The 54088-nt window shown below is 62.8% G+C and carries 62 protein-coding genes and 1 tRNA gene (2 of these 63 running past the window's edge); 44 read left to right on the top strand and 19 right to left on the bottom strand.

Annotated features, from left to right (window positions below; genetic code table 11):
- On the bottom strand, positions 1–101 hold the 5' end (the start) of the coding sequence (locus OE747_RS01690; RefSeq protein WP_263826873.1) for a DsbA family oxidoreductase. It extends 559 nt beyond the left edge of the window; the window shows 101 of its 660 coding nt (coding positions 1–101); it begins with the start codon at positions 99–101; its stop codon lies beyond the left edge, outside the window.
- A 143-nt stretch (positions 102–244) separates the two neighbouring features.
- On the opposite strand from OE747_RS01690, the gene OE747_RS01685 reads away from it, so the two are divergent.
- From OE747_RS01685 to tig, 6 genes are all read left to right on the top strand, one after another.
- A tRNA-Leu gene (locus tag OE747_RS01685) sits at positions 245–331 on the top strand.
- Between the two features lie 240 nt (positions 332–571).
- Positions 572–814 carry a hypothetical protein gene (locus tag OE747_RS01680; protein ID WP_263826872.1) on the top strand — a complete coding sequence of 81 codons (243 nt, stop codon included), beginning with the start codon at positions 572–574 and terminating at the stop codon, positions 812–814.
- 3 nt (positions 815–817) lie between these two features.
- Entirely contained in the window at positions 818–1495 is a 678-nt protein-coding gene (locus OE747_RS01675) for an SOS response-associated peptidase (protein ID WP_263826871.1), read from the top strand.
- 438 nt (positions 1496–1933) lie between these two features.
- Positions 1934–3043, top strand: a complete 1110-nt coding sequence (locus OE747_RS01670) for a porin (RefSeq protein ID WP_263826870.1) — start codon at positions 1934–1936, stop codon at positions 3041–3043.
- Between the two features lie 320 nt (positions 3044–3363).
- Positions 3364–4485 (top strand): porin, encoded by a 1122-nt coding sequence (locus tag OE747_RS01665; RefSeq protein WP_263826869.1) that lies wholly within the window; start codon positions 3364–3366, stop codon positions 4483–4485.
- Between the two features lie 188 nt (positions 4486–4673).
- A complete protein-coding gene (gene tig, locus OE747_RS01660) occupies positions 4674–6005 on the top strand; it encodes a trigger factor (RefSeq protein ID WP_263827086.1) in 1332 nt (443 codons plus the stop codon).
- Positions 6006–6088: 83 nt separating this feature from the next.
- Here tig and OE747_RS01655 read toward each other — a convergent pair whose 3' ends face one another.
- The 7 genes from OE747_RS01655 to rpsF form a co-directional block, all read right to left on the bottom strand.
- Positions 6089–6955 (bottom strand): acyl-homoserine-lactone synthase, encoded by an 867-nt coding sequence (locus tag OE747_RS01655; protein WP_263826868.1) that lies wholly within the window; start codon positions 6953–6955, stop codon positions 6089–6091.
- Between the two features lie 106 nt (positions 6956–7061).
- Positions 7062–7763 carry a LuxR family transcriptional regulator gene (locus OE747_RS01650; RefSeq protein WP_164132635.1) on the bottom strand — a complete coding sequence of 234 codons (702 nt, stop codon included), beginning with the start codon at positions 7761–7763 and terminating at the stop codon, positions 7062–7064.
- Positions 7764–7803: 40 nt separating this feature from the next.
- Positions 7804–8208 (bottom strand): helix-turn-helix domain-containing protein, encoded by a 405-nt coding sequence (locus OE747_RS01645; protein WP_263826867.1) that lies wholly within the window; start codon positions 8206–8208, stop codon positions 7804–7806.
- A 387-nt stretch (positions 8209–8595) separates the two neighbouring features.
- Positions 8596–9069: a lytic transglycosylase domain-containing protein gene (locus OE747_RS01640; protein ID WP_263826866.1), complete on the bottom strand. Its 474-nt coding sequence runs from the start codon at positions 9067–9069 to the stop codon at positions 8596–8598.
- Between the two features lie 188 nt (positions 9070–9257).
- Positions 9258–9854: a 50S ribosomal protein L9 gene (gene rplI, locus OE747_RS01635; protein ID WP_263826865.1), complete on the bottom strand. Its 597-nt coding sequence runs from the start codon at positions 9852–9854 to the stop codon at positions 9258–9260.
- A gap of 12 nt (positions 9855–9866) precedes the next feature.
- A complete protein-coding gene (gene rpsR / locus OE747_RS01630) occupies positions 9867–10094 on the bottom strand; it encodes a 30S ribosomal protein S18 (protein ID WP_008328567.1) in 228 nt (75 codons plus the stop codon).
- 23 nt (positions 10095–10117) lie between these two features.
- Positions 10118–10474: a 30S ribosomal protein S6 gene (rpsF, locus tag OE747_RS01625; protein ID WP_093029285.1), complete on the bottom strand. Its 357-nt coding sequence runs from the start codon at positions 10472–10474 to the stop codon at positions 10118–10120.
- A gap of 296 nt (positions 10475–10770) precedes the next feature.
- On the opposite strand from rpsF, the gene OE747_RS01620 reads away from it, so the two are divergent.
- On the top strand, positions 10771–11280 hold the full coding sequence (locus tag OE747_RS01620) for a hypothetical protein (RefSeq protein WP_263826864.1): 510 nt from the start codon (positions 10771–10773) through the stop codon (positions 11278–11280).
- 135 nt (positions 11281–11415) lie between these two features.
- The gene (locus tag OE747_RS01615; RefSeq protein ID WP_263826863.1) at positions 11416–12003 is read left to right on the top strand and encodes a YceI family protein; all 588 of its coding nucleotides are present in this window, start codon (positions 11416–11418) and stop codon (positions 12001–12003) included.
- A gap of 67 nt (positions 12004–12070) precedes the next feature.
- On the opposite strand, the gene OE747_RS01610 is transcribed toward OE747_RS01615, so the two are convergent.
- Positions 12071–13294, bottom strand: coding sequence for a cytochrome b/b6 domain-containing protein (locus tag OE747_RS01610; protein WP_263826862.1), 1224 nt, complete (start codon positions 13292–13294; stop codon positions 12071–12073).
- 159 nt (positions 13295–13453) lie between these two features.
- Between OE747_RS01610 and fabD the strand changes: the two genes are divergently transcribed.
- The 8 genes from fabD to mltG all read left to right on the top strand — a co-directional run bounded on the left by fabD (position 13454) and on the right by mltG (position 20676).
- Positions 13454–14392 carry an ACP S-malonyltransferase gene (gene fabD / locus OE747_RS01605; RefSeq protein ID WP_263826861.1) on the top strand — a complete coding sequence of 313 codons (939 nt, stop codon included), beginning with the start codon at positions 13454–13456 and terminating at the stop codon, positions 14390–14392.
- A gap of 57 nt (positions 14393–14449) precedes the next feature.
- Positions 14450–15187, top strand: a complete 738-nt coding sequence (gene fabG / locus OE747_RS01600; protein WP_263826860.1) for a 3-oxoacyl-[acyl-carrier-protein] reductase — start codon at positions 14450–14452, stop codon at positions 15185–15187.
- Between the two features lie 211 nt (positions 15188–15398).
- A complete protein-coding gene (locus tag OE747_RS01595) occupies positions 15399–15632 on the top strand; it encodes an acyl carrier protein (RefSeq protein ID WP_028091986.1) in 234 nt (77 codons plus the stop codon).
- A gap of 141 nt (positions 15633–15773) precedes the next feature.
- A complete protein-coding gene (locus tag OE747_RS01590) occupies positions 15774–16313 on the top strand; it encodes a GNAT family N-acetyltransferase (protein ID WP_263826859.1) in 540 nt (179 codons plus the stop codon).
- 107 nt (positions 16314–16420) lie between these two features.
- On the top strand, positions 16421–17164 hold the full coding sequence (locus OE747_RS01585) for a 1-(5-phosphoribosyl)-5-[(5-phosphoribosylamino)methylideneamino]imidazole-4-carboxamide isomerase (RefSeq protein WP_263826858.1): 744 nt from the start codon (positions 16421–16423) through the stop codon (positions 17162–17164).
- A gap of 59 nt (positions 17165–17223) precedes the next feature.
- A complete protein-coding gene (locus tag OE747_RS01580; RefSeq protein WP_263826857.1) occupies positions 17224–18171 on the top strand; it encodes an arginase family protein in 948 nt (315 codons plus the stop codon).
- An 85-nt stretch (positions 18172–18256) separates the two neighbouring features.
- Positions 18257–19522, top strand: a complete 1266-nt coding sequence (gene fabF, locus OE747_RS01575; RefSeq protein WP_263826856.1) for a beta-ketoacyl-ACP synthase II — start codon at positions 18257–18259, stop codon at positions 19520–19522.
- The gene (mltG, locus tag OE747_RS01570; protein ID WP_263826855.1) at positions 19522–20676 is read left to right on the top strand and encodes an endolytic transglycosylase MltG; all 1155 of its coding nucleotides are present in this window, start codon (positions 19522–19524) and stop codon (positions 20674–20676) included. Before fabF ends, mltG begins: the two co-directional genes overlap by 1 nt.
- A gap of 105 nt (positions 20677–20781) precedes the next feature.
- Here mltG and OE747_RS01565 read toward each other — a convergent pair whose 3' ends face one another.
- Complete coding sequence (locus tag OE747_RS01565; RefSeq protein ID WP_263826854.1) at positions 20782–21168, bottom strand: metallopeptidase family protein; 387 nt, start codon at positions 21166–21168, stop codon at positions 20782–20784.
- 264 nt (positions 21169–21432) lie between these two features.
- On the opposite strand from OE747_RS01565, the gene OE747_RS01560 reads away from it, so the two are divergent.
- Together OE747_RS01560 and OE747_RS01555 are read left to right on the top strand one after the other, a co-directional pair.
- A complete protein-coding gene (locus OE747_RS01560; RefSeq protein ID WP_263826853.1) occupies positions 21433–21777 on the top strand; it encodes a hypothetical protein in 345 nt (114 codons plus the stop codon).
- Complete coding sequence (locus OE747_RS01555) at positions 21770–23056, top strand: DNA-packaging protein (RefSeq protein ID WP_450103997.1); 1287 nt, start codon at positions 21770–21772, stop codon at positions 23054–23056. Before OE747_RS01560 ends, OE747_RS01555 begins: the two co-directional genes overlap by 8 nt.
- A 6-nt stretch (positions 23057–23062) precedes the next feature.
- On the opposite strand, the gene OE747_RS01550 is transcribed toward OE747_RS01555, so the two are convergent.
- On the bottom strand, positions 23063–23836 hold the full coding sequence (locus OE747_RS01550) for a helix-turn-helix transcriptional regulator (protein ID WP_263826851.1): 774 nt from the start codon (positions 23834–23836) through the stop codon (positions 23063–23065).
- A 148-nt stretch (positions 23837–23984) separates the two neighbouring features.
- Between OE747_RS01550 and OE747_RS01545 the strand changes: the two genes are divergently transcribed.
- The 21 genes from OE747_RS01545 to OE747_RS01445 all read left to right on the top strand — a co-directional run bounded on the left by OE747_RS01545 (position 23985) and on the right by OE747_RS01445 (position 41426).
- A complete protein-coding gene (locus OE747_RS01545; RefSeq protein WP_263826850.1) occupies positions 23985–25085 on the top strand; it encodes an ABC transporter ATP-binding protein in 1101 nt (366 codons plus the stop codon).
- Positions 25086–25117: 32 nt separating this feature from the next.
- Complete coding sequence (locus OE747_RS01540; protein ID WP_263826849.1) at positions 25118–26281, top strand: ABC transporter substrate-binding protein; 1164 nt, start codon at positions 25118–25120, stop codon at positions 26279–26281.
- 36 nt (positions 26282–26317) lie between these two features.
- Entirely contained in the window at positions 26318–27169 is an 852-nt protein-coding gene (locus tag OE747_RS01535; protein ID WP_263826848.1) for an ABC transporter permease, read from the top strand.
- Between the two features lie 7 nt (positions 27170–27176).
- On the top strand, positions 27177–27995 hold the full coding sequence (locus OE747_RS01530; protein ID WP_263826847.1) for an ABC transporter permease: 819 nt from the start codon (positions 27177–27179) through the stop codon (positions 27993–27995).
- A 29-nt stretch (positions 27996–28024) separates the two neighbouring features.
- Entirely contained in the window at positions 28025–28774 is a 750-nt protein-coding gene (locus OE747_RS01525) for an SDR family NAD(P)-dependent oxidoreductase (protein ID WP_263826846.1), read from the top strand.
- Positions 28775–28907: 133 nt separating this feature from the next.
- A complete protein-coding gene (locus tag OE747_RS01520) occupies positions 28908–30080 on the top strand; it encodes a phage portal protein (protein ID WP_263826845.1) in 1173 nt (390 codons plus the stop codon).
- Positions 30073–30297, top strand: coding sequence for a GTA head formation protein, RCAP_rcc01685 family (locus tag OE747_RS01515; RefSeq protein WP_263388162.1), 225 nt, complete (start codon positions 30073–30075; stop codon positions 30295–30297). Before OE747_RS01520 ends, OE747_RS01515 begins: the two co-directional genes overlap by 8 nt.
- 28 nt (positions 30298–30325) lie before the next feature.
- Positions 30326–30883, top strand: a complete 558-nt coding sequence (locus OE747_RS01510) for an HK97 family phage prohead protease (RefSeq protein ID WP_263826844.1) — start codon at positions 30326–30328, stop codon at positions 30881–30883.
- A gap of 33 nt (positions 30884–30916) precedes the next feature.
- Positions 30917–32095: a phage major capsid protein gene (locus tag OE747_RS01505; RefSeq protein ID WP_263826843.1), complete on the top strand. Its 1179-nt coding sequence runs from the start codon at positions 30917–30919 to the stop codon at positions 32093–32095.
- Between the two features lie 166 nt (positions 32096–32261).
- Positions 32262–32861 (top strand): head-tail connector protein, encoded by a 600-nt coding sequence (locus tag OE747_RS01500; RefSeq protein ID WP_263826842.1) that lies wholly within the window; start codon positions 32262–32264, stop codon positions 32859–32861.
- On the top strand, positions 32858–33196 hold the full coding sequence (locus OE747_RS01495; protein ID WP_263826841.1) for a phage head closure protein: 339 nt from the start codon (positions 32858–32860) through the stop codon (positions 33194–33196). The genes OE747_RS01500 and OE747_RS01495 overlap by 4 nt, the downstream gene beginning before the upstream one ends.
- A complete protein-coding gene (locus OE747_RS01490; RefSeq protein WP_263826840.1) occupies positions 33193–33606 on the top strand; it encodes a DUF3168 domain-containing protein in 414 nt (137 codons plus the stop codon). The genes OE747_RS01495 and OE747_RS01490 overlap by 4 nt, the downstream gene beginning before the upstream one ends.
- A 24-nt stretch (positions 33607–33630) precedes the next feature.
- The gene (locus tag OE747_RS01485) at positions 33631–34044 is read left to right on the top strand and encodes a phage major tail protein, TP901-1 family (RefSeq protein WP_263826839.1); all 414 of its coding nucleotides are present in this window, start codon (positions 33631–33633) and stop codon (positions 34042–34044) included.
- A 2-nt stretch (positions 34045–34046) separates the two neighbouring features.
- Positions 34047–34367, top strand: coding sequence for a gene transfer agent family protein (locus OE747_RS01480; protein ID WP_263826838.1), 321 nt, complete (start codon positions 34047–34049; stop codon positions 34365–34367).
- Complete coding sequence (locus OE747_RS01475; protein ID WP_263826837.1) at positions 34364–34573, top strand: rcc01693 family protein; 210 nt, start codon at positions 34364–34366, stop codon at positions 34571–34573. The genes OE747_RS01480 and OE747_RS01475 overlap by 4 nt, the downstream gene beginning before the upstream one ends.
- Complete coding sequence (locus tag OE747_RS01470; protein ID WP_263826836.1) at positions 34560–35222, top strand: phage tail tape measure protein; 663 nt, start codon at positions 34560–34562, stop codon at positions 35220–35222. The genes OE747_RS01475 and OE747_RS01470 overlap by 14 nt, the downstream gene beginning before the upstream one ends.
- 15 nt (positions 35223–35237) lie before the next feature.
- On the top strand, positions 35238–35870 hold the full coding sequence (locus OE747_RS01465) for a DUF2460 domain-containing protein (RefSeq protein ID WP_263826835.1): 633 nt from the start codon (positions 35238–35240) through the stop codon (positions 35868–35870).
- Positions 35870–36757, top strand: coding sequence for a DUF2163 domain-containing protein (locus OE747_RS01460; RefSeq protein WP_263826834.1), 888 nt, complete (start codon positions 35870–35872; stop codon positions 36755–36757). The genes OE747_RS01465 and OE747_RS01460 overlap by 1 nt, the downstream gene beginning before the upstream one ends.
- Positions 36754–37200 carry a C40 family peptidase gene (locus OE747_RS01455; protein WP_263826833.1) on the top strand — a complete coding sequence of 149 codons (447 nt, stop codon included), beginning with the start codon at positions 36754–36756 and terminating at the stop codon, positions 37198–37200. Before OE747_RS01460 ends, OE747_RS01455 begins: the two co-directional genes overlap by 4 nt.
- Positions 37200–41126, top strand: a complete 3927-nt coding sequence (locus OE747_RS01450; protein WP_263826832.1) for a baseplate multidomain protein megatron — start codon at positions 37200–37202, stop codon at positions 41124–41126. Before OE747_RS01455 ends, OE747_RS01450 begins: the two co-directional genes overlap by 1 nt.
- 3 nt (positions 41127–41129) lie before the next feature.
- On the top strand, positions 41130–41426 hold the full coding sequence (locus OE747_RS01445) for a DUF7742 family protein (RefSeq protein ID WP_263826831.1): 297 nt from the start codon (positions 41130–41132) through the stop codon (positions 41424–41426).
- Here the strand turns inward: OE747_RS01445 and OE747_RS01440 are convergent.
- Positions 41407–41745, bottom strand: a complete 339-nt coding sequence (locus OE747_RS01440) for a TraR/DksA family transcriptional regulator (RefSeq protein WP_263826830.1) — start codon at positions 41743–41745, stop codon at positions 41407–41409. The two genes, OE747_RS01445 and OE747_RS01440, sit on opposite strands and share 20 nt — an antisense overlap.
- Positions 41746–41829: 84 nt before the next feature.
- On the opposite strand from OE747_RS01440, the gene cysE reads away from it, so the two are divergent.
- Entirely contained in the window at positions 41830–42642 is an 813-nt protein-coding gene (gene cysE, locus OE747_RS01435) for a serine O-acetyltransferase (protein WP_263826829.1), read from the top strand.
- Between the two features lie 279 nt (positions 42643–42921).
- Positions 42922–43986, top strand: coding sequence for a cysteine synthase A (gene cysK / locus OE747_RS01430; protein ID WP_263826828.1), 1065 nt, complete (start codon positions 42922–42924; stop codon positions 43984–43986).
- A gap of 219 nt (positions 43987–44205) precedes the next feature.
- Here cysK and OE747_RS01425 read toward each other — a convergent pair whose 3' ends face one another.
- Complete coding sequence (locus tag OE747_RS01425; protein WP_263827085.1) at positions 44206–44823, bottom strand: LysR substrate-binding domain-containing protein; 618 nt, start codon at positions 44821–44823, stop codon at positions 44206–44208.
- Between the two features lie 150 nt (positions 44824–44973).
- Positions 44974–45099: a helix-turn-helix domain-containing protein gene (locus OE747_RS01420; protein WP_263826827.1), complete on the bottom strand. Its 126-nt coding sequence runs from the start codon at positions 45097–45099 to the stop codon at positions 44974–44976.
- 92 nt (positions 45100–45191) lie between these two features.
- Between OE747_RS01420 and OE747_RS01415 the strand changes: the two genes are divergently transcribed.
- Complete coding sequence (locus tag OE747_RS01415; RefSeq protein ID WP_263826826.1) at positions 45192–46172, top strand: MFS transporter; 981 nt, start codon at positions 45192–45194, stop codon at positions 46170–46172.
- Positions 46173–46484: 312 nt separating this feature from the next.
- Here OE747_RS01415 and OE747_RS01410 read toward each other — a convergent pair whose 3' ends face one another.
- Together OE747_RS01410 and OE747_RS01405 are read right to left on the bottom strand one after the other, a co-directional pair.
- Positions 46485–47483 (bottom strand): HupE/UreJ family protein, encoded by a 999-nt coding sequence (locus OE747_RS01410; RefSeq protein ID WP_263826825.1) that lies wholly within the window; start codon positions 47481–47483, stop codon positions 46485–46487.
- Positions 47480–48313, bottom strand: coding sequence for a peptidylprolyl isomerase (locus OE747_RS01405; RefSeq protein WP_263826824.1), 834 nt, complete (start codon positions 48311–48313; stop codon positions 47480–47482). Before OE747_RS01405 ends, OE747_RS01410 begins: the two co-directional genes overlap by 4 nt.
- Before the next feature lie 329 nt (positions 48314–48642).
- On the opposite strand from OE747_RS01405, the gene OE747_RS01400 reads away from it, so the two are divergent.
- Entirely contained in the window at positions 48643–50598 is a 1956-nt protein-coding gene (locus OE747_RS01400; RefSeq protein WP_263826823.1) for a DUF3604 domain-containing protein, read from the top strand.
- A gap of 127 nt (positions 50599–50725) precedes the next feature.
- On the top strand, positions 50726–51031 hold the full coding sequence (locus OE747_RS24640) for a DUF302 domain-containing protein (RefSeq protein ID WP_404818280.1): 306 nt from the start codon (positions 50726–50728) through the stop codon (positions 51029–51031).
- 261 nt (positions 51032–51292) lie between these two features.
- Here OE747_RS24640 and OE747_RS01395 read toward each other — a convergent pair whose 3' ends face one another.
- The 3 genes in view from OE747_RS01395 to pdhA are tightly spaced (at most 14 nt apart) and all read right to left on the bottom strand, a layout consistent with a single transcriptional unit that may run on beyond the window.
- A complete protein-coding gene (locus tag OE747_RS01395) occupies positions 51293–52612 on the bottom strand; it encodes a pyruvate dehydrogenase complex dihydrolipoamide acetyltransferase (protein WP_263826822.1) in 1320 nt (439 codons plus the stop codon).
- Positions 52613–52624: 12 nt separating this feature from the next.
- On the bottom strand, positions 52625–53995 hold the full coding sequence (locus OE747_RS01390; protein WP_263826821.1) for a pyruvate dehydrogenase complex E1 component subunit beta: 1371 nt from the start codon (positions 53993–53995) through the stop codon (positions 52625–52627).
- Positions 53996–54009: 14 nt separating this feature from the next.
- Positions 54010–54088 carry the final stretch of a pyruvate dehydrogenase (acetyl-transferring) E1 component subunit alpha gene (pdhA, locus tag OE747_RS01385; RefSeq protein ID WP_263826820.1) on the bottom strand. The gene runs 914 nt beyond the window's last position, so only the last 79 of its 993 coding nucleotides appear in the window; the start codon falls outside the window, past its right edge; the stop codon is at positions 54010–54012.

Genomic DNA, 54088 nt, shown 5'->3' with positions numbered 1-54088 from the left:
AGCGCCTGATCCAGTTGCATAAAGCCAACAATGCACCAGGGGCAAACCACATCCGATACGATGTCGATCTGCAGCACAGGGCGGGCATTGGTCGCGGTCATCGTCGTATCCTCGTTCGGGTGTGTCTCTCTGTTCTAGGCCGAATGGTGAGGGTGGGGAAAGAGATTTCAAGCAGAGGTGATTTTTGCCTCTTCACATCCCTGCGACCCTCGTCTATACGCCGCTCTACCAAGTCATTGGCAGTGCGGTCGTGGCGGAATTGGTAGACGCGCAGCGTTGAGGTCGCTGTGGGGTAACTCCCGTGGAAGTTCGAGTCTTCTCGACCGCACCATTCAATCCCGTTGAGATCAAATAAGACCCTTGCACCAAACGGCTTTGACCGGGTGAAGGTAACAAACTTGGTTGCAAGCGGGGTTTGTTGGTCCAACACCATCGCAACAACGAACCCGTCGATGCAAGTTGGCGGGTTTTCCCACCTTTTTGTTCGCTATATGTTCTCTTTATGCCTGCTGCCCGCCCATACGCGAACAAGTTCAAGAATCAGCGCCTATCCCGCGCCGCGAGCAATGGGATGCTGATTACGGTACGTTGCCCGATGTGCCGCAGAACTGTCAATTTTTGGGCTGCTGACCTGATCAAGGTGCTTGGCCCGGATCACGAGTTGCAAAACCCGCCCTTCCCCTGTTCCCGCTGCAAGAACAACGAAGTCGATGTTCGTTGGACTATTCCGGCGGCAAGTGATCTGGAACGCTTGACCGTGCGCCGCCCCGTTCGCCAGATTGTGAAATGGATATGGCGCGACGAAAAGGCGTGAGCGATGTGCAATCTCTATTCCAGCACCACGACGCAGGAAGCCATGCGCCAGTTGTTCGATGTGCCCGCCGACCGCGATCATCTGGGCAACTTCGCACCCCTATCAGCGATCTACCCTAAATACTCAGGGCCTGTGGTGCGGCTAAACTCGGAAGGACGGCGTGAACTGGTGGCGATGCATTGGGGTTTCCCGATGCCCCAGGTCTCGAAAAAGACCGGCAAGCCGATCCTGCCCAAAGCGATCAACAACGCGCGCGACGACAAGCTGCAATCTTCACCATTCTGGCGTGGGAGTTTTGAGGAGCGCCGCTGCCTCGTCCCCGCAACATCATTTTGCGAGGCCAAGGGGCGCAATCCGGCGAACTATTATTGGTTTGGGCTGGATGATCCAGACCCCGACGCACGCCCGCCATTTGCTTTCGCGGCGATCTGGCGGCACTGGCGCGGCGATATCAAGGGCGCGTTGGTGGAGATGGACGCCTACAGCATCATCACAACATCGCCGAATGAGCTCGTGCGACAAATCCACCCCGACCGCATGCCTGTGATCCTTCACCCCGGCGCCTATGAACAGTGGATCAACGGGGCGCCGGGTGAGGCCGCAGAGCTGTTGCGGCCCTTCCCGGCAAGTCGAATGCGCGTAGTCAGATCGGGAGATGGGGTCAAGGAGGATGTTGTTTGATGATATGTCACTTGGTCTACTTGCATGGCGATTACATTGCTGCAAATTGTCACGTAAATTATTGAAACATAAAAGATGAAGTAATTCTCAAGCGTCTTCGTCCGTGCCATTTCTAGCTGATTCAATGGATACCCGGTCGGCTGCTTCTGATGTCAGCGGCAGTGGCGCCGCGCGACGCAGTAGAGCGCTGCATTGGGTGGGAACGTGCCATGCCAAGGATGCAACGCTGAGCGGCGAATTTTTGCTTTGCGCGCGAAGCCGCCGGTCCGGCGGCAGCTAATAACCCCTTGGAGATACACCGGGTCAACACGATGCATCACGATTCCGTGTTGCGAAAATGTCAGTCTCGGCGGTCGTATCGCTGGGTCCACTGGAAGTGTGGGGGGCTCTTCCCATTTGAAGGAGCATAATGAGAAACCTCTTTGACGGTGAAACGATATGACGCGACACATCAAAACAGCGATATCAGGCGTTGCCCTGGCGGCCGCCATGGCGGCAGCACCGGCGGCGGCGGAACTGAAGTGGGACAATGCCTCGGGCGGCTACGTCAAGATCTATGGCCAGGTTTCGCCCGCCTGGCAGTCGGTTGATGACGGCGTGCAAAGCAAGGATACCCTGGTCGATAACGCGCATTCGAACACGCGTGTCGGCCTGTGGGTCGTGCAGCCCATCTATCAGGGCACATTCAAGTTCAACTTCGAGACTGCGCTGGGTCTGCGCTCGTCGGGGGGTGTCAGTCAGACCAACACGCCCAAGGGCGCCGACTGGGACCGCACCGATCTCCGCAAGGTCGACTTTTCTTACGCCAGCGACAGCTGGGGCACGCTCTATGTCGGACAAGGCTCGATGGCATCGGACGGTATCGCTGATATGTCCTTTGGCGGTAACGGCATGACCACCTACAATGGCATCGGCGATTTTGCCGGGGCGTTCCAGTTCCGGACCGCCGCCGGAGCCCTGTCCGGTGTGACGGTCGGTTCGGTCAACCCCAGCCTGGATGGCGGTCGGCAGGGGCGCGTGCGCTATGACACGCCCAGCTTCAATGGGTTCAGCGTTGCGCTGGCGGCCGGTACCGATGTGCTCACGCCTGGCAACAGCGACAAATACTATGACATTGCGCTGCGCTACTCGGGAGAGTTCGATGGGACCCAGGTCAAGGGCGGCATCGGTTTTTCGCGTCGCGATCGCGGCGGGGTCGATCGGGATGACACCTTTGGTGCCGTCGCCGTGAAGTTCCGTTCGGGGTTGAATTTTGCGGTCGCCGGCGGGAGCCGGGAGAATGACGGCAACTACACCTATGTCCTTGCCGGGTATGAGAGCCAGTTCCTGTCGATCGGCGCCACGTCATTTGCCATTGATTACTATAACGGCAGTGACTTTGGCCTCGCGGGTCGTGAATCCAAGACGCTGGGTGTCGGTGTGAACCAGAACATCGACAGTATCAATACACAGGTCTATCTGGGATACCGCAATCATCAACTGTCCGACCCGGGAACGTCCTACAAGGACGTGGATGCGTTTCTTGTCGGGGCACGCTGGAAGTTCTGATCAGCGCGTGGCGCTCCTCTCCACATGGGGCTTTACCGCCTCGTGTGGAGTAAACTTTGCGTAAGCTTGGTGCGCTGGCGCACAATGAATATGCAAATGACTGGGAGAGGCGGTGCCTCTTTTTGAATCTCGCAACGAAATCGCGTTTCCGTTACCCATTTAAGTATTTGAAAATCATTTGAATTCACGATTCGTATGGTCTGCGCCGTTGCCGGGTTGCAACGTCGGTTCCGGCCACCGTTTTGAGCTCATGGAAGCTGGCCTTCGGGTGCCCACATCAATGCGGCGGAACCCACACCAATCCAAGACGGTACAGAAACATGACCAGAACACTCAGAACGACCTCTGCCATGGCGATTGCTGCCATGGCATTTGCCTCGGCTGCCTCGGCGCAACTGCTCTACGAGAACCAGTCCGGCGGATCTGTCCAGCTTTATGGCCAGTTCAACCCGGCCATCATTTCGGTGGATGACGGACAGGAAACCGAAACCAACATCCGCGACAATGACCTGTCGCGCAGCCGCATCGGCCTGCGTTTGGCACAGCCCTTTGGCGACAACACGTTCCGGTTCCGGTTCGAGGCCGGGCTGGGCCTGCCCAACTCGACCGAGACCAACCAGCTGGGAGATGATTTCAGCGGCTGGACCCGGGACGATCTGCGCCATATCGACTTTTCGCTCGAAGGCGACTGGGGCCGGGTCTCGCTGGGGCAGGGCAGCATGGCCGCCGATGGCATCGCCGAATCCGACCTGTCTTATGTGGGCGTGGCGCTGTACTCGTACACCGCCGATGCCAATGCGGCCTTCCTGTTCCGCGACACGGCCGGGATTCTGTCCGGCCCCGCGGTGGGCGACACGCTCGACACGTTCGACGGCTCGCGCCGGGGACGTATCCGCTATGACAGCCCCGAGATTGCAGGGTTCACCTTCTCGGCCGCCTATGGCGAGAACATCCTGAACACCGCCGACCAGTCGGATTACTACGACGTGGCCGTGCGCTATGCGGGTGAGTTCGGCGGCGGTATCCAGCTGGATGCGGGCCTGGCCTATCAGGTGCGCGACAACAATGGCGTCGATCGCTCGGATGTGGTGGGTTCGGCCTCGGTCCTGCTTCAGAACGGGCTCAGCTTTACCTTTGCAGGCGGTACGCGGGACAATGACGCCGCAGGCGCCAGCGACCCCGACTACCTCTATTTCAAGGTCGCCTACGACGTCGACTGGTTCTCGTTCGGTCAGACCGGTGTAGGCGTGCACTACTATGACGCCTCCGACTTCAATGTCGCTGGTTCGGAAACCAAAGGCTGGGGCGTCGGCGTTGCTCAGCGTGTCGAGGCGTACAATACCGATGTCTACTTCACCTATCAGAACTATGAGTACAGCGATGCGGCAAACAGCTATCAGGATCTGAGCACCCTGGTTCTGGGCGCCCGCTGGCGCTTCTGATGTTGCGGCAATCCTGATCGCAACAACGCGCGCCCCGGCTTTGCCGGGGCGCGTATGTTTTTAAGGCTGCAAATGGGCGCCGATTGGGCATAACCCCTTGCACCGGCCGGGCAGGGCAAATAGAACGCCTCAAATTGTGCATGGCGCACGCCCGATGCGTGCGCTCCGAATCCTATGGGGACTACCATATGCAGGTTACCGAGACTCTGAACGAAGGTCTGAAACGCGGCTACAACATCGTGGTCACAGCGGCTGAGCTGGACGCGAAGGTCAATGAAAAGCTGGTCGAGGCGCAGCCCGAAATCGAGATGAAGGGCTTTCGCAAGGGCAAGGTGCCGATGGCGCTGCTGAAGAAGCAGTTCGGCCAGCGTCTGCTGGGCGAGGCGATGCAGGAAACCATCGACGGCGCGATGAACAAGCATTTCGAGGACAGCGGTGACCGCCCCGCGCTCCAGCCCGAGGTCAAGATGACCAACGAGGACTGGAAAGAGGGCGACGATGTCGAGGTTTCGATGTCCTATGAAGCGCTGCCGGCGATCCCCGAGGTTGATCTGACCGACATCACGCTGGAAAAGCTCGTGGTCAAGGCCGACGACGCCGCTGTCGAAGAAGCGCTGGCCAACCTGGCCGAAACCGCGCAGGACTTCAAATCGCGCAAGAAAGGTTCCAAGGCCAAGGACGGCGATCAGGTTGTGATCGACTTCCTCGGCAAGGTCGACGGTGAAGCTTTTGACGGCGGTTCGGCCGAAGACTATCCGCTGGTTCTGGGCTCCAATAGCTTTATCCCCGGCTTCGAGGATCAGTTGGTCGGCGTGAAGGCCGGTGAGGAAAAGGACGTCAACGTCACCTTTCCCGCCGAGTATGGCGCGGCCCACCTGGCCGGCAAAGAAGCCGTGTTCACCTGCACCGTCAAGGACGTGAAAGAGCCGGTTGCCGCCGAGATCGACGACGAGCTGGCCAAGAAATTCGGTGCCGAGGATCTGGCCGCCCTCAAGGGGCAGATCGCCGAGCGTCTGGAAGCCGAGTATAGCGGAGCCGCCCGGGCCGTGCTCAAGCGGGCGCTGCTCGATGCGCTGGACCTCAAGGTTTCGTTCGACCTGCCGCCGAGCCTGGTCGAGGCCGAAGCCAAGCAGATCGCGCACCAGCTGTGGCACGAAGAGAACCCTGAGGTGCACGATCACAACCACGGTGAGATCGAGACCACGGACGAGCACACCAAACTGGCCGAACGCCGCGTGCGCCTGGGTCTGCTGCTGGCCGAGCTGGGCCAGAAGGCCGAGGTTGAAGTCACCGATGCCGAAATGACCCAGGCGATCCTGGCGCAAGCCCGGCAGTACCCGGGGCAAGAGCGTCAGTTCTTTGAATTCATTCAAAAGAACGCCGCCATGCAGCAGCAGCTGCGCGCGCCGATCTTCGAAGACAAGGTTGTCGACCACGTCGTGGCGCAGGCCAAGGTTACCGAAAAGGAAATCAGCAAGGACGATCTGCAAAAGGCACTGGAAGAGCTCGACGCGGAGTAAGTCCCGGGCAACCGGTACGTCTAATAGACAGAGCCGCCCCAAGGGGCGGCTCTTTTCTTTGGTAAGCCGCGGGACCGTGCTGGTCAGATTTCACGCGCCAAAGAGGCTGGGAAATTCTTCAGCACTGATCTCCGCTCTACGCTGATTTCCTGTGGAAGGGCATCGATCAGATCATAGACAGCCTTCAGTTCCTTGTCGGTGTCGGCCGCACGTATCTGTTCCAGGAAATACGCTTCCAACGCGGTCAATTCCCCCGTTTCGGATCTGGCTGTCCTGCCTTGCTCCGGGAAGGACACGACGCGCTTCTTGTTGAACAGCGCCAGCGCCTCGTCATCGCTCAGAAAGACATCGTGGCAGATGCCCGCGAACTTGCGCACCTTTTCAACCCTCTCTTCGCTGGTGTCCAGCAGCGCGGCCAGCGCCGGGACCTTGCCCATCGGAACCGTCTGACCGACATAGTCATAAGGTGCGTTGTCCGAACGCTTCAGAACCCGGTCCATGACCGGGTCAATGACGGTGACGATATCCTTGATCCCGGACTTGCGGGCGTATTCCAACGAACCGATCATCAGTTCGCATGTCGCATAAGAAACCGAGTTTCGATCCTTGGTACGGTTGAGGCGTTGGGTATCGACGCAAAACCGCGTCGACTCCCACATTGTCGCACTGCGAATTGGCGGTTCACCGCAAAGTATGTCGGAAAACACATCCGCCAGCATATGCGGGCCGGTGGTCTGAAGGGCTCTGACGGCGGCGACTACATGGCCGTCCGGATCCAGCCCGACAACATAAGCGGGATCTAGGTGATCGAACTCGTCGATCTCCTTCCCATCCTGGATGTTTACCTTCCAACCGAGACGATCCCCGAATACCCGGGCACGCAAACGAAACATTTCATCCAGAACCCCACTGAACAGATGCTTATTCAAAGCGTCGATCACGATGATCATCTTTTCCCCCTACGAGTGGATTTTGGTACACTAATGGTTACCCAAGTCGCGCTCTCGGGCTATTGGGGGATTCCCGTAGAACTTGGCAGAAAGATGACCAAAGGGGTCAGCCTGGGTAAATCAAACCCAGTCCAATGGCCCGTCCCACGGCTTGTGCCGTTGTCAGGGCGCACAGTTTTTCCCGCGACGACCGGAGGTGAACCTCAACGGTCCGATGGGAAATGGAAAGAATATCACCTATATCCTGCTGGGATTTTCCGACGGCCACCCATTGCAGGATCTCAACCTCTCTTGTCGAAAGGGCAGGGTGGTACAGTATCCGTCCCAGCAGGTCAGATCCCATCACGGTATCGTGAATGTGGACGGCCATGGATTGCAGGTCGCTGATCACATGGCCGACCAGTTTGCGCCATTGTTCGGGTGAACAGTCCCGCGTCACGCTCAGCAACCCGACGTCACCGTAGGGGCCGCGGACAGGAATGGTAAGTCCCTGTTCGCTCAGACCGAAGTCATGGGCGTCTCGGAAAACACGCTTGAAATCCTTGCCGCGTTCCAACCGGCTCCAATCCACCGGTGCGATGCTGCGTTGGCTCATATGCAGCGTCGGGTCGATCATGTGAAACCCTTGCTGCTGGTAATGCTGCTTCCAGTCGTCGCCGTAGGTTACGTATCCATGAATCGCGCCCGCCGCCGGATTGATGCCGGCATAGGCCGCATGGTCCATCTCGAATTTTTCGCGCAATTGAAGAAGGAAGTCCGAATAAACGGCTTCCGTCTTTGGCACAGTTCCGAGATCGACGATATCCATTCGCGTTACCTGTCGGTGTCGAACGGACGAGGCGCTTTCTCTATCCGGATACACTCTCATCCGGTACGCGCGTGTTCACCGCCATCGTTCTAACAAATGCAAGAACAGCACGCTTTTGTTGAAGAGGCAAGCTGCTATAGATTTCCACCATCTCCACGGCGTCGCGATCCTTGAGGAAAACCAGCTTGTCGACGGGCTGTTGTTCGCCCGCACTCTTGCCGGTTTCCGGGGCCTCTATGCCGTCGAAAAAGTGACTGACGTGAACTTCGAGCACTTCGGCGATGGCCCACAAGCGGGAGGCGCTGACGCGGTTGGCCCCGGATTCGTACTTCTGAACCTGTTGAAACCGGACACCGATGGCCCGGCCAAGGTCTGCCTGACTCAGCCCAAGAGCCATTCGGCGGGCGCGAATGCGCTGGCCAACAACGGTATCGACAGTATTCATCTATTCACCTGCACTTTTCACATTTTCGATGTGCGTCATTTCCGACCCTTCGCACAACGCGACGCTCACGAGACGGCGCCTCATGCGTGACTTGGGAAAGATTGCCTCATTGCTGGCGTTCTGACAACGGATTTCCTGTTCAGGTTGCGAATGAGCGCTGCAGTGAGGCGAGCGTGGCGGCTTGTACTAAGTTTTTGGTATCAAGGGTTTGAGAGATGGCATGTTTGCACAGACCAGTGGCGCCGGTCCGGCCCGGCCATTGAGAAGCTCTTGGAAGCTTTGACTTTTGCCCGCAGTTCATTGGGCGGGGAAATGCAATCCACTACGTTCGGCGTTGCAAAGCGCCCGCGCCATACATTGCAGAAACCGAAATTGGCTGACGTAACGTCAAGATGCCGGTCTCAGCCCGGTCTCCACCAGCATGCCTCTCCGTTTCGCCTCGTAGTAGTACCCAGAGGCATAAAGGCTGATAGCGCGTGACTGGCTGCCATCCGCAAGAAGCCAGGCACCCCGCAGGTACTTGCCCGCGTATTGCAGGTTCGTGTCGGCATTCAGAAGCCCATCCGGAGAACCGCGATAGCCCATTGTCCGTGCCGTGGCAGGAAGGATCTGGAGCAGGCCGTAATAGGGCCGGTTCATCGCCCACGGACGGTGTGTGCTTTCGCGAATGGCCAGTTTGTGAACAAGGGTGCGGGGGATCTCGTAGTGGTCCGCCCATTTGTTGATCGAAGCGCGCAACTCCGGTGTTTCGTTCGGATAAAGCGGTGGATCGTAGGTTTCTACCTTTGAAGATCGGGCAGAACAGGCGGACACGGTCCAGGCGAGTCCGGAAAACAACAGGGCGCGTCGGGTATGGGTCATCGGTTGCTCTTCAGCAGTTGATCGAAGGCTGGAATAACCGGGATGCTGGTTTTTGCGAAGGGAAAGAAAAGCGCGATGCTCGTCATGGGCGGAATCTGGCCAATCCGCAGTACCGGGAACAGTTTCAGCGCCCATCAACGAACAAGGCCGCCCGTAGGGGCGGCCTCGAAGGTCATATCGGCAATGGCTCAGACGTTGCTGTCGGACCCTGCCGCGTCGTCGTCGGACGCCGCGCTGCCGATGTCGTCGAACAGTTCGGCGATCTCGAATTCAGCAGCCGCTTCTTCTTCGGCCGCAAGATCCTGGATCGACTTGCCTGTCGCTTGCAATTCGGCCTCTTCGGTCGAACGGGCAACGTTGAGTTCGATGCTAACCTCGACTTCGGGGTGCAGGCGAACGGCAACGGTGTGCAGACCCAGTTCCTTGATCGGGGCGATCAGGGCGACCTGTTTCTTGTCCAGCGAGAAGCCAGCTTCGGTGGCGGCTTCGGCGGCGTCACGGGGCGTGACCGAGCCGTAAAGCGCGCCGGCATCCGATGCCGAGCGAATCACGATGAACTGCTGGCCATCGAGCTTTTCAGCCAGAGCTTCGGCTTCTTGCTTGGTTTCCAGGTTGCGCGCTTCAAGCTGCGCTTTCTGGGCTTCGAAGGCGGCGACATTGGCGGCGGACGCGGTCAGCGCCTTGCCCTGCGGCAGCAGGAAGTTGCGGGCATAGCCAGGGCGCACATCGACGACTTCGCCCATCTGGCCAAGCTTGGCCACACGTTCCAGAAGGATAACTTGCATGTCAGTCTCTCCTTACTTCACGGCATAGGGCAGCAGGGCGAGGAAGCGGGCGCGCTTGATGGCGCGGGCCAGTTCACGCTGCTTCTTTGCCGAAACGGCAGTGATACGCGAGGGCACGATCTTGCCGCGCTCGGAAATGTAGCGCTGGAGCAGTTTGGTGTCCTTGTAGTCGATTTTCGGCGCATTATCACCCGAGAAGGGGCAGACCTTGCGGCGGCGGAAAAACGGTTTTGCAGCCATGATTTAGTCTCCTTTTCCCGAGGTTACGCGCGGCGCTCGCGGCGCGGTTCACGCTCGTCGCGCTTCTGCATCTGGACCGAGGGGCCTTCCTCGTGCGCATCGACCTTGATGGTCAGGACGCGCATCACGTCTTCGTGCAGGCGCATCAGGCGTTCCATTTCCTGCACGGCGGCCGAGGGGGCATCCGAGCGCAGGAAGGCATAGTGGCCCTTGCGGTTCTTGTTGATCTTGTAGGCCATCGTCTTGACGCCCCAGTACTCGCTGTCAACCAGCTTGCCGCCGTTGTCGGCCAGGACTGCGCCAAAGTGTTCGATGAGGCCTTCGGCCTGCGCGTTGGACAGGTCCTGACGCGCGATCATTACATGCTCGTAGAGAGCCATGTCATCTCCAGTTTCTATCAAGGCGCATTTCATAGGCGGGGCCAACTATCCTTTTGCGGCCCTGCCACGAGAGACTGCGCGGTTCATGTCGTCGTGCAAAAGGATGGCCCCGTATACACGGTTGTGCGTCAGGGGCAAGACCCCCGGCACGGCGGCACCCGTGGGTTGCGCTGCTCCCCTTGCCGCTCAATTACCCCGGGCCTGCCCCATTCCGGTCGCAATGTGAATCGAAGGTTAACCGTGTCGGACACAACCCGGCCCGTTTTTTTGCTCCAGGAGGGTGAAACGAGATGCAAGTGGCTCAGCAGATGCTTCGTAACCGGATGCCGTTGCCCTCTTTCGAGGAGTCGGTGCCCCTGATGATCACGTTCGCGCCGAACTGGCCGATCAGAACGGTATTCTTCCGGGTGATCGGAACGGCGCTGGTGATCGGCGCGGCTGCGATGTGGTTGTTGCCCGGCTCGGATGCAAGCGCGGAAACGGCGTTGATGAAGCTGGGCGTTTCGCTGTTCTTCTTCTTCAGCGGGCTGGCTCTTTTGATGCTGCATCATCAGGATAACCAGCCGGACGCCTATTTCGATCCGATCCGCAGGGAGTTGCGGGTCCTGCAAAAGAATAACCGCGGCCGGCCCCAGACCATCCTGCGGCGCAGCTATGACAGCCTGGGTAGCGTTCGCTTTAACGAGCACTATCTCGAGATCAGCGATGTCGACGGCACCATCCTGATGCGGCTTCCCATCGACTCGACCGAAATTCGCCACGCCTTGCGCATGCAGTTGAGCGGCCTGGTCAACATCTCCGCCTGATCGGCGGCTGTTCATTCGCTCACATGTTCTGTGAGCGAATGGCGAATTGCCCGAACTTCTTCTCTGCCCCATGTCAAAGGTCAAGCCGAACATAGCGTTCGGCCTGATCCCACAATTGCTGACATGGAGCTCCGCATGAAATCCTCTCTCCTCGCCGCCGCGCTGATCGCAGGTACCGCCACGTCGGTTCTGGCCGCGCCGCAGAAATATGTGCTGGACGCCAGCCATAGCCAGGTGGTCTTCTCCTACAATCACCTTGGATACTCGACCACCACGGGCGTGTTCTCGGGCTTTGAGGGCGAGATCATGTTCGATCAGGAAGATCCGGCCGCCTCGACCGTCGCCGTTTCGATGCCTGTGCTTTCGATGTTCACCGGATGGGAAGAGCGCGAGGCGCATTTCTTCTCGGGCGATTTCTTTGGCGCCAAGGAAGGGGACATGATCACCTTTGTGTCGACCGGCATCGAAGTGACCGGCAAGAACACCGCCAAGATCACCGGTGACCTGTCGATGAACGGCGTGACCAAGCCGGTGGTGCTGGACGCGAAGCTGAACCAGATGGGTGATCACCCGATGGCAGGCAAGCCTTGGGCCGGTTTTGACGCCACCACGACCGTCGTCCGGTCCGAGTTCAACCTGGGCATGTTCGCCCCGTTTGTCAGCGACGAGGTCGAGGTGCGCATCTCGGTCGAGGCGATGAAAGCGGACGCAAGCGGTTCTTAAACGACCAGCCTGAGAATAGAAAAAGGCCCGGTTTTCCGGGCCTTTTTTGTTGAGCAGTTCGGACAGATTACTTTGTCGCTGTCAGGCTCATTGTCACCGTGACCGGAAACTTGAGTGAGCTTTCATCCGCCATGTTGCCGCCGATCCCGAAATCCAGCCGGTTCAAGGTGACAGTGCCGCTTGCCCTGGCGGTGTTGCCCTGTTGATCCAGATCGAAGGGCAAAGTCACATCCACCGTGGTGCCGCGCAGCGTGAGTGTGCCGCGCGCCTCGTACCCGGCCTCGGTCCGGTAGAGATCGGCCAGAAACTCGGCGGTGGGAAAGACCGAGGCGTCAAAGAAATCCGGGCCCATGGCCTGTGCTGTCACTGAGCCCAGCGTCAGCGAGCCGATTGCGATGGTGACGGCCACATCGCCGGCGGGGCCAGGCTGTTGGGGTTCTTCGAAGTGGATGGCGGCGGTCCAATCGGCAAAGCTCCCGGTCACGGGATTGCCAAGCTGGGTCACGGTGATGGACAGCGTCCCTTCGCTCACCGTCCAGTCGGAGGCAACGCTTTCCAACGGGACGCCTTGCGCGACCACGGCCCCGGCTTGTCTGTCGAACATGCCCAACCACGTCCCAGTGCCAAGCGCCGCGACCCAGACTGCAAGGGCTGCAACCAGCGGCAATCCGGAATTGGTTTGCGCAGGCGGCAGCGGTGATGCGCCGCGACCCGGCAGCATGCGCCGCAGGGTCTGGTCCCGGTCGATGACATGGTGTTTCAGGGCCCCCGCCACATGCAGCGCAAGCGAGCCCACCAGAACCCATTGCAGAACCTGGTGCAGTCCCGCTGCCAGTGCGGCCAGTGCCGCGTCTTTCGGGACCAGCGGCAGCGACTGACCAAAGGGCCACCAGATCGGGGCGAACCCCTCGGTCGCGGCATGGTGAATCCAGCCACTGAGGGGCACCAGCACGAGTGATCCGTAAAGCAGCCAGTGAACGGTTTCGGCGGCCATCGCCTCGGCCCGGTTTTCGGCGTTGAGCAACCCGGGCTTGGTTTGAGTAAGCGCCCACAGAATGCGCGCCACCGCTACAAAGAACATCGTGACCCCCAGCGTCTTGTGCACTGAAAACAGCCACGCGGCGCGCGCGATGTCTGCCTCGGTGCTGGGAATTGAGGGGTCGGTCACCGCGTGGGCCAGATCGTTCGCGATCCAGCCAACCGGGATGATCGTGAGAATCAGAAGGGCCGTGAGCCAGTGAAAGGACTTGGTCACGCCGCCATAGCTTCGGTCTGTGTTTGAAATTTGCATCTCTATTACCGGAATTCAGGGACAGGCCGAACCTAACCGGTAGCTTGGTCCGAACAATATGCGTGATCGCACACCCCCCGTGTCAGGATGCAGAGCTTGTACGATGCGGGCGGGGCGGTTACACCCGGCGTCAACGTTTCAGAGAGCGAAGGGACAGAGATGACGACCGCATTCGTGTTTCCCGGGCAGGGCGCCCAGACCATCGGCATGGGCAAGGCGCTGGCCGAGGCCTATCCGGCGGCACAAGCCGTGTTCGACGAGGTGGACGCGGCGCTGGGCGAGAAGCTGAGCGCGCTGATCTGGGAGGGCGATATCGAGACCCTGACGCTGACACAGAATGCGCAGCCCGCGCTGATGGCGACCTCGATGGCTGCGATGCGCGCGCTCGAGGCCGAGGGCGTGGCGATCACCGAGGCCGCCTTTGTCGCCGGTCACTCGCTGGGCGAGTATTCGGCGCTGGCCGCCGCCGGGGCGCTGAGCGTTGGTGACACCGCGCGCCTGCTGCGCACCCGTGGACTGGCAATGCAAAGCGCGGTGCCGGTCGGGCAGGGTGCCATGGCGGCGATCCTTGGCCTCGACCTGGCCGCGGTGCGCGAGGTGGCCGCCGAGGCCGCGCAGGGCGAGGTCTGTCAGGCCGCCAATGACAACGATCCCACCCAAGTGGTGGTTTCGGGCACCAAGGCGGCAGTGGAACGCGCCGCCGAGATCGCCAAGGCGAAGGGCGCCAAGCGTGCCGTCATGCTGCCGGTCAGCGCCCCGTTCCATTGTGCCCTGATGCAGCCCGCCGCCGATGCCATGGCCGAGGCGCTGGCTGGCGTCGAGATCAAGGCCCCCGCCGTGCCGCTGGTCGCCAATGTGCGCGCCGAGGCGGTGAACGATCCCGACCTGATCCGGCAATTGCTGGTCGAGCAGGTGACCGGGTCTGTTCGCTGGCGGGAAAGCGTCGAATACATGGCGGCCCAAGGCGTGACCGAGATCTGGGAGATCGGCGCGGGCAAGGCGCTGTCGGGCATGGTGCGCAAGATCAACCGCGACATCGCCTGCAAACCCGCCGGCACACCGGAAGATGTGCAAAAAATCCTTGCTGGCGACTCCTGAACCCACCTAAATTTGCAAGACCCGATCTGTCAGGTCGGCGATAAGAGGAATATGTCTATGTTTGATCTGACCGGAAAGAATGCCCTGATCACCGGCGCTTCGGGTGGTATCGGCGGTGCCATCGCGCGCGCGCTGCACGGGGCTGGTGCCTCGGTGGTGCTGTCGGGCACCCGGGTCGAGCCGCTTCAGGCGCTGGCCGACGAACTGGGCGAACGCGCCCATGTGCTGACCTGCAACCTGAGCGACATGGCGGCGGTCGAGGCACTGCCGAAACAGGCTGCCGAAGTGCTGGGTTCGGTCGATATTCTGGTGAACAATGCCGGTATCACCCGTGACAATCTGTTCATGCGCATGTCGGATGACGAATGGCAGAGCGTGATCGACGTCAACCTGACCGCCACCATGAAACTGTGCAAGGGCGTGCTGCGCGGCATGATGAAGGCGCGCTGGGGCCGGATCGTGAACATCTCGTCGGTGGTAGGCGCCATCGGAAACCCTGGGCAGGGCAACTATGCCGCCTCCAAGGCGGGCGTCATCGGCATGTCCAAGGCGCTGGCCTATGAGGTCGCCAGCCGGGGAATCACTGTCAACGCAGTGGCGCCGGGCTTTATCACCACGGCGATGACCGACAAACTGACGGATGAGCAGAAAACCGGCCTGTTGGCGCAGGTTCCCGCCGGGCGCATGGGGACGCCCGAGGAAATTGCGGCTGCTGTGCTCTATCTTGCCAGCGCTGAGGCGGCATATGTGACCGGTGCCACCTTGCATGTAAACGGCGGTATGGCCATGTTGTGAGCGGCGCGGCGGCCAAATGCGAAAGCGTTTGCCAACGCGCGCGTCTGTGTTATAGGCGGCGCATCCTGAAGAAGGCCGGGCGATGGGGTCGGCCTTCTGCTTTACCGGGAACTCCCCGGAACCTGAACCGCCCGGACCGGGCAAAACCAAGCCACCCCGAGCGGGCAAGGGCAGAAATGGGCCAGAGGCCCCGTAGGAATGAGGAACTGACATGAGCGACGTCGCAGATCGCGTTAAGAAGATCGTTGTGGAGCACCTGGGTGTCGAAGAAGACAAAGTGACCGAGAACGCCTCGTTCATCGACGACCTGGGCGCAGACAGCCTCGACACCGTCGAGCTGGTCATGGCTTTTGAAGAAGAGTTCGGCATCGAGATCCCGGACGATGCGGCCGAAACCATCCAGACCTTTGGCGACGCAGTCAAGTTCATCACCGAAGCGTCCTGACCTTCGGTTCGAGACCGACAGGTTTCCCAGGCGCCTTCCGGCAGGAAGGCGCCTTTTTCGTTTTTGTGACCGGAAAGCCATTGCCCGAATCCCTGCGCGTTTGCACCTTTGATCCGAGGCAGACAAACAAGACGGGCACAAATGATCCGATCCATTCCAATTCTGAATACCGCGCGGTTGCGGCTGGCAGGCATGCGGCCCGAGGATTTCGACCGCTATGCCCGGATCTGGGCCGATCCCGACGTTGTGCAATTCATCGGCGGCGGGCCGAAGACCCGGGGCGAGGCGTGGGACGCCTTCCTCCGCAATGCAGGCCACTGGCAGATGACAGGGTTCGGGCAATGGGGCGTGATCTTGCAGAAGACACGCGAACTGATCGGGCAGGCCGGTTTTTTCTATACAAGCCGCGATCTGGGCGACGACTTCGATCCCTATCCGGAGGCGGGTTGGGCCCTGTCGCCCGAAATGCAGGGGCAGGGGCTGGGGCGCGAAGCCGTTCAGGCGGCGCATGACTGGTTCGACCGGATCATCCCTGGTCGGCTGGTGGCCATGGTCTCGCCAGAGAATGAACGCTCATTGCGGCTGGCAGGGGCCTTGGGTTATCGCGAGATGCGCCGATCCGAGTTCGGCGGTGATCCGGTTGTTTTGCTCCGCCGGGATGGGCCGCCTGCCCACAACTGAAACCAAGTGTGTCGCGAAACAGACGCATTTCACCGAATTCAGGTCAGCAAGCTTGGCGAAGCGCTGTGATAAGCTGCATCTCGTTGGCTTTCAGCGGAGGAGCGGCCATGATCATCTACCCGACGATGGAACTGCAAAAAGGTCGTTGCGTCAGCCTCGACCGGGGGCGCCTGGATACCCCCATGCTCTGGCATGTCGACCCCATCGCGACGGTCGAACGCTGGGCCAAGGCCGGTGCCGAGTGGATGCACCTGACCGATCTTGACGCGGCCGCGGGTCAACCCGGCAATGACGCCCTGGTCGAAGAGATCATCCGCAAGGCCGAGATCCCGGTTCAACTGGCCGGCGGTATGCGGTCGCGCGAACGGATCGAGCATTGGATCGACAAGGGGGCGGGGCGGATCGTGATCGGAACCCTGGCCGCGCGCGAACCCGCGATGGTCAAGGACTTGGCCAAGCGTCACCCCGACCAGATCGTGCTGACGGTGGACGTCTGGCAGGGCTATGTCATGACCGACGGCTGGCGCAGCCAGAGCGCCTATACCCCCGAGGCGTTTATCGACGCCTATGCCGGGGTTCCATTCGCCGCCATCGTGGTCACCGACATCGACAGCGATGTCGGCGAGGTCGAGGCGCGGCTGGGCATGATCGCCCGCGTCGCCGAACACTCGCGCACACCGGTCATTGCCAGCGGCGTGGTGCGGACGGTCGACGATATTTCTCGTCTTGCTTATGTGCCAAACATCGCCGGGGCGCTGGTTGGCCGGGCGCTGTTCCACAAGACGGTGGAACTGGACGAGGCGCTGAGGATCGCGAGCGACGCGCACGAACCGGTCGCACCGTTCCAATAAGGCTTGCCTGTCGGCTCGCGATGCAGAACCCTGCGCCACAGACAAAGGTGGAGGGTATGATGGTCGGGCTGAAGGACATGTTTGGCGCTGGCGGCGCTCCGGGCAGCTTTCTGGGGCTGCCGCGCGCGGAACCCGGTGCGCCAGAGGCGGATATCGTGATCTTTGGCGCGGATTGCGCCACGCCTTACCGATCCGTGGGCGCATATTGCGCTGGCGGCCCTGCCGCGATGCGGGCAGGCAGCGCGGCTTATGCCGGGGACACCGCCAAGGTGAATTTCGACCTTGGCGGGCCGGTCCTGCCGGCTGGCGTTCGGGCCGTCGACGCCGGTGATCTGTCCGTGGAGCCATCCGATCCGGCGCGCAACCGCGCCCTGATCGAGGCGACGACCCGCGCGGTACTGTCCGTGGGGGCGGTGCCGGTCCTTTTGGGTGGCGACGACTCGCTGCCCACTCCGCTACTGGCTGCCTACGCGGATCGCGGTCCCATCACCATCTTGCAAATCGACGCGCATATCGACTGGCGCGACGAGGTGGAGGGCGAGCGCTGGGGCCTGAGCTCCACCATGCGCCGGGCCAGCGAGATGCCGCATGTGGAGCGGATCATCCAGGTTGGCGCGCGCGGCGTGGGCTCGGCGCGGATGGACGCGCTGGAGGCCGCGCTGGCCTGGGGCGCACACCTGATCCCGGCGCATGAACTGGATGCCGGTGGTCTGGATCGCGCGTTGGACCTGATCCCCGCCGGTGCACAGGTGGTGATCTGCTTTGATTGCGACGCGCTCGATCCGTCGATCATGCCAGCCGTGATCGCGCCCACGGCGGGCGGGCTGACCTATGCTCAGGCCCTGCGCCTGATCCGGGGTGTCTCGCAAAAGGCGCGGATCGCGGGGTTCGACCTGGTGGAATTCATGCCAGCGAATGACCGGGATGACGCGGGGGCCGTGCTGGCCGCACAGCTGTTGACGACCGTTCTCGGCCTGATCGGGCGGCAAGTGGCCGCCTCTGGCTGAGCTGTGAAGCGCCCTTGCTCTTGCCCAATTGGGGCCGGGCAGGGTAAGAGCGGTTCTCGAACACCATGAAGGCAAGAGGCAATATATGCGCAGAGTCGTTGTAACCGGACTGGGACTGATCACTCCTTTGGCCAGCGGGGTCGAGGAAACATGGTCCCGGCTGCTGGACGGACAATCGGGCGCGGGTCCGATCACACGGTTCGATGCGGTGGCGTCGGGCGTCACCACGACCTACGCCTGCGAGGTGCCGCGCGGTGACGGAACAGCTGGTACTTTCAACCCCGACGACTGGATGCCGCCGAAAGAGCAGCGCAAGATCGAAGATTTTATCCTCTATTCCATCGCGGCCGCCGAGATGGCCTGCAAGGACGCCAACTGGCTGCCCGAGGACGAAGAGGACCGGCTGCGCACCGGCGTTCTGATTGGCTCGGGCATTGGCGGGCTGGGCTCGATCGCCGAGACCGCCAACCTGATCAAGGAGAAGGGCCCGCGCCGGGTGTCGCCCTTCTTTATCCCCGGCGCGCTGATCAACCTGGCCTCGGGCCAGGTGTCGATCCGTTTCGGCTTCAAAGGTCCGAACCATTCGGTGGTGACCGCCTGTTCGACCGGCGCGCATGCCATTGGCGATGCCAGCCGGATCATCCGGGCCGGTGATGCCGATGTGATGATCGCCGGTGGTGGCGAGGCCTGTATCTGCGAGATCGGTATTGCGGGGTTCAACGCCTGCAAGGCGCTGTCGACCAAATACGCCGACAACCCCAAGGCTGCCAGCCGCCCCTATGACGCCGACCGCGATGGATTCGTGATGGGCGAGGGCGCCGGCATCGTGGTGCTGGAGGATTACGAGCACGCCAAGGCGCGCGGTGCCAAGATCTATGCCGAGGTTCTGGGCTATGGCATGTCGGGTGATGCCTATCACATCACCGCGCCGTCCGAGACCGGCGACGGGGCCGAACGCTCGATGCGCGCCGCACTGCGCAGCGCGGGGCTGGAGCCGTCGGATCTGGACTACATCAACGCGCATGGCACCTCGACCATGGCCGACACGATTGAGCTGGGCGCGGTGGAGCGGCTGTTGGGCAACCATGCGGCCAATGTCACCATGTCTTCGACCAAGTCGGCCACCGGGCACCTGTTGGGTGCTGCCGGTGCGATCGAGGCGATCTTTTCGATCCTGGCGATCCGCGATCAGGTGGCGCCACCGACCATCAACCTGGATAATCCGGCCGTTGAAACCCCGGTCGATCTGGCACCCAACGCCAAGCGCGAGCGCAAGATCGACGTGGCGCTGTCGAACTCCTTCGGTTTTGGCGGCACCAATGCGAGCGTGATCTTCGGAAAGGCCGACTGATGTGGCGGGCTCTTGCCTCGAACATGCTGACCGTTCTGGCGGTTGGCCTGTTCCTGCTGGCCGGCGTGATCCTATGGGGCAAGTCGCAATATGTTGCGGAAGGCCCGCTGGAAAACGCGATATGCCTGCAAGTGAAAAGCGGGTCCAACATGACCCGCGTCAGCCGTGACCTTGAGGCCGCCGGTGCCGTGAGCAGCGGGGCGCTGTTCCGGATCGGGGCGCGCTATTCGGAAAAGGCCCCGCAGTTGAAGGCGGGCAGCTATCTGGTCAAGGAAGGCGCCTCGATGGAGGGGATCATAGATCAGATCACCCGCGGCGGCGCCAGCACCTGTGGGACCGAGATTGTTTATCGTATTGGTGTCAACAAGTTGCAGGTCGAAGTTCGCGAGCTGGACCCGACCACCGAGCAGTTCGTCGAACTGGTGGAGTTCGATCCGTCCGCAGGCGAGGCGCCGGAGATCTATGCCGAGAAACGCGATCAGCGGGATACGCGGTACCGGTTGGCGCTGGCCGAAGGGGTGACCAGCTGGCAGGTGGTCGAGGGGCTGAAAGCCTGGGACGTGCTGTCGGGCGAGGTCTCACAACTGCCCGCCGAGGGTATGCTTGCGCCGGACAGCTATGAGGTTCAGCAGGGCGAAAACCGCGATGAGATTCTTGCGGAAATGCAGGAAAAACAAACGCTTAGAATTAACGCGGCCTGGGAGGCACGGCAGGGCGATCTGCCGATCGAGACCCGAGAGGAGCTGTTGATCCTGGCCTCGATCATCGAGAAGGAAACCGGTGTCCCCGAAGAGCGCGGCCAGGTGGCGAGCGTCTTTGTCAACCGCCTGGAACGCGGCATGCGGCTGCAAACCGATCCGACGGTAATCTATGGCGTCACCAAGGGGCAAGGCGTGCTGGGTCGTGGGTTGCGTCAAAGTGAGCTTCGCAAGGTAACACCTTGGAATACATACGTGATTGACGGTCTTCCGCCGACCCCGATCGCCAATCCGGGCCTTGCCAGCCTGGAGGCGGCGGCCAATCCGGATACCACGAATTTCGTGTTCTTCGTGGCGGACGGGACCGGAGGGCATGCCTTTGCGGAAACGCTCGAAGAGCATAACCGCAACGTGGCCAAGTGGCGCGAGATCGAGGCGCAGCAGCAAGGCAACTGAAATTAGAAACCCCGCTGGGACGGCGGGGTTTTGTCCGTTTTGTACCGGGGTTTCAGGGCGGATTGACCGTTTTGTACGCCGCTGTACCGGCAACTACGGTGCCCGTCAGGTCCACCATTCGTCGATCATGGCAATGTCCTCATCCGACCAGCCGAAGTGATGCGCGAACTCGTGCACGACCACATGCGCGATCAGGTCGTCCAGTGCGACGCCCGGACGCTCGCGCCACTCGGCTAGAATGGGTTCGCGAAAGAGCCACACCGCGTCGGGCGGGGCGGGAAAATCCTCGACTGATTTTTCGGTCATCGGAATCCCGTCATAAAGACCGGTCAGTTCCAGCGGGTCTTCGATGCCGAGATCGGCGAGCATGTCGGGGTCGGGCCAGTCGGCGATGCGCAGCAGCACCAGTTGCGCGGCGGCGCGAAAGGCGTGGGGCATCGCATCGACAGTGCGGCGGGCAATGGTTTCGAAATGGCTGAGGTCCGTGGGCATGACACAGATATGATCAAGGCGGCGCATAATGAAAAGCGGGAAAAGCGCCGCGCCACGGCGCGCCCGGCTTCTGCTAATGTTTTGTTAGGTATTACAGTGCGTTAGGTGTTGCGCTGTTGCACCTTGTGCTTGACTCTACGCGCGGTCTCGCGTATAGGTTGTGACATGCTAGAAGAGATGGGCAAACGGCCCCGGGGTGACCCGGTGGCCGTTTTTTCGTCTCTCTCGTGCGGAGATCACTCTCGCATGAGGTCACGAGCAAACATGACTTTGATTACCCCGGAGGAGCGGATTTCGCGGACGGCTGAACTGCTTCAGTCCCTGGAGAACTCCATTCGCGATCTGCGCAATGCGGCGGAAGACCTGCAAAAACGGATCCGAACCGGGGAGGAAGGCGATCTTGCCGGTTTCGGCAAGCAGGTGGGTCAGGCCGCGAGCCTGATCCGCGAGTGTCAGAAAGTGGAGGCCAGTTTTGCCGAACAGGTACGAAGAGAAGCGGGCATTGCCCAAGGCGGATACGCGCTCGATCTCGAGCGCGCCCGATCTGAGATCGGGTGCCGTCTTGCTCGCCTGCGCAAGTGCTGCCGAGAGGGAGCGGTTTCTGAGTGAGATCGGGGAGGGAGGGCTGTGCGCCCTCCCTTTTTTATTCGAGTTCTGGGCGATGGAGCATCAGCTGCCACCCGAGGGCGATTGGCGCGCCTGGGTGATCCTGGGCGGGCGCGGCGCGGGCAAGACGCGCGCAGGCGCCGAATGGGTACGCGCGCAGGTCGAGGGTTCGCGGCCGATGGATGAGGGGCACGCGCGGCGGGTGGCGCTGGTGGGCGAGACCTATGATCAGGTGCGCGATGTGATGGTGTTTGGCGACAGCGGTATATTGTGTTGTTCGCCGCCGGACCGGCGGCCGCAATGGAAGGCCAGCGAGCGCAAGCTGATCTGGCCCAATGGCGCCGAGGCGCAGGTGTTTTCGGCGCAGGACCCCGAGGCGCTGCGCGGGCCGCAGTTCGACGCGGCCTGGGTGGATGAACTGGCCAAGTGGAAAAAGGGCGGCGCGACCTGGGACATGCTGCAATTTGCGCTGCGCCTGGGGGACCGGCCGCAGGTCTGTGTAACCACGACGCCGCGCAATGTGAAAGTGCTGAAGGACCTGATGGCGGCGCCCAGCACGGTGCAGACCCATGCGCCGACCGAGGCGAACCGGGCCAATCTGGCCGAGTCCTTTCTGGAAGAGGTGCGGGCGCGTTATGCCGGAACCCGGCTGGGGCGGCAGGAGCTGGACGGGGTTCTGCTGGCCGATGCCGAGGGGGCGTTGTGGACCGGTGCGCTGCTGGAAGCGGCCCGGGGCGGCGCCGCACCAGCGCTCGACCGCGTGGTGGTGGCGCTGGACCCCTCGGTCAGCGGTGGTGCGGATGCGGATGCCTGCGGCATCGTGGTGGTGGGCGCACAGATGCAGGGACCGCCACAGGACTGGCGCGCCTGGGTGCTGGCGGACCGGACGGTGCAGGGCGCGGGCCCGACCGCCTGGGCGCGGGCGGCGATTGCGGCGATGGACGAATTCGGAGCCGAGCGTCTGGTGGCCGAGGTCAACCAGGGCGGCCAGCTGGTCGAGGAGGTGTTGCGCCAGGTGGACCCGCTGGTGCCGTTCAGGGCGGTGCATGCGGCGCGGGGCAAGGTGGCGCGGGCCGAACCGGTGGCCGCACTCTATGAGCAGGGGCGGGTACGGCACGTGGCGGGGCTGGTGCATCTGGAGGAGCAGATGGGGCAGATGACCGCGCGCGGGTACGAGGGGCCGGGATCGCCCGACCGGGTGGACGCGCTGGTCTGGGCGCTGCACGAGCTGATGATCGCGCCTGCGGCGGCCTATAAGCGGCCTCGGCTGCGGGTGCTGTGAGGCGGGTTAGACGATGCCGGCGATGAATTTTGAGAACAGCTCTCCCTGCGAGTTGATCCGGAGCTTGGCATAGATGTTGCGGCGATGGATGCGCACGGTGCCCGGCGAGATGCCCAGTATGGCGCCCACCGCATCGGCCGAATGGCCCTTGAGCGTGTGTTCGACAACCTCGCGTTCGCGCGGGGTCAGGAGGCCCTCGCCAAAGGCGTGAAAGGCGCGGTCGACCTTGCCGCGCACCGAGCCTTGTGATGGGTCTGTGGTGCCCGCCATGTCGGCGAAACTGGCCCAATGGCGCTGGCACATGGCCTCGACCATCGGCCAGACCGCAGTCAGGTGCCGGTATTCCTTGGCCGAGAAGGTCCGGTCGGAGCGCATCAGCGAGACCACGATCATGCCGGTGCCGGGGATGGCGATGAAATAGCCGATCTCCTCGGCCAGGCCGGTCTGGACGTAGTAGCTGCGGAAGTATTCGCCCTGGTAGAACCGGTCGGGGGCGACATCACGCATCCGGTAGAGGCCGGGTGCGACCGGCTTGGTGGCGGCCAGGAAGAACGGGTCGAGCACGTAAGGCCCGGCCTGGTAATCCTGGACGAAGACCTGCCGTTTGGAGGCGGGAAAGTCGTCATGGAGATCCACCGGCGGGTTGGAGCCGACATAGCCGAAGACCACCGTGTAGTCGAAGGGTGCCACCGTGCGCAGGGCGTCGGCCAGAGCTGCGGGAAAGCCGGGCGTGCCGATCCGGCGCACGGTTTCGGCGGCTTCGCCTATCCACTCGAACATTTCATCCCCCGTCTACTCAGATCGGCATATTCAAAATGGGGTATATACAACAAAACGAGTTTCTTGCAAAAATATCCCTGTCTAAGCGGTATATCTGGAATCGCAAAAAAGACAAGTACAGGGAAAACAAGAGCATATGAGTTTCGACATGAGCGCAGCCGTGCGAACCATCGCGGAATTCCGGGGCCTGACCAAGACATTCGGGCCTGTTGTTGCGGCCAGCGATCTGAACCTCTCCATTGCGGAGGGCGAGTTTCTGTCGTTTCTGGGGCCTTCGGGCTGTGGCAAGACCACGGCGCTGCGGATGCTGGCGGGGTTCGAGGCGCCGACCGAGGGCGAGGTGCTGCTGGATGGCGAGGTGGTGAACCATGTCGCGGCGCATAACCGGCCGGTGAACATGGTGTTCCAGCATTATGCGCTGTTCCCGCATCTGAGCGTGTTCGACAACATCGCCTATGGATTGCGGCAACGTCGGCCCCGACCCGACCGCGCCACGGTGAAGGAGAAGGTCGAGAAGGTGCTGGAGATCGTGCGGCTGGAGGGCTTTGGTCCGCGCCGCATCTGGGAGATGTCGGGCGGCCAGCAGCAGCGCGTGGCGCTGGCGCGGGCGATTGTGAACGAGCCCAAGATCCTGCTTCTGGACGAGCCGATGGCGGCGCTGGACCGCAAGCTGCGCAAGGAAATGCAGATCGAGTTGCAGGACCTTCAGCGGCGGCTTGGGATCACCTTTGTGCTGGTCACGCATGACCAGGAAGAGGCGCTGTCGATGTCGGATCGCATCTGCGTCATGAACGGCGGCCGGATCGTGCAGGTGGGCACGCCGCGCGAGTTGTATGACAACCCGCGCAGCCGCTATGTGGCGGGGTTTGTCGGCACGTCGAATTTCTTTGACGCGGTGGTGGCCGAGGCGGGGCCGGACGATGTTGCGGCACGGCTGGCCGGAGGTCAGCAGGTGCGCGGCAAGCCGGGCTTTGCGGTCAAGACTGGGCAGGAGGTCTGTGTCAGCATCCGCCCCGAGCAGATCGCGTTGTCGCGGGACGCACCCGAGGCAGGCGCAGCCGAGCCGGTGAGCATCCTGAACCGGATCTTTCTGGGCGAACATACGGAATACCTGGTGCGGAGCCAATCGCTGGGAGACATCCTGGTTCTGGTGCCCAGGCAATCGGAATTGAACGCGGGGACGTTCAATGTGGGAGAGGAAGCCTTTGTTTCTTGGGATGAAACCGCGCTTCTGATCCTTGAACAGTAAAAACAGTCACCCCAAGCAACAGAGAGGTTGTCATGTCCAAAGACGACGGAACGATTTCGAAGAAGCGGTTCATGGAGGAATTCCGCCGCTATCAGAAAGGCTCGGTGACGCGCCGGCATTTCCTGGGTGTAACCGGGCTGGGTGTGGCCAGCGCGGTCATGGGGGCGGCGGTGCCCGGCCTGCGGCCGCGGCCGGCCTGGGCCGCCGGAGATATCGGCGACCGGGTGATCCTGGCCACCTGGCCCAATTATCATGACGAGGCCAATTTCGACGCCTTTACCGAGGCGACCGGTGCACATGTGCAGGTCAATGTCTTTGGCTCGAACGAAGAGATGCTGGCCAAGCTTCAGGCGGGCGGATCGGGTTGGGACGTGTTCGTGCCCACCAACTATACCATCACGACCTATGTGGACGAGGATCTGATCATCCCGCTGGATACGTCGAAACTGTCGAATTACGACGCGGGATCGTTCGAGCAGCGGTTCTCGGATGCGGGCAGCGTGAACGGTACGCTTTACGCGGTGCCCAAGAACTGGGGCACGACGGGCTATGCCATCAATACTGGCAAGCTGGACGGGGCGCCGACGCCGACCACCTGGAAGGAATTCTGGGACCTTACGATGGGGGCCTATTCCGGTCGCACGATGGTGCATGACTATCAGCTGACGACCATCGGCAATGCGCTGAAATACTTCGGTTATTCCTTCAACTCGGTGGATGAGAAGGAACTGGCGGATGCCGAGAAGCTGCTGCTTGATGCCAAGCCGCACCTGTTTGCGATCTCGTCGGATTATCAGCCGCCGATGCGCAATGGCGATGCCTGGATGACCATGTGCTGGACCGGTGACGGCAAGCAGATGAATGTCGACATGCCCGAGATCGTTTATGTCCTGGGCAAGGAAGGCGGCGAGCTGTGGTCGGATTACTATGCGATCCCGAAGGGCGCGCCGCATATGGACGCGGCCTATGCGCTGATCAACTTCCTGCTTGATCCGGCGGTGAACGCCAAGGAAGTGCTGGCGCATGGTTATCCTTCGGCGGATGCGCGCACCAATGCGCTCTTGCCCAAGGAACTTCTGGAAGATCCGATCCTGTATCCGGCGGCGGACCTGCTCAGCGCGCTTGAATTCGGTGCGGCGGCGACCCTGACCGACCCGAACCGGGCTGAACTGCTGGCCCGGTTCAAGTCGGCCTGACCGGCCCGAGGCAATCCGAAAGAGAAGGGGCACCCGATGCGGCAGCTTGGAAGAAATGGCGTGTTGCTGGCCCCGGCGGGGATCTGGCTGTTGGTCATGCTGGTGCTGCCGCTGGTGGTGGTTTTCATCTTCTCTTTCGGAGAGCGCGGGGCGGCGGGCGGCTATGTTCCGGCCCTGACGCTGGAGCAATATGCCAATCTTCCGGCGCGCTGGACGGCGTTCAAGAACACGCTGATCCTGGCGCCGCTGGGGACGGTGGCGGCTTTGCTGATCGCCTATCCGCTGGCCTATTACCTGGCCGTGCGCTGTTCTCCGAAATGGCGTACGACCCTGTTGATCCTGGTGATCGTGCCATTCTGGACCTCGATCCTGATCCGGTCTTATGCGTGGATTTTCATCCTGGGCGGGCGGGGGATACCGGCGCTCTTGGCGATGGTCGGGATCGACGATGTGCGCCTGATCAACACGCCCTTTGCGGTGCTGGTGGGCATTGTCTATGGCTATCTGCCGCTGATGGTGTTCCCGATCTTTGTCAGCCTCGACAAGCTGGACAAGCGGCTGCTGGAGGCGTCCTCGGATCTCGGCTCGACGCCGCTCCGGACATTCTGGCAGGTGACGCTGCCGCTGTCGGTGCCGGGGGTGGCGACGGGCTGCATGCTGGTCTTCATCCTGCTGATGGGCGAGTTCCTGATCCCGGCGATCCTGGGCGGCGGCAAGGTGTTCTTTGTCGGCAACGCGCTGGTCGATCTGTTCCTGCAATCGCGCAACTGGGCTTTTGGCTCGGCCGTGGCGATGACGCTGGTCATCATCATGCTGGTGACGGTGACGGTCTATATGAAATTCATCTCGCGGCTGGGCGGCCAGCGCGACGATATCTCGCTGATGTGAGGGCGGCATGCGTCTTTATGCGATCTCAGTCTACCTGTTCCTCTATATCCCGATCGGGGTGATCGCGGTCTTCAGCTTCAACGCGGGTCGTCATGCCAGCCAGTTCATGGGGTTTTCCACCAAGTGGTACGGCAAGGCGCTGAGCAATCCCTTTGTCATGGACGCGTTGGAGACCAGCCTGATCGCGGCCTTCCTGACCGCCTGTCTGGCGGCGAGCCTGGGCACCATGGCAGCGATTGCCTTGCAGGGGGTGAGCGGCTGGCTGCGGACGCTGTTCGATGCGCTGATCTATATCGCGGTGATGATCCCGGGCATCGTGATCGGGATCGCCACGCTGATTGCGCTGGTCACCGTGTTCGGCTGGGTGAACCCGATGCTGGCGGCGCTCTGGCCCGAGGGGGCGGCAGCGCCGCAGTTGAACATGGGCATGGGCACGCTGGTGGCGGCACATACGATGTTCACCATGGCGCTGGTTATCATCATCGTGCGGGCGCGGATCGCGGGGATGGACCGGTCGCTGCTGGAGGCCTCGCAGGACCTGTTCGCGACGCCCTGGGGCACGTTCCGGCAGGTGACGCTGCCGCTGATCGCGCCGGCGATCCTGGCAGGATTCCTGCTGAGCTTCACCTTTTCGTTTGACGATTTCATCATCGCGTTTTTTGTCGCCGGGTCCGAGACCACGCTGCCGATCTATATTTTTTCGTCGATCCGGCGCGGGGTGACGCCCGAGATCAACGCCATCGGCACGATGGTGATGGCGGCTTCGCTGATGCTGCTGGTGATCGCGCAGATCCTGCTGCGGCGGGGCGCGGCGAAATCGGGTTGAGACCGGGAAACTGCTGAGGAGACAGCGACATGCGGCTTGCAGGCAAGGTCGCCCTGTTGACCGGGGCGGGGTCGGGGATTGGCAGGGCAAGCGCCATTGCCATGGCGCGGGAAGGCGCGCGGGTGATGGTGACCGACCGCGATGGCGCGCTGGCCGGAGCGGTGGCCGAGGAGATCGGCGGAGGGGCGCGCGCGTGCGCGGTGGATGTGACCTGTGACGCGGCGCTGGGCGCTGCGGTGGACGATACGGTGCGGGAGTTCGGGCGGCTGGATGTGCTGCATTCGCATGCGGGATTGCAGGTCGCGGGCACGCTGGAAGAGGTGGAACCGGCCGCCATGGATGCATCCTGGGCGCTGAACGTGCGGTCGCATTTCGTGGCCGCGCGCGCGGCGGTGCCGCATATGAAGGCGCAGGGCGGCGGCAGCGTCATCGTGACCGCGTCGAATTCGGGCGTGCAATACGACCGGGGCATGATCGCCTATGCCACCACCAAACATGCGGCGGTGGCCATGGTGCGCCAGATGGCGGCGGATTACGCCCGCCATGCGATCCGGTTCAACGCGCTCTGTCCCGGCTTTGTCGACACGCCGTTCAACGCCGGGTTCGAGAAGCAGATGGGCGGCCGGGCGGCGCTGGAATCCTATGTGCGCGAGACGATCCCGATGGGGCGCTGGGCCTCGGTCGATGAGATTGCCGAGGGCGTTGTCTATCTGGCCTCGGATGCCTCGGCCTTTATGACCGGACAGGCCTTTGTCATCGACGGTGGCGAGTTCCTGTAACGCGGTCCATAGGGTGTTGCGCGACCTGCGAACGGTCTGTTTCCGCATCCTGAACGGTCATGGACGATAACTCCTGTCAACTAAGCCACGAGAGCGCATCCGGCGCCGGGGCACAGAGATAGGAGCAAACGTCATGATCTTTGATTTTCTGCGTCGCGGAGCTGGAGCGGAGGCGCCCGAGGTCAAGGCGAGCGCCGCCGGACCGGTGGTGGCCTGGCACAATGCCGGGCGCGTCGCCTGGAGCCCGCGCGACACCGCCTCGCTGACGCGGACGGGGTTCGCGGGCAATCCGGTGGGGTTCCGCTCGGTCAAGCTGATTGCCGAGGCGGCGGCGGCGCTGCCGCTGGTGTTGCAGGATCATTGCCAGCGCTACGAGATCCATCCGATGCTGTCGCTGGTGCGCCGCCCGAACGCGGCGCAGGGCCGGGCCGAGCTGATGGAGGCGCTGTTCGGGCAGCTGTTGCTGACCGGCAATGCCTATGTCGAGGCGGTGGCGGGTGAAAGCGGCCTGCCGTTGGAGCTGCATGTGCTGCGCTCGGACCGGATGAGCGTGGTGCCGGGGGCGGATGGCTGGCCGGTTGCCTATACCTATACCGTGGGGGCCAAGACGCACCGGTTCGATGCGGGCTCTATCTGTCATATCAAGGCGTTTCATCCGCAGGACGACCATTACGGGTTTTCGCCGATGCAGGCGGCGGCGATGGCGGTGGATGTGCATAACGCCGCCTCGCGCTGGTCGAAATCGCTCTTGGACAATGCGGCGCGACCCTCGGGCGCGCTGGTGTGGAAGGGGTCGGACGGTCAGGGCGTGATGGCCGAGGACCAGTTCCGCCGCCTGTCCGACGAGATCGAGGCGAATTTCCAGGGCGCGCGCAATGCCGGCCGGCCGATGGTGCTGGAAGGCGGGCTGGACTGGAAGCCGATGGGCTTCTCGCCCTCGGACATGGAGTTTCAGAAGACCAAGGAAGCCGCCGCCCGCGAGATCGCGCTGGCCTTTGGCGTGCCGCCGATGCTGTTGGGTATCCAGGGCGACGCGACCTATTCGAACTACCAGGAGGCCAACCGGGCATTCTATCGCCTGACCGTGCTGCCGCTGGTGACGCGGGTGGCGGCAGGTCTGTCGGAATGGCTGTCGGGGTTTGCGGGCGAGGCGCTGGCGCTGAAACCCGATCTGGACCAGGTGCCGGCGCTGGCCGCCGAGCGCGACGCGCAATGGGCGCGGGTGACGGCGGCGGATTTTCTGACCGGCGCCGAGAAACGGGCGATTCTGGGTCTGCCGCCGCTGGTGGAGGGCGCCGATGGCTGAGGGGCCGGGCTATGCGCCGTTTGACTGCGCGCCGGGGCTGCGGCTGGAGGCGCATGAGCGGGTCTCGGCCCTGCAACACGAGCATCTGTGTCGCCGGCTGGATCAGCTGGACGAGGTGCTGGAGCGGCTGGAGCGGCGGTTGTGGCTGACGGTCTACGGCGTCGCGGGGGCGATCCTGGCGCAGGTTTTTCAATCGTTCCTGGTGGTTACACCCTGAGGTTTCAGTGGATTACAAGGAGTAGGTCATGGATGTGAATACGGGGCTGGAGCACAAGTTCGCCCGGTTTGGCGAGGGTCTGACGGTCAGCGAGGATGCGGTGATCGAAGGCTATGCCAGCCTGTTCGGGCAGACCGACCAGGGCGGCGACAATGTGCAGGCGGGGGCTTATGCCGCCTCGCTTAAGGCGCTGGAGGCCGGGGGACAGCGGGTCAAGATGCTGTGGCAGCACGACCCGGCGCAGCCGATCGGCGTCTGGGACGAGGTGCGCGAGGATGCACGCGGCCTGTGGGTCAAGGGCCGGTTGCTGGAGAGCACCCAGAAGGGCCGCGAGGCGGCGGCGCTGATCCGGGCCGGGGCGCTGGACGGGCTGTCGATCGGCTATCGCACCCGGCGGGCCATGAAGAATGACAAGGGCCAGCGGCTCTTGACCGAACTGGAGCTGTGGGAAGTGTCACTGGTGACCTTTCCCATGCTGCCCAGTGCCCGGGTCGCGGCCAAGGGGACATCCCCCGAGGCAGAATGGACCTGGCGCAGCATTGCCGAGCTGTTCGACAGCGCCCGGCAGGAACTGGCGCGAAGGTAAGCGCGCCGCAACCCACCCAGAAAGGACGTGCCGATGAGCAAGACCGATGTCCCGGCCTTGGCCGGAGAGGGTGTGCCCCTGGTTCAGGAGGTGAAGCGGGCGATGGCTGGCTTCGTGAGTGAATTCAAGGGGTTTCAGACCGAACTTGAAACCAAACTGCAACAGACGGAAGAGCGACTGACCATGCTGGATCGTAAATCTCAACTTGCGGCGCGTCCGCATCTGGCCGCCTCTCATGACGAGGGTGCGCCGCATCAGAAGGCGTTCGACGCCTACCTGCGTTCGGGCGACGACGACGCGCTGCGCGGGCTGGTTCTGGAAGGCAAGGCCATGTCCACCGCGATCAACAGCGACGGTGGCTTCCTGGTCGATCCGCAGACCGCCGAGCGCATAAAGTCGGTGCTGCATTCGACCGCCTCGATCCGGTCGATCGCGTCGGTGGTGAATGTGCAGGCGAACTCGTTCGACGTGCTGATCGACCATACCGATATCGGCGCGGGTTGGGCGGACGAGACCGCGGCGGCCACCGAGACCGGGACGCCGTCGATCGACCGCATCTCGATCCCGCTGCACGAGCTGAGCGCGTTGCCCAAGGCGAGCCAGCGTCTGCTGGACGACAGCGCGTTCGATATCGAGGGTTGGCTGGCGAACCGGATCGCCGACAAGTTCGCGCGCGCCGAGGCGGACAGTTTCATCAATGGCGACGGGGTGAACAAGCCGCGCGGTTTCCTGGATCATCCGGCGGTCGAGAATGACAGCTGGGCCTGGGGCAATCTGGGCTATGTCGCCTCGGGCGTGGCCGGAGGTGTCGATGCCGACGATGTGGTCGACCTGGTCTATGCGCTGGGCGCGCAGTACCGGGCCAACGGCGCGTTTGTGATGAACTCGAAGACCGCCGGTGTGATCCGAAAGCTGAAGGATGCCGATGGCCGCTTCCTGTGGTCGGACGGTCTGGCCGCAGGAGAGCCCGCGCGGCTGATGGGCTACCCGGTGGTGATTGCCGAGGACATGCCGGATCCGGCGACCGACAGCTATTCCATCGCGTTTGGCGATTTTGGTGCCGGTTATACCGTGGCCGAGCGCCCCGACCTGCGGGTGCTGCGCGACCCGTTCAGCGCCAAGCCGCATGTGCTGTTCTATGCGACCAAGCGCGTGGGCGGCGATGTGAGCGACTTTGCCGCGATCAAGCTGCTGAAATTCGGCGTCGCCTGAGCGTAGCCGGGTCCGGGGCCGGGTAACCGGCCCCGGATGCGGGCGCGCGCCGGTTTTCCTGGCGTTGTCTAGCTGCTCCCCCTCCGTCCGAGCAACGCGAGGCGGCGCGGGCCCGCATGACCAGAGACGAATGGCCCGGAGGGGCCCGAGCTTGCGGAGTGAATTGATGATGTTGATCGAAGAGACAGCCGTTCCCGACGCCGCGCTGCCGGTGGCCGAGTTCAAGGCGCATTTGCGGCTGGGCACCGGGTTTGCCGAGGATGACGTTCAGGACGGGGTGCTGAACGGGTTTCTGCGGGCGGCGATTGCAGCAATCGAGGCGCGGACGGGCAAGGTACTGATCTCCCGTCAGTTCTCGTGGACGGTCTATGGCTGGCGCGACCAGACGGGCGAGGTTCTGCCGGTGGCACCGGTGCAGTCGGTGGTCTCGGTGACGTTGCGCGATGCGGGCGGCGGCGAGACGGTGCTGGCTGGCGCCGCCTATCGGCTGGAGCGTGACAGCCAGCGGCCCCGGCTGCGCCCGGCGGGCGCGCTGTTGCCGACGGTGCCCACGGGGGGCGCGGCGGAGATCGTTCTGCTGGCGGGCATGGCGCCCGACTGGGGCGGGTTGCCCGCGGACCTGGGGCAGGCGGTGCTGCTGCTCGCCGCGCATTACTATGAATACCGGCACGAGACCGCGCTGAGCGATGGCTGCATGCCGTTTGGGGTGACCAGCCTGATCCAGCGCTATCGGACGGTGCGGTTCGGCTCGGGAGTGGTGCAATGAAGGCGCCGCATCTGAACCGGCGTCTGGTGCTGGAGGCGCCCGCGCGGGCGGCCGATGGCGCGGGCGGCTTCACCGAAAGCTGGAATGTGCTGGGCACGCTCTGGGCCGAGGTGAGCGCGCGCAGCGGCGCCGAGCGGTTCGAGGCCGGGGCGTCCCGCTCGCGCGTGGCCTACCGGATCACGGTGCGCGCGGCGCCGCAGGGGTCGAGCATGCGGCCCGCGCCCGAGCAGCGGCTGACCGATGGCGCGCGGGTCTTTGTCATCCGCGCGGTGTCCGATCATGACCCGGATGGCCGGTTTCTGACCTGTTTTGCGGATGAGGAGGTAGCGGCATGAGCTATGGCGTGGCGGCGGCGTTGCAGGCGGCGGTGTATCAGCACCTGCTGGCGGATGCCGGGGTGGCGGCCCTGGTGGGGACGGACATTTACGATGCGCTGCCCTCGGGCACGCTGCCGCAGACCTATGTGCTGCTGGGTCCGGAAGAGGTGCGCGACGCCTCGGATCAGAGCGGCGAGGGGGCCGAGCACAGGTTCACCGTCTCGGTGATCTCGGAGGCGGCAGGGTTCGCTGGGGCCAAGACGCTGGCGGGCGCGATAAGCGATGTGCTGGACGATGCGGCGCTGAGCCTGGCGCGCGGGCGTCTGGTGGGGCTGTGGTTCGACCGGGCCTCGGCCCGGCGGACCGGAACGGGGGGCGCGGTGCGGCAGATCGATCTGCGGTTCCGCGCCCGCGTCGAAGACAATTGATCAACCTGAACGTGGAGTAACATCATGGGTGCCCAGAACGGTAAGGACCTGCTGGTCAAAGTGGACATGAACGGCACGCGCCAGTTCGAAACCATCGCGGGGCTGCGTGCGACCCGCGTGAGCTTTAACGCCGAGAGCGTGGATATCACCAGTCTGGAAAGCCAGGGCGGCTGGCGCGAGCTGCTGTCGGGGGCGGGGGTCAAGTCGGCCTCGATCTCGGGCTCGGGCGTGTTCAAGGATGCGGGCACCGACGAGCGGGCGCGGCAGCTGTTCTTTGACGGCGAGACGCCGGATTTCCAGGTGATCATCCCCGATTTCGGCATTGTCGAGGGGCCGTTCCAGGTGACCGGCATCGACTATGCGGGCAGCCATAATGGCGAGGCGACCTATGAGGTGAGCCTGGCCAGTGCCGGTGCGCTCGCCTTTACCGCGATCTGATCATGGCCAATCCGTGGACGGGAGAGGTGGCCCTGGTCATCGACGGGCAGCGGCGGGTGCTGAAGCTGACGCTGGGTGCGTTGGCCGAGTTGGAGGCCGAGCTGGAGAGCGGCTCGCTGGTGGAACTGGTGCAGCGGTTCGAGGGCGGCGCGTTTTCCAGCCGCGATGTGCTGGCGCTGGTCGTTGCGGGGCTGCGCGGTGGCGGGGCCGAGGTGACGCAGGCGAGCCTGCTGCGCGCCGAGATCGCGGGCGGTCCAATGGCGGCGGCGCGGGCGGCGGCAGAGCTGCTGGCGCGCGCCTTCATGCTGCCGGGCGAGACATGAGCGGGTTCGACTGGCCCGCGCTGATGCGGGCCGGGATGCTGGGGCTGCGGCTGACGCCCGAGGCGTTCTGGCGCCTGACCCCGGCCGAGCTGCGGCTGATGCTGGGGCAGGGCGCGGGCGCCGCGCCGATGAACCGGGCCGGGCTGGACGCCTTGCTGGCGGCCTGGCCGGACAAGAGTAAAGGAGAGGATCATGGCGGAGACTGACGGGTTTTCCGAATTGCAGGCCACCGGCGAGAGCCTGGGGGATACGCTGGGCGATGCCGCCGTGATGGCGGCGGGGTTTGATGCCGAACTGCGCCGGGTGCGGACATCGCTGGGCGAGACCGGACAGGATGTGCTGACGCTGGAGCGGGGTCTGTCCAAGGGGCTCAGGCGGGCGTTCGACGGTGTGGTGCTGGACGGCATGAAGCTGTCGGATGCGCTGGACACCATCGCGCGGTCGATGATCCAGACCACCTATTCCGCGGCGATCAAGCCGGTGACCGATCATTTCGGCGGGCTGATCGCGGATGGGGTCGGGTCGCTGGTTCAGGGGCTGTTGCCCTTTGCCAATGGCGGGTCGTTCAGCCAAGGGCGGGTGATGCCCTTTGCCAGCGGAGGCGTGGTCAGCGGGCCGGTGGCCTTTCCCATGCGCGGCGGCATGGGGCTGATGGGCGAGGCGGGGCCGGAGGCGATCATGCCGCTGGCACGCGGCGCCGATGGCAAGCTGGGCGTGCGCAACAGTGGCGGCGGCCGGGCGGTGAACCTGGTGATGAACATCACCACCCCCGATGTGCAGGGGTTCCGCCGCAGCCAGGGCCAGATCGCGGCCCAGATGGGCCGCGCCCTGGGGCGTGGCAACCGCAATCGCTGAGGAAGGGAGCGCGTGATGAATTTCCACGAGGTCAGATTTCCCGCCAACCTGAGCTTTGGCTCGGTCGGCGGGCCGGAGCGGCGCACCGATATCGTGACGCTGGTCAACGGGTATGAGGAGCGCAACACGCCCTGGGCGCATTCGCGGCGCCGCTATGACGCGGGCGTGGGCATGCGGTCCCTGGACGATGTCGAGACGCTGATCGCGTTTTTCGAGGCGCGGCAGGGGCAGATGTACGGGTTTCGCTGGAAGGACTGGTCGGACTACAAGTCGAGCCTGGCCTCGGTGGAGGTCAAGTTCGACGATCAGGTGATTGCCAGCGGCGATGGTGTCGAGACCCGGTTTCCGCTGATCAAGACCTATCGCTCGGGACAGTTCAGCTATGCGCGGCCGATTGCCAAGCCGGTGCTGGGCAGCGTGCGGGTGGGCATCGACCAGGACGAGATGAAGGAGGGCGTCGATTACGAGGTGGATACGACCACCGGGCTGGTGAGTTTTGTGACGCCGCCGACCGAAGGGTCGGTGATCCGCGCCGGGTTCGAGTTCGACGTGCCGGTGCGGTTCGACACCGACCGGATCCAGACCAGTGTCGCCAGCTTCCGGGCGGGCGACGTGCCCAATGTGCCTGTGGTCGAGGTGCGGGTCTGATGGGCGGAGTAAGCGAGGCCTTGCAGGCCCATCTGGCGCGCGGGGTGACCACTCTGTGCCGGTGCTGGGCCATTCGGCGCAAGGATGGCGAGACATTCGGGTTTACCGACCATGATCGGGCGCTGAGTTTTGAGGGCGTCAGTTTCAAGGCCGACAGCGGGTTGTCGGCGGCGGCGCTGGAGCAGAGTACCGGCCTGTCGGTGGACAATTCCGAGGCGCTGGGCGCGCTCAGCGATGCGGCGGTGCGCGAGGAGGATATCGAGGCGGGCCGGTTCGATGGCGCCGAGGTGCTGTCCTGGCTGGTGAACTGGGCGGAACCCGAGCAGCGCTGGTTGCAGTTTCGCGGCTCTATCGGAGAACTGCGCCGGGGCGGCGGGGCGTTCCATGCCGAGCTGCGCGGGTTGACGGATGTGCTGAACCAGCCTCTGGGGCGGGTCTATCAGAAACCCTGCACCGCTGTGCTGGGCGATGCCCGGTGTCGGTTCGAAATGGCCACGCCGGGTTACGCCACCGATCTGGTGGTGGGCGAGATGGAAGAGGCGCGCCTGTTTCGCTGGCCCTCGCTTGACGGGTTCGAGCCGGGCTGGTTTCAGCGCGGGCGGATCGACGTTCTGGACGGGTCGGCAAAGGGTCTCTGGGCGCTGATCAAAAGCGACCGGATCGTCGACGGGCAGCGCGAGATCGAGCTGTGGGAGCCGATGCGGGGCGGCATCCGGGCGGGCGACGCGGTGCGCCTGGGCGCGGGCTGTGACAAGCGGATGGAGACCTGCCGGTTGAAGTTCAACAATCTGTTGAACTTTCAGGGGTTTCCCGATCTCCCACGCGAGGATTGGGTGATCGCGACGCCGAAACGGACCGGCGCCAATACCGGCGGGAGCCTGCGATGAGGACTCATAGCGACAGGATCGTGGGCGTGGCCCGGCACTGGTTGGGCACGCCTTACCGTCATCAATGCTCGGTCCGAGGCGCGGGCAGCGATTGCCTGGGCCTGATCCGGGGCGTCTGGCGCGAGCTGAACGGGGGCGAGCCCGAGGCGGTGCCGGCCTACTCCATGGACTGGTCCGAGCCGCAGGGCGAAGAGCGCCTGTGGGCGGCGGCGCGACGGCATCTGCGCGAGGTTGCGGGGGCTGACATGGCCCTGGGCGAGGTGCTGCTGTTCCGGATGCGGGCGGGCAGCGTGGCAAAACATCTGGGCATCGTCTCGGCGACGGGGACCTGTCCCCGGTTCATCCACGCCTATAGCGGGCATGGTGTGGTGGAAAGCCCGCTCAGCGCGCCGTGGATGCGGCGCGTGGTGGCCCGGTTCGAATTTCCCATGGAGGTGTGCTGATGGCGACGATACTTCTTTCTGCTGCGGGTGCGGCCATCGGCGGCTCGATTGGAGGAACGGTCGCGGGCCTGTCCTCGGTTGTTCTGGGGCGGGCGGTGGGGGCCACGCTGGGCCGGGTGATCGACCAGCGACTGCTGGGATCCGGGGCATCGGCGGTAGAGACCGGCAAGGTGGACCGGTTCCGCCTGACCAATTCCGGCGAGGGCAACCCGGTTGCCCTGGTTCATGGCCGAATGCGTGTCGGCGGTCAGGTGATCTGGGCCTCGGATTTTGTCGAGACCACCACCGTTAGCGGTGGCGGCAAGGGGGGGCGGTCGCAGCCCAAGACGACGACCTACAGTTACTCGGTCTCGCTGGCGGTGGCGCTGTGCGAGGGCGAGATCGCGGGCGTACGGCGGATCTGGGCGGATGGCGAGGAGATCGCGCCCGCCGAGTTGGACATGCGCGTCTATCGCGGCACCGGGGACCAGTTGCCCGACCCGTTGCTGGAGGCGATCGAGGGGGCGGATATGGTGCCCGCCTATCGCGGCACCGCCTATGTGGTGTTCGAGAATCTGGCGCTGGACCGGTTCGGCAACCGGGTACCGCAGTTTTCCTTTGAGGTGGTGCGGGTCGAGCAGCCGGGTAGTTCGGACTATTCCGAGAGCCTGGCGCAACTGGTCCGGGCGGTGGCGGTGATCCCGGGAACGGGGGAGTATTCGCTGGCCACGACGCAGGTGAACTATTCCAACGGACCGGGCAGCTATTGGGCGGCCAATTCGAACTCGCCCTCGGGCCAGACCGATTTCGTCACCTCGATGGAGGGCTTGCGGGACGAGTTGCCGGGAACTGGAGCAACGTCGCTGGTGGTGTCGTGGTTTGGTGGCGACCTGCGGTGTGCTTCATGCGAGATCAAGCCCAAGGTCGAGCGTAAGGAGATCGACGGGGCCAACATGCCCTGGCGGGTATCCGGCATGACACGCGCAACTGCGGAGGAGATCGCGCGGGAGGCGGACAGGCCGATCTATGGCGGCACACCCGCGGATGCGGCAGTGGTCGAAGCGATCCGGCACATGAATGACAGCGGTCATCGGGTGATGTTTTACCCGTTCATCCTGATGGATCAGCTCGAGGGCAATGCCTTGCCCGACCCCTGGACCGGGGGTGAGGGGCAGGCGCATCTGCCGTGGCGCGGGCGGATCACGTTGAGCGTGGCGCCGGGTCAGCCGGGCTCGCCGGACCAGAGTGCCGCTGCCGATGCGGAGGTGGCGGCGTTTTTCGGCGCGGCGAGTGCGACCGATTTCACCGTCGCCGACGGGGTGGTGACCTATACCGGTCCATCGGGGGACTGGGGAATGCGGCGGTTCATTCTGCATTATGCCGCGCTCTGTGCGGCGGCGGGCGGGGTTGCGTCCTTTTGCATCGGCTCCGAGATGCGCGGGCTGACCCAAATCAGAGGCTTGGCTGGCTTTCCGGCGGTTGCGGAATTGCGGGCGCTTGCGGCCGAGGTGCGATCTATCCTGGGACCAGAGACCAAGATTGGCTATGCTGCTGACTGGAGCGAGTATTTCGGATATCAGCCGCAGGATGGCAGCGGCGACCGGTATTTCCACCTGGACCCGCTATGGGCGGATGCCAACATCGACTTTGTCGGGATCGACAATTACATGCCGCTGTCCGACTGGCGCGATGCGCCCGGTCATGCCGACGCGTTGGCCGGGGCTGCGGCGATCTATGAGCAGAGTTATCTGCGCAGCAATGTCGAAGGCGGGGAAGGCTACGATTGGTACTATCACTCGCCCGAGGCGGAGGCGGCGCAGATCCGCACGCCAATCACCGACCAGGCGCATGACGAGGCCTGGATCTGGCGGTACAAGGATATTCGCAACTGGTGGCTGAACAGCCATCACGAGCGGATCGGCGGTGTCCGGCAGGCGTTGCCCACCGATTGGGTGCCGCAGTCGAAACCGGTCTGGTTCACCGAACTGGGTTGTGCCGCGGTGGACAAGGGAACCAATCAGCCCAACAAGTTTCTCGATCCGAAATCCTCGGAATCGAGCCTGCCGAAGCATTCGAATGGCGCGCGCGACGACCTGATACAGGTGCAGTATCTGCGGGCGGTGCTGGGCTATTGGGGCGATCCGGCGGCCAATCCGGTGTCCGAAGAGTATGGCGGCCCGATGATCGACCTGGACAATGCTTATGTCTGGGCCTGGGATGCGCGGCCGTTTCCGGCCTTTCCGAACAATCGCGACCTGTGGTCCGACGGGGCGAACTATGCCCGGGGTCACTGGCTGAACGGGCGCAGCGGCAACCGGACGCTGGCGGCGGTGGTGCGCGAGATCTGCGGACGTGCCGGGTTGACGGAGATCGATGTCAGCCGGTTGTGGGGAATCGTGCGCGGTTATGTGGTGGATCAGGTCAGCGACGCGCGGGCGGCGCTGCAACCGCTGATGCTGCGGTATGGGTTCGATGCCATCGAGCGGGACGGGGCCCTGGTGTTCCGCCTGCGCGACGGGCTGGAGCCGGTGGTATTGGATCCCGAACTGCTGGCGGTGCATGACGAGATCGAGGGTGACCGCGCCTATCGGCGCGATGCCGAAGTCGAGATGAATGGCCGGGTGCGGCTCCGGTTCGTGCAGGCGGATGCCAACCACGATGTGGTCTCGGAAGAGGCGGTGCTCCCCGATGCGGCGACGCATGCGGTCTCGTCGAGCGAGATGCCGCTGGCGATGACCCGGGCCGAGGGGCGGCAGACGGTGGAACGCTGGCTGGCAGAGGCGCGGGTGGCGCGGGAGGCGGTTCGTTTCGCTTTGCCGCCGTCGCACATGGCGCTGGGCGCGGGCGATATCGTGAGCCTGCCCGCCGCCGATGGCGAAACCTCCAGCCTGTTCCGGTTGGACCGGATCGAACAGGCCGAGTTGCAGCTGGTCGAGGCGGTGCGGATCGAGCCGAACGTGTATCTGCCGTCAGATATGGCCGAAGACCGCCCCGTATCGCAGGAGTTTGTGCCACCGGTGCCGGTCTTGCCGGTGTTTCTGGACCTGCCGCTGTTGAGCGGGGACGAGGTGCCGCACGCGCCCCATATCGCGGTGACGGCGCAACCCTGGCCGGGCACCGTGGCGCTCTATTCCTCGGATTCCGACGAGGGCTATGAGCTGGACGAGATCCTGGCCTCTCGCGCGGTGATCGGGATGACGGAATCGCCGCTGCAACGGGCGGCTGTCGGGTTGTGGGATCGCGGCCCGGCGGTGCAGGTAAAGCTGGTCGCCGGAGCCTTGGAAACGCGCCCGCTTGAGGCGATCCTGAACGGCAAGAACCTTGCGGCGATCGGCGACGGATCCTCAGGCAATTGGGAGGTGTTCCAGTTCACCGATGCCGAATTGATTGCGCCGGATACCTATCTGTTGCGCAACCGGTTGCGCGGACAGGCTGGAACGGATGGGATCATGCCCGATGTCTGGCCTGCGGGGTCGCTTTTCGTGCTGATCGACCCACGGGTGGTGCAGATCGGGCTGAGCAGTTCGCAACGCAGGGTTGCCCGCCATTACCGGATAGGGCCAGCGCGGCGCGGATATGACGATCCGTCTTACACGCATCTGGTCGAAGCCTTTGACGGGATAGGTCTGCGGCCCTATGCCCCGGCGCATCTGCGCGTGGCCGAGACCGCGGGCAGCCTGACGGCGCGGTGGATACGCCGCAGCCGCATTGACGGAGACGATTGGACATTGACCGACGTTCCGCTGGGTGAGGAAAGCGAATCCTACCTGGTAAGGGCCAGCAAGGATGGCACGGTATTGCGCGAACAAATGGTCGCCCAGCCGGAATGGACCTATCCGGCGGCGCAGCAGAGCGCGGATGGCGCGGTGCGGCCCTTCGAGGTTTCGGTGGCCCAGATCTCGGCAAGGTTCGGACCGGGCGCGTTCCGGACTATCACGGTGGCCTGATCCATGCGGCCAGTCCTGCATGGCGATGTCTCGGCGGCGGCGCGCGTTCTGCTGAACGCGCCCGCCCCTGGCCGCGAGGTGCTCTGCCGACGTATGATCGCCGAAGCGGAGATTGCCGACAGGCATGTTCAAAGAACCGGGCGGATACACCCGCTGTTTGGCAACGGGTCGCTTATGTCGGCCGCGCGCAAACGGGTGCTGGCCGACGAGCCCGGGTTTGACAACCGTGACTATTGCCTGTGTTTCGAAACGGTCCTGCGGGCGCTGATCGCCCGCGCGTCTACCCGCGTGAACAACTGACACATGATGTGGCGGCGGGATCAATGTGCAGCCGCCCCAATGGCAGATCCTCGCCACAGGTGTCGCAATAGCCGTATTCGCCCTCGTCCATCCGTTGCAAGGCCAGGTGCAGGCGGCGTTTTTCGATATCCCGGCGGGTCTGCTGGGCCTTGGCCATTGCCTGGTTCTGCAAGGCGTCCATCCGGCTGAGCCTGCCCACCGCCTGCTGGTCCAGTTCCACGATGGACCGGGCGTCGCGGCCCGCATCCGAGCCCGCGTCCAGCTCAGCGAGGCGCCGGGCAATGAGATCGCGAAGGGAAGACAGATCCTGACTATTCATTTTTGTTGTTCCTTCGATCACGCATTGCGGTTGGTCAAATCCAACCTATCTCGCTAGATTAGGCGCAGCAAAGGATGACAGGCCATGATGGAAACACGCACCAAACTCGCCCCCGTCGACCCGGTCTGGGACCGGATCACCGCCGAAGCACTGGAGGCCGTGGACAAGGAACCGTTGATGGGCGGGCTGGTCCACGCCTGTATCCTGCACCACAGGAACCTGGAAAAGGCGCTCTCGTACCGTATCGCGGCCAAGCTCTGCTCGAACGAGATGTCGATGATGGTCCTGCGCGAGATTGTCGACGAGGCCTATGAAAGCGCGCCCGAACTGGTCGAGGCCGCGCGTGCCGATCTGATGGCCGTCTACGAACGCGATCCGGCTTGCCACCGCTTGTTGCAGCCGATCCTGTATTTCAAGGGCTACCAGGCGATGCAGGCCTATCGTGTCGCGCATTGGCTGTGGACGCGCAAACGCCACGATCTGGCGTATTTCTTCCAGATGCGCGTGTCCGAGATCTTTGGTGTCGACATTCACCCGGCGGCCCGGATCGGCAAGGGGATCATGATCGACCATGCCCATTCCATCGTCATCGGCGAAACGGCAGTAGTCGGCGACAATGTGTCGATGCTGCATTCGGTGACATTGGGCGGTACCGGCAAGGAAGAAGAGGACCGCCACCCCAAGATCGGCGATGGAGTGCTGATCGGGGCGGGCGCCAAGGTGCTGGGCAATATCAGGATCGGCCATTGCAGCCGCATCGCGGCCGGTTCGGTTGTGCTGAGCGAGGTGCCGCCCTGCAAGACCGTCGCGGGCATCCCGGCCAAGATCGTGGGCGAGGCGGGGTGCGACCAACCCTCGATCAACATGGATCAGCGGTTCCCGAACGGCTCCGATTAGGATCCGGGCCGGAGCGGGGATCTAAGCATTCTCTGAGAGGGGCGGGGCGCATTGCGCCCCGTTCCTGTTTCCCCCATCGCAGGAAACTGTTCTGTCGGATAAGCTTGACGGCGACCATTTACCCCAAGCGCCGGTCCATGTCGGCCGAAAGTTCTTCATATCAATGCAACCGGCAAAGGTCGGTCCTATTGCGTATGGGCTGTCTTGAACTGTGGCCCCGGCGGACGCATTGTTCTGTGGAACAACAAAATTCTCTGCCATTTGACTAGGGGGCATGCGATGATCTTCAGCACCGAGGGCCGCGGGCGGCTTTATGGATCGATCCTGGAAACGGTGGGCAATACGCCCGTGATCCGGCTGAACAGGATCGCTCCCGCTCATGTCACCATGTATGTGAAATTCGAGGCGTTCAACCCGGCGGGATCGGTCAAGGACCGGCTGGCGCTGAACATCATCGAGGCCGCCGAACGCGAGGGCCGGTTGCAGCCGGGCCAGACCGTGGTCGAGGCGACCAGCGGCAATACCGGCATCGGGCTGGCCATGGTCTGTGCCGCCAAGGGCTATCCGCTGGTCATCACCATGCATGACGGCTTCTCGGTCGAGCGTCGCCGCCTGATGCGGATGCTGGGCGCCAAGGTGGTGCTGACCCGCAAGGAGGACAAGGCGGTCGGCATGGTGGTGAAAGCCAAGGAACTGGCCGAGGCAAACGGCTGGTTCCTGGCGCATCAGTTCGAGACCAAGGACAACGCCGACATCCACGAGGCCACCACCGCGCAGGAGATCCTGGGGGATTTCGACGGTGAGCGGCTGGATCACGTGGTGCTGGGCTATGGCACCGGCGGCACCGTCACCGGTTTGGGCCGGGTCCTCAAAGGCGCGCGGCCCGATCTGAAGATCACCCTGAGCGAGCCCGCCAATGCCGCGCTGGTGCAGTCGGGTGAGGCGCAACAGCGCAATGCCGAGGGCGAACCGGCCGCGACCCATCCCGCCTTCAACCCACATCCGATCCAGGGCTGGACCCCGGATTTCATCCCGCTGGTACTGCAAGAGGCGCTGGACAAGGGGTACTTCGATGGTCTGGAGCCGGTGAGCGGCCCGGAAAGCATCGCCTGGTCCAAACGGCTGGCGGCCGAGGAAGGTATCCTGACCGGTATTTCTGGCGGCGCCAGCCTGGCGGCGGCGATGAAGGTGGCCGAGGCCGCGCCCGAAGGCTCGGTCCTGCTGGCGATGCTGCCCGATACCGGCGAGCGCTACCTGTCGACACCGCTGTTCGAGGATATTGCGGCTGAGATGAACGAGGCCGAGCAGGCCCTGTCCGCCTCGACCCCCGGCTATCAATACTGATCGGCGCGCCGCCGCTGGTTTGGTGCTGGCGGCGGTTGTGGTGCATGTATGTATCTCGAGTAGGAAGAAAGGCGCACGCTCCCGCTTGGAGTTCCAGTGGTGCTCTCAGTAGTGCTTTAGCTGGCTTGCCTCAGTGTCCATTTAGCGTAGACGAAGCTGCCGTTCGACTTTGATAGGTAAACCTCCGCTCTTGGTGAAATGCTTTCAAAGGCTGGTAGCTTACTCTTGATGGCTCTGCTCGACAGCGCACTCGGCGCTGATCCACTTCACGAAAGCCCTCACCGCGGGTCGTTCGAATGTTTCGGGCAACGCGACCGCGTAGTAGGCGAATTTCGTCGGCCAGCTTCCAGGCAGAAGCCGGACAAGCCGCCCATCTTCCAGCTCTTCACGAACATAGATATCGCTGATGAGAGCGAGACCTTGCCCGCGTATGGCGGCCTTTACTGTCAGGAACCCGTCCTTGAACGCGGTGCCGTATGACGGAGCAGCCCCGTTCACGCCATGAGCTTCGAACCAGAGCGCCCAATCAAGTCCGGTCTCATCGGGCAGGAGCGTGAAGCGAAGGCAGTCCTTCGGTTCTTTGACCGGTTGTTGGGTTTCCAACAACGTCGGGCTGCCGACAAGGATCAGCTCAGGCGAACATAGCCACTCCGACCTGAGACCGGCATAGTCACCCAACCCGTGCCGGATCGCGAGGTCTATTGGCTCGGATCGCAAGTCCACCAGTCGATCATCTGTTTCGATACTGAACCTGACTCCCGGGTGCTCCCTGTTGAATGACGCCAGATTCGAGACCAGGAAGGAATGCGCGAAGGTCGGCGCGGCACTGATCCGCAGGGTCGCTTTTCCATCCTTGCCGAAGTGTCGGTTGTGCGACGTTTCGATCTGGGAAAAGGCACTTTTTACCTCTTTCCACAGTGCCTTGCCGGATGCCGTAAGCGAAACGCCGTCGCGACTCCGAACAAACAGGCGTTTGCCATAACGGACTTAGATCGATCTGATGCGCTGGCTGATCGCCCCCGGCGTCACGCCCAATTCCTGCGCCGCAGACTGCATCGCGCCGGTTCTGGCAACGACAAAGAATGTGTAGAGATCGCGAATGGGCAGCGGCATGCCATGCTTTAGCTGAGCTAAAGCAAAACGGCCAGCTTTTCGTTTTCCCGAACCTCTGGAATCCAGCAGATTGTCCGAAAAAGGAGACAATCATGCGCGCGGCTGTGACAAACAAGAACTGGACGATCGTCTTCGTCGGGTTCCTTGCGCTTTCGCTGGCGTTTTCGGCACGCGCGGCGCTTGGCCTCATGATGCCGGTCTGGCAGGCGGAGTTTGGGTGGTCGACCAGCTACATCTCCGGTGTCGGCGCGACGGCGCTGATCGTCATGGCCGCTGTGGCGCCATTCGCCGGACGCATGGTCGATACCAAGGGACCGGGTTTCGCGCTGAACCTGGGGATGGGGCTGCTTGGGATCGGCTGTGCAATCGTCGCGGCGATGTCCGCAAAGTGGATGTTCATCATCGGGTTTGCCGGTTTCGGGGCTGTCGGCTTTGGCATCGTCGCCACCCATGTGGTGGCGACGGCGGTCACAAGATCATTTGACAGGAATGCTGGCCTGGCCACAGGCATAGCCACTTCCGGTGCGACCGGTGGGCAATTCATCGTCGTGCCGTTGATCGCAGCGCTTCTCGCATTCGCGAGTTGGCGCTGGAGCTTCGGCGTCTTGTCGATGATGAGCTTGGCCATGATCCCGTGCATCCGGGCGAGCCTTCGACCTCGTGCGGTTAGCATCGAAGATGGTAACGGGAACGCCCAGGATTCGATGTCGGCGGATTTCGTCGCCATCGTCCGACAGCCCACCTTTCACATCCTGTTCTGGAGCTTTCTGATCTGCGGTTTCACGACCACAGGTGTCATTGAGACGCATCTTTTGCCCTTTGCCTCTTTCTGCGGGTTTCCGCCGGTACCGAGCGCGACGGCATACCTGCGGGTGCCGTATTGCGTGATACCGCTGGGTCAGCGGCTGATGGCGCGGGACTTCGAACGCCAGGTCGCCAAGCTCCAGGTCCGCATCGCCGTCTTGAACGGCTATGCCGCCCTCGGCATACCCGTCACGAAAGCCGCTGCATATGTCCGCCCGGGGAAAGGGAAACCTCGGTCGTCAACCAATTTGTGCAACAGAGCCGCGTAGATGTGCGCAACAAGCTCTTGCCCGACTAAGTTCAAGATCGGCGTGGCGCATGCACCACAAGGGGGCGAATCTAGCTGAGTGCAGAATAGGGCGGTAAGGATTTAGCTCGAATTGATAGGATATTGGACCCGTCGCTGCGTCGCGCCTGAACTGGAAAGATGCGGACGGAGCCGAGTGTTGCGGATGCAGCGAAACTGGAACATCCGATGAGGCACGATCTAAGGAGTCCTCGCCGCACTGCAACTGCTATTCCCAAGAGCGGTCATTCAGAGCGCATCAGTGATTACGTTGGTCGATGCATTCGAACTTCGCTCAAAACCCAGCAATCCGTTCAATCACCCAAAAGGCGGCGAGACTACCAATGCCGTAACTTGTCACGCGTTCAAGTTGAACGGCTCGATCCTTGATTGCCGGATAGACAAGCCGGGCCGCGAACCCGATGGCCAGTACCACAACGACAAACAGGATCTGACCAAACTCCACCCCGATGTTGAAGGCAAACAGCGCCAATGGAATATCTCCATCAGGCAAGCCGATCTCTCTCAGTGCCCCGGCGAATCCCAAGCCATGTATCAAGCCGAAAGCGAAAGCGACGATCCAGGGGAAACGCACGGCCAAGGGGTCACGGTTCTCCGGCAAAAGCGATAGCTCATAGGCAAGGAACACGATTGAGAGCGCGATGACTGCCTCGACGGGCGGAGGAGGAATGTTCAGCCAGCCGAGAGTGGCCGAAGCCAACGTGATGCTGTGCGCCACAGTGAACGCCGTGATCGCCCAGAACAACCGATTACGATCGCGTACCAGCAGCACAAGCGCGAAGACGAAAAGCAGGTGATCGAGGCCTTCGAGGATGTGCGTCGCTCCGAGCGCAACGTAGCTCGAAAGGATGTCAAGAACACCGGGATCCTCGGGTACAGTGAAGGCGGTTTCGGTCGACGTCAGGCGATGCACCTGCGTCTGCCCGGGTTCCAATTCGTACCGCACCAGGGTTTCCGTCCTGGTCTGCTCCAGCCCGACGATCTCGATCACACCGCCCTCAAGGCCTCCTGGACAGCTGGCGACCCATGCGGTTGTCCAGGCACGTCCGTCGAAGGACGGTGGCGGAGACGGCTCCTGTGAACAGTTCCCAGGAAGGCGCGCCTCTATGGGCATTTTTCGACCGTTCACGTCAGGTGCACGCCAGATCACGCGCCAGCGCTCCTGCCCGATGGACGACAGATCGAGATACCCCGGATCAAGTGCATGGGCCGGCGCGTATCCCGGCAGACAGGTGGTGAAAATGACGAGCAGAAGTAACAGCAGCCGTTTCATCTGTTCAGCACTTCTTCGGCGTTGGGCAAGGTAACGGTGTAGCGATCCAGCAGCGCCTGACCAAAGCTTTCGCGCAACTTCTTTGTCTCAGCCGCGAGCCATTCGGCCTCTACCCGGTCGCGAATTTCGGACAGCGGCGGCAGCATGGCATCCATTCTCTCGATTACCCGAACGAGATGCAGGCCATAGCCGCTCTCGACCGGGCCTTGCCATTGTCCGACCGGCAGGGTGGCCAGTGCCTCATGGAACCCATCGCCGAAGGTGCGGTCGATCACCGGTGCAGGCGTCATCGGAAAGGATCGTGGCAGTAGGCTGGCGGACCCCAGCGTCGCCGGGTCGGCACCGTTCTCCAGCAGCGCCAGAAGCTTGGAGGTATCCCGATCTCTGGGTACAACGACCTGTTCCAGAGCCATTCGAGCGGGTTGAGTGAACCGTTCCGGGTTTTGGTCCAGATACGTCTGAAGCATGACCTCATCGGGTTTCAGCATCGCGGCGCCCGATTCTGCCAGAAACTTCATCTTCTGGTTCAATCGCTGGCGGATGACCACGTCGCCCTGATCAAGTCCGAGGATCAGCGCCTCGCGGACATGGGCCTCTTCCAGCGCCCATGACTGCATCAGGTTCTCCAACTCCCGGATCGTCGGGGGGCGGTTCCAGGTGGCAATGAAGTTCTGCACCAGACGGTTTGCCTCGCTCTCGCTCAAGCTGATCTTATCGGGGTTGAGCGCAACTGTTTCATCCTCGACCGCCGCGTATGCGGCGAAGATCAGGGCACCAAGCGCGAAGAAATGGACAAGCGGAGAAAGGAGAAGCGTGCGCAAGCGTATCATCAGACCTTCGGGTATCAATTGTCACTAAGTGGTAGGCTCTGCGTTAGACGATGCAATTGCAAGCTATCGCAAATAACCAAATTGATCTTCGCACATATACAATTGCTAACCTCGCGACACTTAACCCGGATTCCATGCATTCTACGATGCGTAAGGGTATCATGGCACGAAAACTTTGACACCAAACGGACTCCCTAAATCAGGCCAGATTGCCCGCGCCAAATCTTCATACCAACACGGCGTCCGTTTGATCTCGGTCATGGGTACTGTTCGACCAAACCGCTAAAATGTGGTTTAATGCAAAATTGGAAGCGTTGGGAGGAGAAGGCTTGAAACAGCAGAGACACGCCGCCGTAACAAACGGGATTGCCTTGCTCGCAACGACTGTCTTCGCTTCGGCAATGCCAGCCCATGCGCAGGAATGGACCCCGACTTCGGAACAGCTCGCGAATACCTATCCAGCGCCCGCCTATTCACCATATGCTGGTCGGACCTTCCCGGAACGGCCGCTGTGGGGAGAGACGCATCTTCATACGGGACAATCCATGGACGCCGGAGGTTTCGGTGCGCGCCTCGACCATGAGGATGCTTATCGTTTTGCGCGCGGGGAAGAGATCATCGCGTCCTCTGGCCAGCCCGTTCGCCTATCGCGTCCGCTAGACTGGCTGGTTATCGCGGATCACTCGGACGGCATGGGCATGATCTTCGACGCGCTTGCGGCAAACCCGTCGGTAACCCGCTATGAACAGGGCAAGCGCTGGTCCGACGGGTTCCGCGCGGGTGGGCAGACCGCCGTGGATACCGCACTTGACCTGATCGCAAACGTCTCGCAGGGCACCATCGACGAAGCGCTTTTCAACAACTACATGCCCGGGTCGCGCCGGTTCTCCACGCTGTGGTCGGATAACCTCAAGACAGCTGAGCGGTTCTACGAGCCCGGCATTTTTACCCCTATGCTCGGGTTCGAATGGACTTCGCTCGTGGCGGGAAACAACATGCATCGCAACGTGATCTTCCGCGATGGACCGGATCGCGTTGGACAGATCGTGCCGATGGTGATGACACCACCGTGGGGCAGCCCCGATCCGATGGATCTTTATGCCTATCTCGAGGCCTACGAGAAAAAAACCAATGGCGCGGTGCTGGCGCTTGCACACAACGGCAACCTGTCCAACGGGGTAATGTTTCCGATCGACATCCGGTTCGATGGCTCTCCCGTCACGCAGGAATATGTGGAAGCCCGGGCCAAATGGGAACCGCTGTATGAAATTACGCAGATCAAGGGAGACGGCGAGGCACACCCATTTCTGAGCCCGAACGACGAGTTTGCCGACTATTACAACTGGGATATCGGGAACCTCGACCTGTCCGAAGCCAAGACCGACGACATGCTGGCACGAGAATATGCCCGCGAAGCGCTGAAAAGCGGGCTCGCTCTGGAAACCGAGTTCGGGACAAATCCCTACAAGTTTGGCTTCAGCGGGGCGACCGACAGTCATACCGGTCTTGTGACCGCCGAAGAAGAGAATTTCTTTGGCAAGCACACCGGCTACGAGCCGTCCGCAGAGCGGATGCAGCACCCTTTCATGAAGAACGAAAACGGTGAGCTTTTCGCTTGGCAAATGGTTGCCGCCGGTCTCACGGCAGTCTGGGCAGAGGAGAATACCCGCGAAAGCATCTTCGACGCCATGGCGCGCAAGGAAGTCTATGCCACCACCGGCCCCAGGATGGCAGTTCGATTCTTCGGCGGTTGGAACTTTGACAAGGCCGACCTGGATTCTCGTATTCCGTCAACCGTAGGCTATTCGAAAGGCGTGCCCATGGGCGCTGACCTGTCGGCTGCGCCCGATGGCGCCGAGGCGCCGACTTTCATGGTGGCCGCGCTAAGGGATCCGATTGGCGCCAACCTTGACCGCATCCAGGTCGTGAAGGGCTGGCTCAATGAGGACGGCACGACCGGCGAAGCCGTCTACGACGTCGCATGGTCCGACGGGCGTGTCCCCGGTGCGGATGGTAAGCTGCCTGCGGTAGGCGATACGGTGGATGTGGCAACGGCAAGCTGGGCAAACTCGATCGGCGCATCCGAGCTTGCGACCGTCTGGACCGACCCGGACTTCGATCCGGCACGCCCTGCCTTCTACTACGTCCGAGTTTTGGAGATCCCTACGCCGCCCTGGTATGTCTACGATGCCTATCGCTACGGGATCGAGATCCCCGAAGGCGCACCGACATCGCAGCAGGAGCGTGCCTACACGTCTCCCATCTGGTACGCGCCGGCAAGCTGACGGATAGTGGAATTTGCGATGACGGTAACGCCCGACCGTTCGTTCATGGCGCGGTCGAGGATGTAATTGCCGAGCTTGCGGAAGAAAGACTTGGGATCATTTCGCGCACCGACCTCGACAAGGCTTTTTGTGGAGAAGCTCGGGGAGGCTTTCACAGCTACTCATTTCTTGGAGCAAGCAACCTGAACTTGCATTCCGGGCAGTGAACGCCAGGCCAGATGTGGGTTTGCTCTTGCCCTGCAATGTTACGGTTGAAGAAGTCGAGGCCGGGTCAATCGTCAGAATCGTGGATGCCGGTCAATCGATGGATATGGGAGATCTGGCCAAGACATCGGAGATATCGGATCTTGCGACTGATGACGGTAGTCGCCTCCAGCGTGTTGCGCCAAGGCTGCGCCAGGAGCGCCAGCGTGAAGTCGGCGTTGCCCAATAGGTCGATGAGCGGTCTCCATTTGGAGGTGGATGGATGGCTAGCAATGTGTGCCGCGACAAATGCGAGCGACCGCGTTCATCGCTGCGGGACAGCGACGGGCGTTGATTGGACTTTGCGACCGGCCTGCTACAGGAGCAAACGCTGTGATTTCCGTTCGGCCCGATTGGGCTCTTTGCGTGCATAAGAGAACAGCGGTTGTATCAAAAAATCAAAGCCCCGGTGCTCGGACCGGGGCTTTGTGTGTTTCGCGGTTGCGGCCCGTCAGGCCAGCATCACCATCGGGTTTTCCAGATTGTCGACGATCGCCTGCAACAACTGCGCGCCAAGAGCGCCGTCGATCACCCGGTGATCGACTGACATGGTCACCGACATCACGGTGGCCACGGTCAACTCGCCATCGGCGCCGACAACCGGTTTCTTGACCCCGGTGCCCACCGCCAGGATGCCTGCATGCGGCGGGTTCACGATGGCGTCGAAATTGTCGATGCCGAACATGCCCAGGTTCGAGATGGCAAAGCTGCCGCCCTGGTATTCCTGCGGTGCCAGCTTGCGGTCGCGGGCCCGGGCGGCCAGGTCCTTCATCTCGGTCGACAGCGCCGAGAGCGACTTCATGTCGGCGTCTTTCAGCACCGGAGTGAACAACCCGCCCTCGATGGCGACGGCAACGGCCACGTCCGAAGGCTTCAGCTTCAGCACCCGGTCACCGGCCCAGACTGCGTTGCAGTCGGGCACCTGTTGCAGCGCATTGGCGACCGCCTTGATGATGAAGTCGTTGACGCTCAGCTTGACACCGCGCCCTTCGAGCTGCTTGTTCAGCTGGGCGCGGAACTTCATCAGCGCATCCAGCTTGATATCGCGGCGCAGGTAGAAATGCGGGATCGTCTGCTTGGCCTCGGACAGCCGCGCAGCGATGGTCTTGCGCATGCCGTCGAGCTTGACCTCTTCGTACTCGCGACCCTCGTACATGCGGGCAACCATATCGGCGCTGGGTCCGCTGGGGGCTGCTGCGGCAGGAGCGGCAGCTGCGGCTGCGGGGGCAGGGGCCGCAGCTGCGGGGGCAGGCGCCGCTGCCGGGGCAGTGGCGCCAATCACATCCGCCTTGACGATCCGGCCATGCGGGCCGGAGCCTGCCACCTGTGTCAGATCGAGCCCCTTGTCAGCAGCGATCCGGCGCGCCAGCGGCGAGGCAAAGACTCGGCCGCCATCGGCACCCTTGGGCGCGGCCGGGGCGGGGGTGGGCGCAGCTGCGGGCGCCTCGGACGCCGCAGGGGCGGCCTCGTTGCCCGCGGCGGCCGCCGGGGCCGCCTTGGGCGTGCTGGCGATATCGCCCGCGCTTTCGCCCTCGTCCAGCAGGACCGCGATGGGGGTGTTCACCTTGACCCCTTCGGCGCCCTCGGGCACCAGGATCTTGCCGACGATGCCTTCGTCGACGGCTTCGAACTCCATGGTCGCCTTGTCGGTTTCGATCTCGGCCAGCAGGTCGCCCGAGGAGACGGTATCGCCTTCCTTGACCAGCCATTTGGCGAGCGTGCCTTCCTCCATGGTCGGAGACAGGGCGGGCATCAGGATTTCGGTGGGCATCTCTGTCGCTCCTTACCGATAGGTCACTTGTTTGACAGCTGCGACCACTTCATCAGTGGTGATCAGCGCCAGTTTTTCCAGGTTCGCGGCATAGGGCATCGGCACATCCTTGCCGGTGCAGGTGATGATCGGCGCGTCGAGATAGTCGAAGGCCTGCTGCATCACCTCCGACGCGATATAGCTGCCGACGGAGCCCTGCGGCCAGCCTTCCTCCACGGTGACCAGACGGTTGGTCTTCATCACCGAGTTGATCACGGTGGGCAGGTCCATCGGGCGCAGGGTGCGCAGGTCGATCACCTCGGCGCTGATGCCATCTGCGGCCAGCCGTTCGGCGGCTTCAAGCGCGTATTGCATGCCGATGCCGAAGCTGACGATGGTCACATCGGTGCCCTCGCGCCAGATCCGCGCCTTGCCGAAGGGCACCACCAGGTCATCGACCTGCGGCACCTCGAAGCTGCGGCCATAGAGGATCTCGTTTTCCAGGAAGATCACCGGGTTCGGATCGCGGATCGCCGATTTCATCAGGCCTTTGTAATCGGCGGCCGAGTAGGGCATCGCCACCTTGAGGCCGGGGATCTGCATGTACCAGGCGGCATAGTCCTGGCTGTGCTGGGCGGCCACGCGGGCGGCGGCGCCGTTGGGGCCGCGGAACACGATCGGACAGCCCATCTGGCCGCCGGACATGTAGAGCGTCTTGGCAGCCGAGTTGATGATATGGTCGATCGCCTGCATGGCGAAGTTGAAGGTCATGAATTCTACGATGGGCTTGAGGCCGCCAAAGGCGGAGCCGACCGCGATCCCGGCAAAGCCGTGTTCGGTGATCGGCGTGTCGATGACCCGCTTGGAGCCGAACTCGTCCAGCATTCCCTGGCTGATCTTGTAGGCGCCCTGGTATTCGGCAACCTCCTCACCCATCAGATAGACACTCTCATCGGCGCGCATCTCTTCGGCCATGGCGTCGCGCAGCGCTTCGCGCACGGTCTGGGTTTTCATCGGCGCGTCAGCGGGCCAGTCGGGCGACAGGTCCACCTTGGGGGCGGCGGGGGCTGTGACCGGGGCAGGGGATGCGGGCGCCTCGGAGCCCCCTGCGGGGGCCGCCTCGTTGCCCGCGGCAGCCGCCGGTGCGGCGTCGACGCTTTCGCCTTCTTCCACCAGGATGGCGATCGGGGTGTTGACCTTGACCCCTTCGGTGCCTTCGGCGATCAGGATCTTGCCGACGATCCCTTCGTCGACCGCCTCGAACTCCATCGTCGCCTTGTCGGTTTCGATCTCGGCCAGGATATCGCCCGAGGAGACGGTGTCGCCTTCCTTGACCAGCCATTTGGCCAGGGTGCCTTCCTCCATGGTCGGAGAGAGGGCGGGCATCAGAATTTCGGTTGCCATGTCGTGATGTCCTCTCAGGCGTAGATATCTGTCCAGAGCTCGTCCACGGACGGCTCGGGGCTTTCTTTCGAGAATTCGGCGGCCTGGTTGACG

Origin of the sequence: Ruegeria aquimaris, assembly GCF_025751555.1 — a bacterium.
Taxonomy (GTDB): domain Bacteria; phylum Pseudomonadota; class Alphaproteobacteria; order Rhodobacterales; family Rhodobacteraceae; genus Ruegeria_B; species Ruegeria_B aquimaris.
The sequence above is the reverse complement of the archived record's forward strand: the minus strand, read 5'-3'. Positions and strand labels throughout refer to the sequence as shown.

Excerpts from the sequence above, each read along its gene's own strand:
- OE747_RS01680 (WP_263826872.1), top strand. The coding sequence starts at position 572 with ATGCTGATTACGGTACGTTGCCCGATGTGCCGCAGAACTGTCAATTTT.
- OE747_RS01675 (WP_263826871.1), top strand. The coding sequence starts at position 818 with ATGTGCAATCTCTATTCCAGCACCACGACGCAGGAAGCCATGCGCCAG.
- OE747_RS01670 (WP_263826870.1), top strand. The coding sequence starts at position 1,934 with ATGACGCGACACATCAAAACAGCGATATCAGGCGTTGCCCTGGCGGCC.
- OE747_RS01665 (WP_263826869.1), top strand. The coding sequence starts at position 3,364 with ATGACCAGAACACTCAGAACGACCTCTGCCATGGCGATTGCTGCCATG.
- tig (WP_263827086.1), top strand. The coding sequence starts at position 4,674 with ATGCAGGTTACCGAGACTCTGAACGAAGGTCTGAAACGCGGCTACAAC.
- OE747_RS01655 (WP_263826868.1), bottom strand. The coding sequence starts at position 6,955 with ATGATCATCGTGATCGACGCTTTGAATAAGCATCTGTTCAGTGGGGTT.
- OE747_RS01650 (WP_164132635.1), bottom strand. The coding sequence starts at position 7,763 with ATGGATATCGTCGATCTCGGAACTGTGCCAAAGACGGAAGCCGTTTAT.
- OE747_RS01645 (WP_263826867.1), bottom strand. The coding sequence starts at position 8,208 with ATGAATACTGTCGATACCGTTGTTGGCCAGCGCATTCGCGCCCGCCGA.
- OE747_RS01640 (WP_263826866.1), bottom strand. The coding sequence starts at position 9,069 with ATGACCCATACCCGACGCGCCCTGTTGTTTTCCGGACTCGCCTGGACC.
- rplI (WP_263826865.1), bottom strand. The coding sequence starts at position 9,854 with ATGCAAGTTATCCTTCTGGAACGTGTGGCCAAGCTTGGCCAGATGGGC.
- rpsR (WP_008328567.1), bottom strand. The coding sequence starts at position 10,094 with ATGGCTGCAAAACCGTTTTTCCGCCGCCGCAAGGTCTGCCCCTTCTCG.
- rpsF (WP_093029285.1), bottom strand. The coding sequence starts at position 10,474 with ATGGCTCTCTACGAGCATGTAATGATCGCGCGTCAGGACCTGTCCAAC.
- OE747_RS01615 (WP_263826863.1), top strand. The coding sequence starts at position 11,416 with ATGAAATCCTCTCTCCTCGCCGCCGCGCTGATCGCAGGTACCGCCACG.
- OE747_RS01610 (WP_263826862.1), bottom strand. The coding sequence starts at position 13,294 with ATGCAAATTTCAAACACAGACCGAAGCTATGGCGGCGTGACCAAGTCC.
- fabD (WP_263826861.1), top strand. The coding sequence starts at position 13,454 with ATGACGACCGCATTCGTGTTTCCCGGGCAGGGCGCCCAGACCATCGGC.
- fabG (WP_263826860.1), top strand. The coding sequence starts at position 14,450 with ATGTTTGATCTGACCGGAAAGAATGCCCTGATCACCGGCGCTTCGGGT.
- OE747_RS01595 (WP_028091986.1), top strand. The coding sequence starts at position 15,399 with ATGAGCGACGTCGCAGATCGCGTTAAGAAGATCGTTGTGGAGCACCTG.
- OE747_RS01590 (WP_263826859.1), top strand. The coding sequence starts at position 15,774 with ATGATCCGATCCATTCCAATTCTGAATACCGCGCGGTTGCGGCTGGCA.
- OE747_RS01585 (WP_263826858.1), top strand. The coding sequence starts at position 16,421 with ATGATCATCTACCCGACGATGGAACTGCAAAAAGGTCGTTGCGTCAGC.
- OE747_RS01580 (WP_263826857.1), top strand. The coding sequence starts at position 17,224 with ATGGTCGGGCTGAAGGACATGTTTGGCGCTGGCGGCGCTCCGGGCAGC.
- fabF (WP_263826856.1), top strand. The coding sequence starts at position 18,257 with ATGCGCAGAGTCGTTGTAACCGGACTGGGACTGATCACTCCTTTGGCC.
- mltG (WP_263826855.1), top strand. The coding sequence starts at position 19,522 with ATGTGGCGGGCTCTTGCCTCGAACATGCTGACCGTTCTGGCGGTTGGC.
- OE747_RS01565 (WP_263826854.1), bottom strand. The coding sequence starts at position 21,168 with ATGCCCACGGACCTCAGCCATTTCGAAACCATTGCCCGCCGCACTGTC.
- OE747_RS01560 (WP_263826853.1), top strand. The coding sequence starts at position 21,433 with ATGACTTTGATTACCCCGGAGGAGCGGATTTCGCGGACGGCTGAACTG.
- OE747_RS01550 (WP_263826851.1), bottom strand. The coding sequence starts at position 23,836 with ATGTTCGAGTGGATAGGCGAAGCCGCCGAAACCGTGCGCCGGATCGGC.
- OE747_RS01545 (WP_263826850.1), top strand. The coding sequence starts at position 23,985 with ATGAGCGCAGCCGTGCGAACCATCGCGGAATTCCGGGGCCTGACCAAG.
- OE747_RS01540 (WP_263826849.1), top strand. The coding sequence starts at position 25,118 with ATGTCCAAAGACGACGGAACGATTTCGAAGAAGCGGTTCATGGAGGAA.
- OE747_RS01535 (WP_263826848.1), top strand. The coding sequence starts at position 26,318 with ATGCGGCAGCTTGGAAGAAATGGCGTGTTGCTGGCCCCGGCGGGGATC.
- OE747_RS01530 (WP_263826847.1), top strand. The coding sequence starts at position 27,177 with ATGCGTCTTTATGCGATCTCAGTCTACCTGTTCCTCTATATCCCGATC.
- OE747_RS01525 (WP_263826846.1), top strand. The coding sequence starts at position 28,025 with ATGCGGCTTGCAGGCAAGGTCGCCCTGTTGACCGGGGCGGGGTCGGGG.
- OE747_RS01520 (WP_263826845.1), top strand. The coding sequence starts at position 28,908 with ATGATCTTTGATTTTCTGCGTCGCGGAGCTGGAGCGGAGGCGCCCGAG.
- OE747_RS01515 (WP_263388162.1), top strand. The coding sequence starts at position 30,073 with ATGGCTGAGGGGCCGGGCTATGCGCCGTTTGACTGCGCGCCGGGGCTG.
- OE747_RS01510 (WP_263826844.1), top strand. The coding sequence starts at position 30,326 with ATGGATGTGAATACGGGGCTGGAGCACAAGTTCGCCCGGTTTGGCGAG.
- OE747_RS01505 (WP_263826843.1), top strand. The coding sequence starts at position 30,917 with ATGAGCAAGACCGATGTCCCGGCCTTGGCCGGAGAGGGTGTGCCCCTG.
- OE747_RS01500 (WP_263826842.1), top strand. The coding sequence starts at position 32,262 with ATGATGTTGATCGAAGAGACAGCCGTTCCCGACGCCGCGCTGCCGGTG.
- OE747_RS01495 (WP_263826841.1), top strand. The coding sequence starts at position 32,858 with ATGAAGGCGCCGCATCTGAACCGGCGTCTGGTGCTGGAGGCGCCCGCG.
- OE747_RS01490 (WP_263826840.1), top strand. The coding sequence starts at position 33,193 with ATGAGCTATGGCGTGGCGGCGGCGTTGCAGGCGGCGGTGTATCAGCAC.
- OE747_RS01485 (WP_263826839.1), top strand. The coding sequence starts at position 33,631 with ATGGGTGCCCAGAACGGTAAGGACCTGCTGGTCAAAGTGGACATGAAC.
- OE747_RS01480 (WP_263826838.1), top strand. The coding sequence starts at position 34,047 with ATGGCCAATCCGTGGACGGGAGAGGTGGCCCTGGTCATCGACGGGCAG.
- OE747_RS01475 (WP_263826837.1), top strand. The coding sequence starts at position 34,364 with ATGAGCGGGTTCGACTGGCCCGCGCTGATGCGGGCCGGGATGCTGGGG.
- OE747_RS01470 (WP_263826836.1), top strand. The coding sequence starts at position 34,560 with ATGGCGGAGACTGACGGGTTTTCCGAATTGCAGGCCACCGGCGAGAGC.
- OE747_RS01465 (WP_263826835.1), top strand. The coding sequence starts at position 35,238 with ATGAATTTCCACGAGGTCAGATTTCCCGCCAACCTGAGCTTTGGCTCG.
- OE747_RS01460 (WP_263826834.1), top strand. The coding sequence starts at position 35,870 with ATGGGCGGAGTAAGCGAGGCCTTGCAGGCCCATCTGGCGCGCGGGGTG.
- OE747_RS01455 (WP_263826833.1), top strand. The coding sequence starts at position 36,754 with ATGAGGACTCATAGCGACAGGATCGTGGGCGTGGCCCGGCACTGGTTG.
- OE747_RS01450 (WP_263826832.1), top strand. The coding sequence starts at position 37,200 with ATGGCGACGATACTTCTTTCTGCTGCGGGTGCGGCCATCGGCGGCTCG.
- OE747_RS01445 (WP_263826831.1), top strand. The coding sequence starts at position 41,130 with ATGCGGCCAGTCCTGCATGGCGATGTCTCGGCGGCGGCGCGCGTTCTG.
- OE747_RS01440 (WP_263826830.1), bottom strand. The coding sequence starts at position 41,745 with ATGAATAGTCAGGATCTGTCTTCCCTTCGCGATCTCATTGCCCGGCGC.
- cysE (WP_263826829.1), top strand. The coding sequence starts at position 41,830 with ATGATGGAAACACGCACCAAACTCGCCCCCGTCGACCCGGTCTGGGAC.
- cysK (WP_263826828.1), top strand. The coding sequence starts at position 42,922 with ATGATCTTCAGCACCGAGGGCCGCGGGCGGCTTTATGGATCGATCCTG.
- OE747_RS01420 (WP_263826827.1), bottom strand. The coding sequence starts at position 45,099 with ATGCCGCTGCCCATTCGCGATCTCTACACATTCTTTGTCGTTGCCAGA.
- OE747_RS01415 (WP_263826826.1), top strand. The coding sequence starts at position 45,192 with ATGCGCGCGGCTGTGACAAACAAGAACTGGACGATCGTCTTCGTCGGG.
- OE747_RS01410 (WP_263826825.1), bottom strand. The coding sequence starts at position 47,483 with ATGAAACGGCTGCTGTTACTTCTGCTCGTCATTTTCACCACCTGTCTG.
- OE747_RS01405 (WP_263826824.1), bottom strand. The coding sequence starts at position 48,313 with ATGATACGCTTGCGCACGCTTCTCCTTTCTCCGCTTGTCCATTTCTTC.
- OE747_RS01395 (WP_263826822.1), bottom strand. The coding sequence starts at position 52,612 with ATGCCCACCGAAATCCTGATGCCCGCCCTGTCTCCGACCATGGAGGAA.
- OE747_RS01390 (WP_263826821.1), bottom strand. The coding sequence starts at position 53,995 with ATGGCAACCGAAATTCTGATGCCCGCCCTCTCTCCGACCATGGAGGAA.